The organism is Allocellulophaga tsushimaensis (assembly GCF_055383085.1).
This window is the reverse complement of the sequence record NZ_AP039451.1, coordinates 922744-980414: the sequence shown is the minus strand read 5'-3', so window position 1 is coordinate 980414 and position 57671 is coordinate 922744. Positions and strand designations below refer to the sequence as shown.

Here is a 57671-nt window from a genome sequence, read left to right as displayed (position 1 = left end):
ATGGCAGCTTTCTAATAATGAATCTATTCCTGTAATTACAAGTAAACAAGGCTCTTTAGGCCTTAGTTATAATCAAAAAGGATGGCTTGTTAATTCCGTTTTATTTTATAAAAAAGTAGATGGCATTACTACACAAAGCCAAAGTTTTCAAGATCAACTAGAATTTGTAAGAGCATCAGGAAGCTATGATGCAAGTGGTATGGAGCTACTCATTAGAAAACAGTTGCAAAATGGAAGCACATGGTTTAGTTATTCTTATCTTAATAGTAGCTATCTATTTAACAATTTACTAGATGCCAAGTTTCCAAGTAATTTTGATATTACTCATACTCTTACTGTAGGAGGCAATTATACCTTAGATAAATTGTTGTTAGCAGCGGGTTTAAATTGGCGTACAGGTAAGCCCTTAACACAGCCTTTAGCTAGCAACCAAATAAGTAATGGTGGTATTAATTATGGCAATCCAAATGAAGATAGACAAGACGATTATATGCGGGTTGATTTTTCTGGTAGATATGAGTTTAAATGGAGGAATAACACAAAGATGCAAATTGGTTTGGCCATTTGGAATGTACTAAATAGAGATAATACAATTAATACTTTTTATAGAATAAACGAGGTAAATAACAGTGTTCAAGAGGTAGAACAAAGCTCTTTAGGAATTACTCCTAATGCTACAGTTAGACTTATTTTTAACTAGGCTTTCTTTCTAGTTTTTATAATCAACAGACAGATTAGATAATAAGATATATAAATAGGATTAAAGATTGAATACAAATAAATATAAGAATCGCTTTTAAAAATTTTTCCCTACTATTCGCTATTTTACTAATCTCTTCGTTTTTTAATTTTGAAATAGATTTTAATTTTTTCATTTTTTGAATGTAATTAGTGATATCAAAACAACCAAAGCATAACATTCTTTAACTTTTTTACAATTAATAGCTATTAGATTGTGTAATAAGTAAGTAAGATTAGAAATTGAATACCACTAAATAAGAAAACACTTTTTAAAAAATTATCTCTGTGATTCATTATTTTAGTCATCTCTTCGTTTTCTAAACTCTTTGTTCCGGGGGTATAATTAAACTTTTTCATAGCAAGTTTTGTTAGTTATATAGGCAACTCCTGAAGTTTTATAATAAAAACAAGTATTAGATGGTATAGTAGGTAAATAAGATTAAAAACTGTACACAAGTAAATAAGAAAATACCTTTTAAAAAGTTGTCTCGGCTATTTATTATTCTCGTAATCTCTTCGTTTTCTAAACTCTTTGTTCCGGGGGTAGATTTAAGACTTTTCATAATTAAATGTTGTTAGTTATATATAAAACAACCAAAGTGTAAAAATTCCTGAAAAAAATTGAATTAAAATTTTAAAAATCTAAAATTACTATTACAAGTATCTTAAAACCAGTATTTTATGATTTTAAAAATTATTGTGTTATTTCTTAAAATAATTTGTAAAATATACTATTACTTAGCAATTAAACTAAATATGTGATGTAGAATGGAGCCTAAAAATAAAAAAACCATCACTTTCATGATGGTTTGTGGAGAATACCGGAGTCGAACCGGTGACCTCTTGCCTGCCAGGCAAGCGCTCTAGCCAGCTGAGCTAATCCCCCTTTTTAAGTTTAATCTCTGCTAACACTTAATACTAGAACGGGTATAGGTGCATAAAATTCTGATTTAGGGATGGTATTTTTTTCCCAGAGCTTTTTAAAGAACCCTCGCTTTCTTCTAAATACACAAAGTAAATCTGGTTGTTGGGCTTGGAAATGTTCTATAACCCCTAAATACGTAGTTGCATTTTCAGTAATAGTAAGCTGAGAACTGATATCTACTAAATCTGTATTAATTTTTAAATCAGCATCTGAATAACCAGGTGTTTTTACTAAAAGTAAGTTTATCTTAGTATTAAATTTATTTTGAATTTTTTTTAAGGGCTTTAATATTCTATTTCGTTTTAGTATTCCAGATTTAAATGCGGTTAAAGCAGAAGTATACGGTGAAAATGTCACCCCTTTTGGAATAATTAAACTAGGAATATCTGTTTGTTTTATAATTCTTCCAGAAGTTTTTCCTAAATATAAGCCTTCTTTAATGTCATTACTCCTTGGAGAAATTACAATTAAATCAATACCAATTTCGGTATTTATATGTTTAATTCCGCTAATAATATCTCCATTATAAGAAGCTATTTTTATAGCATTGTTTTTGGCATTTACTTTAGCAATAACACCTTTTAACTGCTCTTTACTTTTCTCAGCAATTTTTTCAGAAATATTAGCTAAACTGCCTGTTTTTGCAGAGACATTAAAAACATCCATTACATAAATATGAGCAGAAAATGCCTCAGCAAAATCTACAGCATATTGCAAGGTTTCATGAGAAGTTGATGAAGTACCAATAGGAACTAATATATTTTTCATATTTAAGTTTTAACTTTACAATCAATTACAAACTATTATGATTCGTATTGCAAAGATATCTGAAATAACTGATATATTAGAACTCGCTCTTGCTTGTAAAAATGATATGATTTCTAAAGGTATTTTTCAATGGAATGATTATTATCCTACTAAGTCAGTATTTGAAAAAGATTTTAAAAGAAAAGAGCTTTATGTACTAGAAAAAGAGTCAATAATTATTGGCACTATAGTATTATCAACATATATGGATGAGGAATACGAACCAATACAATGGTTAACGCCTAATAATAATTTATACATTCATAGGCTTATGATTTTGCCAGAATACCAAGGCAAAGGATATGCACAACAATTAATGGATTTTGGCGAAAACTATGCTGTTGAAAACAAGTTTAGCTCTATTCGTTTGGATACGTTTAGCCAAAATGCTAGAAATCTTACATTTTATAAAAAGAGGGGCTATCAAAAATTAGGTGCTATTTATTTCCCTAATCAAAGTGAACATCCTTTTTACTGTCATGAATTAGTATTATAATTAGATACTTTGGGAATAATACTGAATTTTAAAGCGATAAATAAATTAGCCATACCTGCAATAATTGCTGGTATTGCCGAGCCTCTTTTATCCATTACGGATACCGCTATTGTAGGTAAAATTCCGGTTGATGGAGTAGAATCTTTAGCAGCTGCAGGTATTGTAGGTTCTTTTTTGTCTATGCTCATTTGGATTTTAGGACAAACTCGGAGTGCTATTTCTGCTTTAATTTCGCAATATTTAGGAGCAGGAAAAATAGAAGAGATTAAGGCATTACCAGCACAAGCTATTTATTTAAATATTGGTTTAAGTATTATCATTTTATTAAGTACTGTTTTTGTGGTTGATGAAATATTTATGCTTTTAAATGCATCTGGTAAAATCTTAGACTATTGTATTTCTTATTACTCTATTAGAGTTTGGGGTTTTCCGTTAACCTTATTTGTATTTGCGGTAATGGGTATTTTTAGAGGCTTGCAAAATACTTTTTATCCTATGCTTATTGCTATAGTAGGCGCTGTTTTAAATTTAGTATTAGATTTTATTTTAGTGTATGGTATAGAAGGTTTTATTTCTCCAATGTATTTAGATGGCGCAGCTTGGGCAAGTTTAATCTCTCAAATTATAATGGCAATACTAGCTTTTATTTTTCTAATGGTTAAAACAGACATCAGTTTAAAACTAAAAGGAAAAATACATCCAGAATTAAGTAATTTGGTGGTGATGAGTTTAAATTTATTTGTTAGAGCTATTGCATTAAATACAGCTTTAGTATTAGCGGTGAGAGAAGCAACAGCCTTAGGGGATCATTATATTGGAGCACATACTATAGCCATAAACATATGGCTTTTTTCTGCTTTTTTTATTGATGGTTATGGTGCTGCAGGTAATATTTTAGGTGGGAGACTATTGGGCGCAAAAGATTATAAGGGTCTTTGGGAACTAGCCAAGAAAATAGTCATTTATGGTTTAGTCGTAAGCATTTTAATGATGTGTATTTGTGCTATTTTTTATAAGCCGATTGGAGCGTTGTTTTCTAATGAAGTTATTATTCTAGAAACCTTTTATAGTATCTTTTTTATTCTGATTCTGGGCTTGCCTATGAATACGATTGCTTTTGTTTTAGATGGTCTTTTTAAAGGTTTAGGAGAAATGAAATACCTTAGAAATGTATTGCTATCTGCTACTTTTTTAGGTTTTGTACCTACTTTATTTCTAGGATTATTTTTAGGAGGAGGACTCTATGCTATTTGGATAGCATTTGCTGTTTGGATGCTGATCCGAGGAGGTGCCTTAGCAGTAAAGTTTAGAAGAAAATTTAAGCCTTTAGTAGTATTTTCTAATTAAACTATTATGGATAAAATATAAAAGTCAACTTTAAAATATAAAATTGACTTTTATGGCTATAAAAGATTATGCTGCTATTGTTTAGTAGTTATCTCAATAACACCATTTTTTCCTTTATCTCCATACTTTTTTATAGCATCTTCACCTTTGAGTACAGTGATAGATTTAATTTTATCTTTATCAAGCTGATCTATGTTTTTTTTGAGAACAATCTTACCATTCATTACATATAATGGATTTTTTTCTTTTTCATCAACAATAAAATTAATGCCAGTTATCTTATCCTTTAAAGTAATTTCAACAACACCATTTTTAGCGTTATCTCCATATTTTTTTATAGCATTTTCATTTTTGAGTACATTAATAGATTCGATAAAATCAGGATTTAAATTTTCAGCTACTTTTTTAGTAGTTTCTTTACCATCAATTACATACAAAGCATTTTTTAAATTGATAATATCAATAGGGTTTTCTACGTCGATATTATTAATAGGTTTAGTTTGCGCAATAGTTTTTACATTAAATAATAAGATAAAACCAATAAGCATGGGTAATATAGCACCATACTTTACTACATTTCTTTTTTTAGATTGTTTTTTGTTTAACATGATGATTCGTTTTTTGATTAATGAATTAAAAAATGGATTTGTAAATGAAAATTTACTTGTATTACTATGTGTTTTTAATAATAAATATTGATATGCTTTTTTATCAGCTTCTATTACTGTTGTTTCTTTATCTGTAATAAACTCTAAATTTTGCTGAATTAAGTTCTTATACCACCATGCAAAAGGGTTAAACCATTGTAAGATTAAAATGAAGTGTGCTAAAATGAGATCTACAGAGTGTTTTTGTTTTACATGAATTTTCTCATGATTTAAAATGGTATTTAACTCGGTTTCACCATATTTTTCAGCATTATAAACAATATAGTTAAAGAAAGAAAAAGGAGAGATATCTTGCCTCGTTTCTATATGGAACATACCGTTTACATAAGTCCTATTTCCTTTAGAAATAAGTCTATATAAAGAGAGATGTTGTATGATTAATTTTACAAGAACTACAAGCGCTCCAAAAACATAAATAATAGCTATAACAGAAAACCAATTTATGGTTTCTTCCGAGGTTAGCGTTGGTACATCTAAATTACTTTGTGTAAAAACAGGTATTTCGATTAAGATAGTTTTAGTGATTACCATAAAAGGCATCACTATAGCCGTTAGGACACCCAAAAGTAAAAACCAACGGTTGCTCTTAAAAAAGGTCTCTTTTTGAAGAAAAGCGAGGTAACAAACCACAAACAAGAATAGAATTCCACTAGATTTTAAAAGATATATCAAAAAAGGTTCCATAGCTTATTTGTTTTTTTCGATCAAGGCTATAATTTCTTTTAACTCTTCAACAGAGATTTTTTCTTCTTTTGCAAAAAAAGAAACTAAGCTCTTATAAGAATTATCATAGTAGTCTATAATAGTAGAATTGATAAATTTTTTCCGATACTGTTCTTTGCTTACAATGGGAAAATATCTATGTGTATTTCCAAAAGCTTCATGATCTAAATAGCCTTTTTCTTCTAAATTCCGTACTGTTGTAGAGAGTGTATTATAATGTGGTTTATCACCATGTAACGCGGCCCTAATTTCTTTGACAAAAGCTTTTCCTAATTGCCAATAAATTTTCATAACCTCTTCTTCCTTATTGGTTAATTTTTGCATTTTGTATTAATTTGAATCAAACATACTACTGTTTTTTTAGTTATACAACTATTTTTACAGTTATTTAACTATTTTTGTAGGAGAAAGTATCAATTCACATGTTTTTTGCCTTTAGAAAGTGGAATTAAAATGCATCGTAAATGTTTTTATATGATATAAAGTGAGTTAATAAACTTAAAACTATTAATTTAGAGCAACACAGCGTTAAATAGAAAAACATGGGCACAGATAGAGCAAACGGAAGTCTTTATACTTCAATAGAAAATAAAATTGCCACTATAGAATTTGGGCATCCTGCAAGCAATTCTTTTGTTGCGGAACTTTTAGATCGGCTTACTAAAGAAATACAGGCACTTTCAGAAAATGATGCTATTTCCGTAATTATTTTAAAGTCCGAAGGAGACCGAGCCTTTTGTGCAGGAGCTTCTTTTGATGAATTGCTAGCAGTTTCTAATTTAGAAGAGGGCAAAATTTTCTTTAGTGGATTTGCAAATGCCATAAATGCCATGCGTACCTGTAAAAAAGTAATAGTAGGTCGTATACAAGGGAAAACTGTGGGTGGTGGAGTAGGTTTGGCTGCCGCTTGCGATTATGTTTTTGCTTCTGTACATGCAGCCATAAAATTATCGGAGCTTTCTATAGGTATAGGCCCATTTGTAATAGCTCCTGCAGTAGAACGCAAAATAGGTACCGCCGCATTATCCGAATTATCCTTAGCCGCAACCGAATGGAAAAATGCATACTGGGCAAAAGAGAAAGGGCTGTTTTCAAAAGTTTTTGAGACAGTAGAAGAATTAGATAAAGAATTAGACTTTTTCACCCAGAAATTAGCTACTTATAACCCACAAGCTCTAGAAGCATGGAAAAAAGTACTTTGGGAAGGAACAGAACATTGGGATACTTTACTAACAGAACGTGCCGCTATTACAGGAGAATTAGTACTCTCTGAGTTTACTAAAAACGCACTTTCTAAATTTAGTTAATACGATTTTTTTCGTCTAAGCGTTATGTAGGTAGTAAAATATTTTTTGATGGAAATTTTAAATTTTTTAAACGGAGACTTAGTATTCCCTTTATTAGCACTTTTTGTAATTGTAGTATATATTGTTAACAGAGTTAAAACACGGAGAAAATATAAGCGTTAACGTGCATATGATATATGTCTAAATCTAAGAATACGATGTGGGTTGTTTTTTATTTTATCTTATTTCTAATAGGTTCTGGCTTATTTTATCTCGCTTTTAATCAGTTTCAGAAAACACAACAATTGCTAGCAAAAGGAGTAAAAACTACAGCAATAGTTAAAGATTTTATTGTTTCTAGGGGGAGTAATAATCCTATGTACGAGCCTATTTTTGAATATACAGACAGGTCTAATACTGTTAGAACTTTTGAAAGTGGTGTACAATCTTATCCGCAACCCTATGAAATAGGAGAAAAAGTGCCAATTATATATAATGCGAAAGGCAAACGTACAGAAAAGAAACTTTCTTTTTGGGGTTTGTATGCAGGAGCAGTAATTCTTTCTATGGTAGCGGCACCATTTTTTATTATTGGCAGTAGTTATTTAGCCTATACATTCTTTTAAGATTTCGTTTTAAAGAATTCTTACCTTTGTCTTTTAAACCAAATACATGGGTAATATTAGAATCACCAAACAATTTAATTTCGAAACAGGTCATGCACTATACGGTTATGACGGTAAATGTAGAAATGTACATGGGCATAGCTACAAACTATCTGTAACCGTAATTGGGAAGCCTATTACGGATACTTCTCATGTTAAATTAGGAATGGTCATCGATTTTGGAGATCTAAAAAAGATTGTAAATGCTGAAATTGTAGACCAGTTTGATCATGCTACGGTGTTTAATAAAAATACACCACATAGAGAACTTGCTAAAGAATTGGTAGATAGGGGACACAATGTAATTCTTGCCGATTACCAGCCTACCAGTGAAAATATGGTGATAGATTTTGCAGCAAAAATAAAAGCAAGATTGCCAGAAAATGTACAATTACATTCCTTAAAGTTACAAGAAACAGAGACCTCTTTTGCAGAATGGTTTGCTAGTGAAAACTAGAAGCTTTTAATATATTTATTCTTATATGAAAACCATACAAGTTCCAAACGGTAAAAAAATCTACTTTGCAAGTGATAACCATTTGGGGGCACCTACTATGGCATTGAGCAAACCTCGCGAAAAGAAATTTGTAGCGTGGTTAGATGAGGTGCAAGTAGATGCTGCCGCTATTTTTTTATTAGGAGATCTGTTCGATTTCTGGCACGATTATAAAACAGTGGTGCCTAAAGGTTTTACCAGAACGCTAGGGAAACTAGCAGAAATTGCAGATGCAGGGATCCCTATTTACTATTTTGTAGGCAACCATGATCTTTGGATGAATGGTTATTTTGAAGAAGAACTTGGCATCCCCGTTTTTCATGAACCACAACAATTTACCTTTAATACCACTACTTTTTTTATAGGTCATGGCGATGGTTTAGGTCCTGGAGACAAAGGCTATAAACGAATGAAAAAAGTATTTACAAACCCTCTTTGTAAATGGTTGTTCCGTTGGTTACATCCAGACTTAGGGGTAAAATTGGGACAGTACTTATCTGTAAAAAACAAACTCATTTCTGGAGACGAAGACATTACATTTTTAGGAGAAGAAAAAGAATGGTTGGTACAATATGCCAAACGCAAACTAGAAACCCAACATTATGATTATTTTGTATTTGGGCACCGGCATTTACCTTTAGAGATACAACTGAACGGAACATCACAATACACAAACCTTGGGGATTGGATTACCTATTATACGTATGCTGTTTTTGATGGAGAGCAACTTTCTTTGAAGGAGTATGAAGGATAGCGTATTTGTATGACTTATCTAATATTTATTTAAAAATGAATCTAAAATCAGAAAATTTTTATAATAAAATAGCATTCATATATCCGTTAATAGACATTTTTCTAAAACCTCAAAAAAGAAAATTATTTCATAAAATTAATGATTTGCCTTTTGGGCGTTTATTAGAGATTGGGGTGGGAAACGGGAATCATTTAAAATATTACAATACACATGATATTATAGGTATAGACAACTCCAAAAAAATGCTTGATAAAGCTAAAAACCATCAAAATAAAAATGTTAAGCTTATACACATGGATGGAGAAACACTTTCTTTTAGCGATAATGTTTTTGACTATGTAGTTTTGTCTCATGTGATTGCAGTGGTAAAAAACCCAGATAAACTATTAGACGAAGTTTACAGAGTATTAAAACCTAATGGTCAAGTTTTTATTCTTAATCATTTTACACCAAATAATTATCTAAAATATATAGACACTTTTTTTGAAAAACTAGCTACATATTTGTACTTTAAATCGGTATTTAATGTAGAAGATTTGAATACCATAAAAAAATTCAAACTTATAAATCAAGTTAATGTAGGTCTATTTTCTTACTTTAAGATTTTAATTTATCAAAAGTAATGAGGAAAACCTATTGGCTTATATTCATACTTTTACTTGTTTGCTTATTTATTTACTTGTTTTATAGAACTGAGAAAACTGTAGTGAATGAGTTTTTAATTCTTATGATATCATTAGAAGAATATTTAGAATTAAAAGCATGTATTAAAACTACAATACCATTAAACGATTATATAATTTATTCATTACCAGGAGGTTTGTGGATGTTTTGTGCTACAATGCTTTTTAAAAATTTTTATGTAAAAATCAAAAGTGTAAAAGTAATATTAGTCTATATTCCAATACTATTTTCAATAGTTTTAGAAGTTTTCCAACTTTGTCATATAACCAACGGACAGTTTGATTTTTTTGATATCATAACATATTTAATATTTGGCATAATTGCTATTTATTTCATTCAATCAAAAAAAAATAAACAAGATATATTTAGTCCTATTTCTATGAAGAGCTGGATCGCTATTAGCTGTTTTTTAATGGTTTATTTAGCCCATGTATATAATTAATCAAACATCACAATAGAAGAACCATAAGAATTGGATTACGTACTATATTTATGCTGTTTTTGATGTAAAAGAGCGTTCTTTGTAGGATTATAAGGGTTAAGGCATTTGTGTTAGGCTAATGAGAACTATTTATGAAATGAAAAAATATATTAAAATACTCATACCCTTTTTTATATTATCTGCTTGTGGACAAAATGTAAATAAAATAAAAACAGTAAAAAACGCTGATGAAAAATTTTCAGAATTTATTGAAAAGAAAAAATTTGTTAAAGAAAATTATTATTCAGGGATTGCTGACGAAAAAATGCGATCTGTTTTCACAAATAAAATAAATCAAGTAGCAGCTGACTTTAAAAGTGTTGCGAAATCTGCTCATCAAACTGAAAAAAAATATCAAGAAAAAATTAGAGTCGGACTCTCAAGATTTGCAGATGTTTATTTAGAATTAGATACCGAAGATAGAGAACGAATTTACACCTATTTTGAAGAGTTAATGGACATTGTTGGATTAGAGAGCTCAAACGGAAAACTAAACAAGTTTATGTATGGATTTGATATTGAACCTTTTTTGGATAAAAATTAAAGATAATAGAAGCTAAAAAATTGGAACAAAGAGAATTATTTTGGTTAACAGGAATCATTATATTCTTATTTGTTTTATTTGGACTTATAGGTTTTGATACGACATCTACATTAGAAATTAATATTCACGATACTTATTATGTAATTACCCATTTCCATTTACTCAGCTTACTATCAATTTCAATCCTATTTTGGATTTATTTTATCAGGATGTTTCTATATCAATTTAAAAATGTAGTTGTAAATCTCATTTTTATAGGTGTTGGATTATTAAGTACTTATATTTTAATAACTGTTATTTTATCTATCCATTCTTATATTGGGTTTTTATCTATTCAAGAATATCTTTTTTTAACAAGGAATCGTTTTCTTGATTGGGTATTACCCTGTTTATATCTTAGCACTGCTGTGATAATTTGTTTGATTGTTTATAGTGGATTTAAAACACGAAAGACTTATCTAAATCAATAATTTATTAAAACCAATGACCAGTTGCATATAATTTAGAAGCGATCCAAGTTCCAACAATCATTTCTAGTAAACTTAAAGGAAGGGTAATAAACAAAATACGCCAATTAGAAAGCCCCATATTTGCGGTAGCAACCCAAAAAATCACAAAAACTGAAAACCAAACCAAAATCCCAGAAATAAGGAACGACCTTTTAGTATTCCCAAATGTTGTAGTGTAAAGGAAAAATATAAAAACCAATATTGCTGTTAAAAGCGTATCCCATAAACCCCAAATAGAAAAGATGGTTAGATCCATTTCTGCAACTCCTTCTCTATAATCAAAATATTTTTTTGTTCTAGACATTACAAAAACAAAATATCGGAATACCTCAGAGATATGTATCCAAATGCTTGTTATTAGGGTGATAATTACAAATTCTTTTAGTTTGAAGTCATTCATTTATGTAGTAGAATTAGAAATGCACTAATTGATCAGCATCAAAGTTTACTTTTATTTTTCCAGATTTTGGGTAATTAAGGGTGAAGCCTTCATCTTCTAGTTTAGCAGCACAAAACGCTATATTTTTTGAATTGATGATTTCCTTATTTTTCTTAACTACCCGCCAATAGGGTATTTCACTTTGAGCAATATCACCTAAAAACCGTTCTGTAATTTTTTTGATGATATTTCCGGTTCGCATAGGACAGGTAACAGCAGTTCCAAAATTAATGGCTAATTTTTTTGCAAGTGTATCAATTGTTGCAATCTTCCCTATCGGGATTAAACGCATCAAATCTTCAACCATAGCCATATTTGGATGTAACATTTTACCTTTGCCTCCAAAGAACTTTTCCATTTTTTCTGGAATATCGATAATAGTTATATTATCCATTTGTATTTAAAATTTAACTGCATTGATGACCTTTCGTATTTCAGTAATTACCTTTACCGGAGTTTTAAAACTTGGAACGGTTTGATATAAAGAAGCAGTATCTTCTAATTTTTCAATTTTAGCAATTAAATCAATACTCCTTTTACTATATTGAGCAAATCGTAAATTCTTAGGGTCAATTATTTTTTGATCAATTAAAGTATCTATTTTTTTATTGCAGCGGCATGGATTTTTAGAATTGACCAAACCACATTTATGATTTAAAAAATTACGTACTTTAGATCGCGAGCGAGATAATTTTTTTCTAAAATTATCTGAATTTATTTCAAGAATTTCAGCACCTTCTCTACTGTTAAATTCAAGAATTTCTGATAAAATATAAACAAGCCTATCTGTAGTATTTAGACACATTAATAGCCCTTGCGTGCAACTTACTTTCACTTCTTCTTCGAGCAAAGAAATTTCTCCTAAATTATAGGTATAGTTAACTTCATTGGACTGCCCAAAATCTATTAAATTGGAATAATCGTCAAAAGACATCGCAAATTCTAATGATTTTTTGCCCTTATGTGTTAGTAAATAATTTGTAGCAATGCGATACACCCATGTTTTAAATTGACTTTTATAAGTAAAGGTGCTTAAATGCGTAATTACTTTAATTAATATTTCTTGTGTTGCATCTTCAGCATCAGCAGGGAAAAGTAACATTTTAAGAGATAGATTATAAACCAAGTCTTTTATCTCTGAAACAAGTGTTTCAAGAGATTTTTTATCTCCTGCATTTGCTTTTTCTATTACTATTTTTAATGAATCATCCATAGGCTTCTACTTCATTAGACAATTTAAAAGGATAAAGTGTGACATGATTAACTGAAAAAACCAGTTATTAAAAAAAGGCGTGTGTAAATAGTGACGATGAGGAATAAAATTATCCTTTCTCTTATGTCAGGCTTAGGTTTATATAACTAGGAGTAGAAATGAAGGTATTAGCAATAGTTAATAAGGTTAAAAGAGTATAAAAGAGAAATTTACTCTTTGGCTTTAGATCTAAATATTCCCATCCCTACAAAAGCACCTCCTATAGAGAAAAAATAGTTTTCATATGCAACTAAAGTAGTTATAAATGTATGATCTAAAAATTTCCCTAATACCAAAATTAAAATACCAAGGAATAAAAGGAAAATTCCAAATTTGGTTAAAAAATTAATTTTTTTCATTGTATTCATTTTCAAGTAAATATAAGTTATATCTTTTTATGTTCCTCTACATCTTTTGTCAAATCTAGATTTCTAAGTGTTTTATTTTTTAGACCAATTACGGTTACCGTAATCAGTGTCATACTACCACCAAAAACTACTGCAGCAACGGGTCCTATTAATTTAGCGGCTAAACCACTTTCAAAAGCACCTAACTCATTAGAAGAACCAACAAACATAGAGTTTACAGAAGAGACTCTCCCTCGCATTTCATCGGGAGTTTTTAATTGTAAAATAGTTTGCCGAATCACCATAGAAATACCGTCTGCGGCTCCACTCATAAATAAAGCTAAAACGCTCACCCAAAAAATAGAAGACAAGCCAAATGCTATAATACTTAAGCCAAAAATAAATACAGAAACCAACATTTTTATACCCGTTTTTTTATTGATAGGAATGTACGTTGTTGCCAACATAGTAACAATACTACCAATTGAAATTGAGGCATTTAAAATTCCAAAACCTTCACTGCCAACTTTTAAAACATCTTGAGCAAAAACAGAAAGGATAGCTACAGTACCACCAAATAAAACAGCTACCATATCTAAAGTTAAAGCTCCTAAAATGACTTTGTTTTGAAACACAAAACGGATACCTGCTTTTAAGCTTTCTTCAATAGGTTCTTCTTCATTTTGGATATTTAATAAGGGCTTCTTTTTTAATAGGAGTATTAGAGATAATGATAAAGTAATAACAAGAAATATAAGATGGGTTATTTTATCTATTTCAATCCAAATATATAAGAACCCACCTAATAATAATCCTAAAATAGTCTTATAATTAAAAACAAAATTTGTAACTGATTGCAAGCTTTTTCCTATGTCTTCTTTTTCAAGTTTTTTATTTTTCTCTATTTGGAGCGTTAAAAGAAAAGAAAGTGAGATTATAAGGAATAATATACAAGATATTTTATCTATTTCAATCCAACCAATTAAAAGATTTCCTAGAAATAGACCTAGAAAAAAATTAGCATTTAAAAAAAAGTTTATTATAGTTTTTATGGCATCCTTCACAGGTTCTTGACCTGCTTTTTTGTTTAAAATAGGCTTTTTTCGAATTAGAAAAACCAGACATAATGAGAGAATTACTAATAAAAACACAAAGGATAATGTTTTGTCTACACCTAACCAGCTAATTAAAAATCCTCCAGAAAGTGCTCCTAAAACAGAAGCTGCTTTCCAAGTACTTGTACTCCAAGTTGCAGCATTAGGGTATATTTTTTTAGGTACAATAAGGGCTACTAAAGAAAAAATTGTAGGACCGAAAAAAGAACGTAGAAATCCACCAAAAAATACCAAAGCATAAATGGCATAAAGTACAGTACTAATACTCCAACTGGCTACTATTCTATCCCATGTTAAAAAGAACAAACCCAAGCTTATTAAAGAAAAAGCGGCTATACAAGTCGCTAATAAGTTTCGCTTTTCTTTCTGATCCACAATATGACCTGCAAATAAAGCCATTGTAAAAGCAGGAATAATTTCCATCAGACCAATAATACCAAGAGATAATGGGTCTTTGGTTAAACTATATACTTGCCATTCTATCACAATAAATTGCATAGACCAGCCAAAGATCAACAGAAATCGCATCAATAAAAAAATATTGAATTCTTTAATGCGTAGTGCTGCGTATGGATCGTTTTTTGACATTTCTTTTAAATCGTAATTTCAATTCTATTTCCTTCAGGGTCTAGCACTACACTTTCATAATACCCATCTCCAGTGGTTCTAGGTGCTCCAGCAATGGTAAAACCATCATTTTTAAGTTCTAATGTTAATTGGTTCACTTTTTCTTTTGAACCTACTGAAATGGCAAAATGAATGATTCCAAGATGTTCTTCTATTTGATTTTGTAATGCAAGAATCTCTGGTTTTTGCATTAGCTCTAATCGGGCACCTTCTGAAAAACGTAAAAAATAAGAAGTGAAATTTTTCTTAGGATTATGATATTGCTGACCTGCTTTTGCTTTGAAATAATGTTCGTAAAAAGTACGCATTGCCTCTAAATCGCTAACCCAAATAGCCAAATGCTCTATTTTCATTTTAAATCTTTAAGTTTTAATTGCAGACTAATATTGCCTTGCCACTCGTTTTCATCAATAGAAAACACTGCACTTACTTTTTTCTGATGGGTGAGTAAATCTAATTTATGGCCTAAATTAAAGCCTATCGCATCTATTTGTTTATCGTTCTGACTAAATTTTGCTTTTAAATGCGCCTCTTCTTGACCAACTCCTTTAGCATAGCCAGTATCTTTTAAGTTTTCAGCCATAAAAACAGGAGACATATTCCCAGGGCCAAAAGGCGCAAATTGTTTTAAAATTCGCAGTAATTTAGGGGTAATGGTATCAAAAGAAATTTGTGCGTCTACCGTTATTTCTGGAGTTAATAAATTAGGGTCTATGGTTTCAGTAACTACTTTTTCAAACTGCGTTTTAAAGTTTGCATATTCACTTTCTAATAAAGTAAGTCCGGCCGCATATTTATGTCCACCAAACTGCTCAATATGTTCCTTACAAGCTTCTAAAGCATTGTAGACATCAAAGCCTTTTACAGAACGTGCCGATGCCGCTAATTTATCACCACTTTTGGTAAATACAAGTGTAGGACGATAGTAGGTTTCTGTGAGTCTAGAAGCAACAATTCCGATAACGCCTTTGTGCCAATGCTCATGATAAACCACAGATGTAAAACCCTCTTCTTCCTTATTTTCTTGAATCTGAAGTAGGGCTTCTTCCGTAATTTCTTTGTCTAAACCACGTCTGTCGGTATTGTATTTTTCTATTCCTACCGCAAATTGCTCTGCCTTTTCTATACTGGTTTCTGTTAACAGATTTACGGCATGCTGTCCGTGTTCCATTCTACCTGCAGCATTAATGCGTGGGGCAATAATAAAAACCACATCTGTAATAGTGAGTACTTCTTTTTTGATCTGATTGATGATAGCTTTAAAACCTGCTCTAGGATCACTATTGATAACTTTGAGGCCATAAAAAGCTAATATTCGATTCTCTCCAGTTATCGGAACAATATCAGCGCCTATTGCAGTAGCCACTAAATCAAGGTATTGCGTTACATCTGCTATAGTTTCTCCTTTTTTAGTACCTAAAGCTTGGATGAGCTTAAAACCAACACCACAACCACAAAGTTCATCATATGGATACGAACAATCGTCTCTTTTAGGATCTAAAATAGCAATAGCATTGGGTAAGTTTTTACTAGGTCTATGGTGATCGCAAATAATAAAATCAATATTTTTTTCTTTAGCATACGCAACTTTTTCAATCGCTTTTACGCCACAATCTAAAGCAATAATTAAAGAAAAATCATTGTCTTCCGCAAAATCAATTCCTTTATACGAAACGCCATAGCCTTCCTGATACCGATCTGGAATATAAGTCGCTACATTTGAGTAATAAGACAACAAATAAGAAGAAACTAAAGCAACAGCGGTTGTTCCATCCACATCATAATCGCCAAACACCAAAATATTTTCTTCTTGGGCAATTGCTTTTTCAATTCTAGCCACAGCAAGCTCCATATCCTTCATTAAAAAAGGATCATGTAATTCATTCAAATCAGGACGAAAAAAGGCTTTTGCTTCGTTGTAATTTGTAATGCCACGTTGTAACAAAAGTTGAGCCACTAAATCATTTACCTGTAGCGTTTCTGCTAAGGCTTTAATTTGATGTTCTTCAGGTTTGGCTTTTATCGTCCAGCGCATAGTATAAATTCAAATACAAAAATCAAGTTCAAGTTCAAACTCAAGCTTGTTTCTTGTTTTTAATTATTGTTGCTATTATTCTTATAAGTTGTTCTACTTCATCTATAAGATTTGTTCTTTTAAAAGTGTCGATATAATTAACTTTTTTTAAAATCTTTAAGTTAACTCGAGATTCCTTCAGTTCTTTTAAACAAATACTGGCTTTATGAATATAATCTTTATTGGTATTAGTTCCTTGAGCTTCACCAAAATTTAGTGCAACGCTTCCTGTAGATCGTAATAATTGATTGCTATAATATTGCCCTATCATGTCATTTGATAAATCCATACAAAATAGAGCAGTTGTACCAGCAAAATTTACCAATCTATCTTCTAAATCGAACTTTTTGTCAATCATTTATATTTATTTAATACCCAATTCACTTTTCCCAAACTTGCTCCTGAACTTATTTTTAAACTTAAACTTAAACTTAAACTTGAACTTGTACTTAAACTTGAGTTTTCTACTGATGATGAAAAATAGTCTTAATCTCGATTGTAGCAAACTTGCGGAACATTTCCATAACGCCACAGTATTTTTCTACTGATAAATCTACAGCTCTTTGTAATTTTTCTTCTTTTAAGTTGGTGCCATAAAAGTGATATTCTACCGTAACGGCATCGTAAAACCTTGGATGTTCATCGGTAAGATTAGCAATCGTTTCTATATTGAATGTTTCTACGTCTAATTTCATTTTTTTAATAAGCGAAGCAATATCCAAACCAGAACACCCTGCTAAGGAAGAAAGCATTAATGCTTTAGGTCTAAAACCGCTACTATCACCGCCATCTTCTTTGGAAATATCTATAGTTAAGGTATGTTTGGATGGGTTAGTGCTTTCAAAAGCCATATTTCCTAACCATTTTGTGCTGATATGATTTGTGGTACTCATAATTTTTCGTTTCTTGTTACTAAATTTAATTACGCTATTTATTGCGTAAAATCTAATCAAAAATACGATAAAAAGAAAGCTTATGCCATTAGTAAATCCGCTTGACCCAAACCATAGTCCAGAAACTAAAAAACTGGCCGAATTTTTTAATGAAACCTTAGGCTTTTGTCCTAATTCTGTTTTAACCATGCAACATAGGCCTGCTATTTCTAAAGCCTTTATTAACCTTAATATGGCAGTAATGGCTAATGAAGGTAGGGTTACTTCTGCCTTAAAACGGATGATTGCTTGGGTAAGTAGTAACGCTACAGGATGCCGTTATTGCCAGGCACATGCCATCCGTGCGGCAGAACGTTACGGCGCAGAGCAAGAACAATTAGATAATATTTGGGAGTACAGAACGCATGCAGCTTTTAGCGATGCAGAACGTGCAGCATTAGATTTTTCATTAGCAGCCTCACAAGTACCCAATGCGGTAACGGTAGAAATAAAAGAGGAATTATACAAGTATTGGAACGAAGGAGAAATTGTAGAAATGCTTGGGGTTATTTCCTTATTTGGTTACTTAAACCGTTGGAACGATTCTATGGGAACTTCTATAGAGGAGGGTGCTGTAGAAAGTGGAGACCAATACCTAGGCAAACATGGTTGGGAGAAAGGAAAGCACGGTGGTGGAGTGTATTAGATGTAAGAGATTAGAATATAGACCTTAGAAAAATAGAACTAAATAAACCTTATCAGCAATGATAAGGTTTTATTTTTGTAATACTTCGGCAACCTTTTCTCTCAGTTCTGGTAAAACTTTAAGATCAAACCAAGGGTTTTTAGTAAACCAAAATCGGTTTCGAGGCGATGGGTGTGGTAAGGGGAGATACTTAGGGCGGTATTCATTAAAATTAGCGACTGTTTCTGTTAATGTTTTTTTTGCTTTTTTACCTAAATAATACTTTTGTGCATACATACCAATTAGAATGGTTAGTTCTATTTTAGGCATTTTTTGTAATAAGGGTTTGTGCCATTGCGGAGCACATTCTGGTCGCGGTGGTAAATCGCCTGTTTTTCCTTTGCCGGGATAGCAAAAACCCATGGGGACTATAGCAAATTTGGTTTCATCATAAAAATCTTCATCCGTAACATTTAACCATTTTCGTAATTGCTTACCACTGGCATCATCCCAAGGAATACCCGAAGTGTGTACTTTAGTGCCTGGCGCTTGTCCTACGATAACAATTTTAGCTTTTGGATGTGCAGTGACTATTGGTCTTGGACCAAGAAGTAAGTGTTCTTTACAAATACCACATTGGGCAATTTCTTCTAGTAGTGTTTTAATCTGTTTTGCTTTAGCCTAAAAATATAAGCTAAAAATACAATCTTAAATTTAAATAATGAAGTAGACCTGTTGTATATTTAGTTCCAAACCGTTCTCGATACACTTTTTCGTATCTCAAAAACACTCGAACTGACTTAGGATTATTAAAACTCCCAAATGCACAACAAGCAGAGTAGTTATTTCACCTTATCTGCAACCACTTTATAGGTAGGGTCTTCTAATACATTTACATCAATAATATCATCTGCATTCTGTAATAAGTTAATACAATCTTTACTTAAATGTTTTAGATGTACTTTTTTGCCTACTTTCTGGTAGCGTTCTGTAATTTTATTTAGAGCTTCTATCCCAGACATATCTGCAACCCTACTTTCTTGAAAATCGATAATAACCTCTTCTGGGTCATTCTGAATATCAAATTTTTCAGCAAATAAAGTAGTAGAACCAAAAAATAAAGGACCATAAATTTCATAGTGCTTCACACCATTTTCATCAATGTATTTTCTAGCTCTAATCCGTTTTGCATTCTCCCAAGAATAGGCTAAAGCAGAAATAATAACGCCTAATAAAACAGCTACCGCTAAGTTATGCGTAATAGCAGTAATTAGGGTAACCAATACCATAACAATAACATCAGAATTAGGCATTTTACGGAAGGTTTTAAAACTGGCCCATTCAAAAGTACCAATGGCAACCATAAACATTAAACCTACTAAAGCAGCCATAGGTAAACGTTCTATAAGGCTAGAGCCAAACATAATGAATACCAATAACATCACTGCAGCAGTAATCCCAGATAAACGTGCTCTTGCTCCAGATGAGGTATTAATTAAACTTTGTCCTATCATAGCACAACCACCCATTCCTGATAAAAATCCGGAAAGAATATTAGCGGTTCCTTGTGCTACACACTCTCTGTTACCGCTCCCACGTGTATCAGTAATTTCATCAACAATATTCAAGGTGAGCAAGCTTTCTATTAAGCCAACTCCTGCAACAATAGCGCCATAAGGGAATATAATTTTAAATGTCTCTATTGAAAAAGGGATATTTGGAATAGAAATTGGCGGAAAGCCACCCTTCATGGTTTGCCCTTCTTTCATAGTATCGGCTACAGTAAGTGTATCAATATCAAAACCAAGTACAATAGCAGAAACTATGATAATGGCGACTAAAGACGAAGGTATGGCTTTGGTAAGTTTTGGAAGTCCCCAAATAATGAGCATTGTAAATAGCGTTAAGCCTAACATAATCATAAAAGGGGTTGTTTCTAAAAAAGTAACTTTATCTGCCTGATAAAAGTTTGGAAACTGTGCCATGAAAATGATGATGGCTAAACCATTTACAAAACCAAAAATAACAGGATGAGGTACCAAACGAATAAATTTTCCAAGTTTAAGAAAACCCACTAAAATTTGCAGTACACCAGCAATAATAACGGTTGCAAATACATAATGTAAAATAGTATCTGGAGTAATTCCGGGGATATTTTTTTTAAGCTCTAAAATAAGGCCTATAAAAATAGCCGCTACAGCTCCTGTTGCGCCAGAGATCATACCAGGCCTACCTCCAAAAATAGAAGTAATTAAGGCTAATATAAAAGCAGCATATAAACCTGTTAAAGGAGAAAAACCTGGAATTAAAGCAAAAGCAATTGCTTCTGGCACTAAAGCTAAGGCAACAGTTAAGCCAGATAATATCTCGGTCTTATAATCAACTTTCTGTTTAAAGTCGAATAAATTTAAATACTTTTTCACGTTTTTATTTTAAGGCTGCAAAAGTACTAATTTTCATTTGGCTAGCGCCTACTCACTTGAATAATAACAGTTTTCATAATTATCGCTAGGTTATATTGATCATACGGAAAGTTATGACATGGATTCTTATCTTTAACAAAATTTGAATTTCATTTAAAAACTTCCATTCTGTCAAAAAGATAAAACCGCCTAGAGCCACTACACTCTAAACGGTTTTATAAACAACCAACCTAAAAACTATTAATTATATATCAAATGCTGTGCCAAACTTTAATTATCGCTTGCTTTTGGTCACATTCATTATTGGATTTTTTACCTTTTTACGCTTTTTAGTGCTATTCGCTTTTCCTTTTAATACTTGAGTAAAAGCTTTTCCTTTAAACTCATATATGGTTTTACTTGATGGATGATATAATTCTATCGTAGCATCATTTAATACGGTAAGTTCAAAATAATCATTACCCATAAAATCATAACTCAATGTTATAGTTTTAAAATTTGGGTCATTGGTATCAAAAACCTCAAACTCTCCTTCAAAATCCCATCTTAAATTAGACACTCGTGTCCCTACTGGATCAACTGAGGATCTGAAAAAATCAGCATTAAATTGCAAGAAATTTTCATCATCAAAATCATTTAAAGCACCTTCTTCGCTTGTATATCTTTTTTCCCATGCAGTATACTCTTGTAATAAATATCTAATATTATCATAGAATACCGTATCGTAATCAAAATTAGCTCTCTGGTATCCTTTTAGAATATATGATGTTCTAGATTTTGGATCATACAATTCAATAGTTCTGTTATTAATAACAATAACATCTAATAACCAAAGTCCGTCAATATCATGATCTATTTCTACGGCATTTCCTATTCCATCATATGAACCAATATCTATTCCAAAACCGTTTCCAGTATCCCCAATTCCTACAATGTTATTGTTTGCGTATAATATACCTCCTTCAAAAGAAAGGGTAAATGCACGTTGTAAAAAAGGAACTTCTCCATTACCTTTTGTGGCGTTAATATCTACATACCATAATTCATTGGAGGCTAATACTTGATTGGTACTTATTATAGGTTCATCAAAAACAAAGTCATCTTCAATAATTAATTCCGCATAACAAGAACTTACTAATATTCCTAAGAATACATATCCTAAAAGTAGTTTTATTGTTTTCATATGTTTTGTTTTTAATGATTCTGATAGTCATAAAACAAATGCTATGCCAAAATATGTAACACTCTAAAAATCAGTATATAATGATTTTTAATTGCTCGTAAAACACATACTAATATTGCGATTTGTTTTGCAAGTAAGATATTTTTTAAGAATATAATTCGTACACTTTTTGATTATAAAAAGCTTGTTTTTGGGTGCTATCTACTAATTTATTAATGAAACTCAATTTTGAGAAGTCTGAAGGACGTACTCAACATTCTAAGTTAAAATAATCCCACTTTTTCAACGGGACCTGGATTTAATATCTCGACTATTGGATCGATTCCTTGTATTGTGTTCAGGACTTGTCATGGGATTTAGTACCTTTTATTAAAGTAAAACAGTAGATTTATGCTTTTCTATACTACTTTTGTAATGATACAAAACCATGAAAGAGACTTTAAAATTTGCAGTTTTAGGAGGCGGTAGCTGGGCTACGGCTATTGTAAAAATGTTAACGGAAAACTTAGATACCGTTTCTTGGTATATGCGTAATACAGATGCTATTGAGCATATACAAACCCAGCGACACAACCCTAATTATTTAAGTTCTGTAGAATTTCATACAGAACGATTAGAGCTTACCAGTGATATAAATAAAGCTATTGCTACTGCTGATATTCTGATTTTTGCGATCCCTTCTGCCTTTTTACAAAAAGAACTCGAAAAATTAACTACTTCTTTAAAAGACAAAATAATTTTCTCAGCCATTAAAGGTATTGTTCCAGAAACGGGTCTTATTGTAGGTGAGCATTTTCATGAGAAATATGATATTCCATTTGAGCAGATTGGAGTAATTACGGGACCTTGCCACGCAGAGGAAGTCGCTTTAGAGCGGTTATCATATTTAACGATTGCCTGTGCTGATACCGAAAAAGCAAAGGTCGTTGCAGCACATTTAAACAGTAAGTATATTAAGACTAAAATATCGGATGATATTATTGGTACAGAATATGCTGCGATGCTTAAAAATATCTATGCCATTGCTGCGGGTATTGCCCATGGCCTAGGATATGGTGATAATTTTCAGAGTGTGTTAATGAGTAATGCGATACGAGAAATGAAGCGTTATATAAAGCGCGTTCATAAAATGAAACGCAATATTAACAATTCTGCTTATTTAGGCGATTTATTGGTAACAGGATATTCCGTTTTTAGCCGTAATCGTATGTTTGGCAATATGATTGGAAAAGGATATACCGTAAAAAGTGCTATGATGGAAATGAACATGGTAGCTGAAGGGTATTATGCTTCTAAAAGTGCGTATGAACTTAAATCGCGTTTTAAACAAAGTGTAAAAACACCCATTATTGATGCTGTTTATGCTGCATTGTATCAAGAAAAAAATGCTAAAAAAGTATTTAAAAATTTAACAAATAAGCTGGATTAAGTTTTGAAGTTAAAAAGTTAATTACATTCTTAAAGCGATTGAATACATAAAACCAAGATTTAGCTATAGCGAATTATTTGTAAGATATAACCAATTAGCATAAGTCTAAAATTAAACCAAATGAGCAAAAATAACTATGAATTATATTCAGGAGCAATGTTTGAACAATGGTCCACTTGCGATAAACTTCATTTTTCCGAAAAATATTTGCTAAAAAAATACTTAACTGACACTTCAAAAAATGTTTTAGAAGCAGGAACTGGTGGAGGAAGACTTTCTTTTTTTGTAGAGCGTATTGGGTTCAAAAACATTACTGCTTATGATTTTGTTCCAAAAATGATTCACTACGCTAAGTCAGTTGCAAAAGAAAAAAAATCGACTATTAATTTTATGGATGGAGATGCTACAAATTTAAGTGCCTATAAAGATGAGTCCTATTATTACTTAATTTACCTTCAACAAGTGCTTTGTTTTGTAGAAAAGCAAGAACTATTTCTTAAATCATTTAAAGAGGCACATAGAGTTTGTAAAACAAATGGAATCGTAATTTTTTCTTTTTTAGATTATGATGCTAGATCCTATAATTCTATTTTAAGTTTTATTTTGGGTATTTTAAGGAAATTTAGAAAAGAAAAAATTTCAAAGAATTGCTTACCCTATTTAAAAATAAAAGATAAGCTAAATTTTCAATTTTTTAATAAAAATCAACCATGCTCCCAATGGGTTAAAAAAGAAAAAATTATTGATATTATAGCTAAAAGCGGTTTTGATATCCTTGAAATAAAAAATGAAAATGAGTTTAATAAAGAGCTAACAGGAAGTAAAATTGGTTTATATGTAGTTTGTCAAAAAAATTCTTAATACATCACATTAAAAACGATAGTAGAAATCAGGATTGGTTCGTGTTTTAGTCGCATTAATGTGTGGTTTTCTAGTATAAACCTTGGTAGTTTACTGTATTAAATAGACTTGTACAACTGATAATACAGCTTTTATAAATTACTTTTTAAATGCTATACACCCTTATAGTATTGTTTCTTAACTTTAAACAAACTAATAATCTTATACATTTTAAGATGTTCAAATATTTAATTTTGTCTTCCGTTTTACTGTTCTTTAGTAATTGTACAATGAAAGAAACTACTTCAACAATAGAACTAAAAGAGAATTGGCAATTTAAAAGCACTTTAGATGCTACTTGGGAAAAAGCTACTGTTCCAGGAACTGTTCATACCGATTTGTTAAACCTTGAAACAATTGAAAATCCTTTCTACAGGCTAAATGAGCACAAAATTCAGTGGATTGATAAAAAAGACTGGATGTACCAAACTCATTTTGAAATGACTAAGGAAGAACTTCAAAAATCGCATCACGAATTAGAGTTTTTAGGATTAGATACCTATAGTACAATTTATTTAAATGATAGTCTGCTACTTAAAACAGATAATATGTTTAGAAACTATACGGTAAATGTTAAGAAATATTTGTTAGAAGGGTCTAATACTTTGAAGATTGAATTTGAATCTCCAATTAAAAAAGGCATTAAAAAATACGATTCTTTAGGTTTTAAAATTCCTGTGTCTGATAATGATTTGGCTAAAATAGGAGAAGTTGAAGGAGAAAAAAAAGTAAGTATATTTAGCCGAAAAGCAGGTTATCATTTTGGTTGGGACTGGGGACCTCGTCTGGTTACTTCGGGAATCTGGAGACCTATACATTTAAAAAGCTGGGAACAACATAAAATTGAAAGTATTTATATTCAACAGAATAAGCTTGATAGTATTGCTAAATTAACCGCAACTATTGATGTTAAAGCGCAGAACCCTCTTGAAAAAGTATCAGTAGAAATTTTTGCGAATCAATCTTTACTTCAAAAAATAGATACCTCACTTCAAAAAGGTGCAAACACACTTGCTATTCCTTTTAAAATAAACAACCCAAAACTATGGTGGCCTAATGGAATGGGGGAGCCTAATTTATACGATATCAAGGTAAAAGTTACTTCTGGCTCGTATACAGACTCCAGATCTAGCCGAATTGGCTTACGAACTATTGAATTGGTACAAAAACAAGATACTATCGGATCTTCATTTTATTTTAAAGTAAATGGCAATCCAGTGTTTATGAAAGGAGCTAATTACATTCCTCAAGATGTTTTTTTAAATAGAGTGACTAAAGAAAAATACACCCATATTTTATCTTCTGCTCAAAAGGCGAATATGAATATGATTCGAGTTTGGGGAGGCGGTATTTATGAAGATAAAGCGTTTTATGATTTATGTGATGAAATGGGACTACTGGTATGGCAAGACTTTATGTTTGCTTGTGCCATGTTCCCTGGGGATGATGCTTTTTTAAATAATGTTAAACAAGAGGCTATTGATAATGTAAAACGACTTAGAAACCATCCTTCTATAGCACTTTGGTGCGGAAATAACGAAATTCTTTCGGCTTGGGAAAACTGGGGTTGGAAAAATAACGTTATAGCAGAACAATCTAAAGAAGTAGCCGATACGATTTGGAAAGCTTATGACGATATTTTTCATAAAATACTACCTGAAGTAGTTGAAAATTATGCGCCCACTACTAAATATTGGCCCTCTTCACCAGGGAGTGAATTTGGAAAGAAAGAATCTTTTGAAAAAGGAGATGCTCATTATTGGATGGTTTGGTGGGGTAAAGAACCTTTTGATAATTATAATAAAGCCATACCTAGGTTTATGTCTGAGTATGGTTTTCAGTCTTTTCCTGAATTTACTTCTGTTAAGAAATATACAGAACCAGAAGACTATGATATCTATTCTGAAGTAATGAAATCGCACCAGCGTTCTAGTATTGGTAATGAAACCATTGAAGAATATATGTTGCGTCATTATAAAAAACCTAAAGATTTTGAGGGCTTTTTATATTTAAGTCAATTATTACAAGCCTATGGTATAAAGACAGGGATAGAGGCACATAGAAGAAATAGAGACCGTTGTATGGGAAGTTTATATTGGCAAATTAACGATTGTTGGCCAGTAGCATCTTGGTCTAGTATTGATTATTACGGAAAATGGAAAGCAGTTCATTATAGCGCTAAAAAAGCATTTAAAAATTTTCTAGTCAGTTTTGAAAAAAAAGAAGATAGCCTAAATGTATTTGTGGTCTCTGATTCTTTACAAAATATCAAAGCAGTATTAAAATTAGAAGTATTAGACTTTAAGGGTAAAAAACTTAGGGGCTGGGAAAAGCAACTCACAGTTACAAAAAATGCATCTAAAAAATATTTTTCTTTAAAAGAAGGAGAAATAGCAGAAGGAGTAGATTTAAAAAGCAGTCTGTTGAGTGCTTCTTTAATACATAACGACTCGGTAATAGCAGAAAATTATTTTTACTTTTTACCATTTAAAGATTTAGATTTTCCTACTCCTAATGTAAGGTATTCTATTCTAGAAAAAGATAAGGTGTACGAACTTAATTTTAAAACGGATTATTTGGCTAAAGGTGTTTTTATTGCTACTGATTCAAAATATAATTTTTCTGATAATTATTTTGATCTTCTACCGCAGCAAACTAAAAGCATTAGCATTACAAAAAAAGCTTTTGAAAATTTAGAAGAATTGAAAAATAATATCAAAATAATTTCTTTGGCCGATTGTTATTCTGAGCCAAGGTAACTTTTATTTTAAAATGATTGATTGAATTAATTATAACTATAAGAAAATTGAGTCAGATGTTTAATTGCTAAGAGGCTACTCCACTCTAATAGAAATCACTTCCTCATTTCCTAAAGCATCCACAACGGCAATAGTATGTTTTCCCCTTTCTGGCAGTACTCCTATTTCATGAAAATTAGTAGTCTCTTTTAGAAAAATACCGTCTAAGTACCAGAATACTTTTGTTTTAGGTTTAGCATGTGCTAATTTTAAAACCAGCTCATTTTGTTGCCCTTCAAAGTTTTTGGCTAATGTAATTCTACTTCCGTTTTTTGGATAAATAAATTCCATAGGAGTAGTATTTGTAGGCTGGCAATCTAAGCGAAAAGGAGGTAAAGCTTTATAGGTAGGATGACTTTTTTTATAATAATATTGCATTAAAGGAGGTAATACAAACCAAGATTTGGCAACTGTTTCTGCTACAGGCTCGCAAGAAGAGTTTACTCTAAACTGTTGTGCTGCATCTAAATGTATGGTTTGATGGTAGGAACAGGTTTTTACATAATTTTGTTTGTTAGGAATGCTAATTGTTTTTTTAGGGCAAATGGTACTGGCTAAATACCCACTTTCTGTACAAACTTCAATTTCAGTAAATTCATCTAAGGGTTTTGCAAACCAATCAGATTTTGGCAACACATCAAAAACATCAAATAAAATAGGAGCTGCACTAGTTACTCCAGTAGTATTAGGTCTTCCCTCACCATCTGCATTACCAACCCATACGCCTACCACATAATCTTTAGTAAGGCCAATAGCCCAAGCGTCTTTATTTCCAAAACTGGTGCCTGTTTTCCATGCAATTTGTTTACTAGAGTCAAAAAACTCCCATGATTCACTACCTTCTGGGCGATTCACTTCTTTCATTGCCTCAAACGTGAGGTAGATACTAGCAGCATCAAAAACTGTTTTTTCTGTTTTTTTTATTCCAAAATCTGCTGTAGCACCTAAATCCCAAATAGGTTCGGAAAACTCGCTTGTATAATACTCACTAGAACTTTCGTTAAAATGATTCACGGTTGAAGCTAGTGAAGCATAGGTTTTGCATAGATCCCATAGGTTACTCTCTGCCCCTCCCAAAATAAGCGTAAGCCCATAATGATCGGCGTGTTTGTTGATGCCTCTTAATTTAAAAGCATCAAGTTGGTCTCTAAATTTATACAAACCATAGGATTGTAATAAGTGTACTGCAGGAATGTTTAACGAGCGTGCTAAAGCTTTTTTTGCCTGGATAGCACCATTGTAATCTTCATTAAAATTTTCTGGGGTATAGCCTGCAATTTGTGTGGGTACATCTGCCACCAACATATCTGGTAATAACTCTCCGGCATCTAGCATAGCGGTATACAACAAGGGTTTTATAACACTACCCGTACTACGGTTGGCTTGTACCATATCTACATCTTTCTCATGCGCTGCATCTGTTGGGGTATTGCCAACATATGAGAGGATTTCTCTGGTCTTTACATCTAAAACTAAAACAGCTGTATTATAAACTTGATTCTGCTTTAAAAGATTATGCTGTCTTTTTACAATTGCATTTACACTTTTTTGTATGTTTTCTGCTATAGTACTTTTTATCCGTTGCCCTCTTTTTTGTTTGGATGCATATTGCACAAAATGTGGGGCTAGTTTGGGTAAAGGATAGGGTTTTTGTGGCAATTCTTCTAATAGTGCTAATTGGTAGGTAGTACTATCGATCTCTTTTTCTACTAGTAGTTTTTGTAGTAAACGGTTGCGTTTTTGTAATAGTTTAATTTGATTTTTTCCAGGATAGATAAGACTTGGAGCATTGGGTAACACGGCTAATGTGGCACTTTCTGCCCAAGATAATTGGTGTGGTTGTAATGCGTAATACCGCCAAGCTGCTACTTCTAAACCTACTACATTACCACCAAATGGGGCATGGCTTGCATAGAGCTGTAAAATTTCTTTTTTGCTATGCCTAAATTCTAATCGAGTTGCTAAAATAAGCTCAATAGCTTTTTCTAGATAAGATCTTTTTTTGCCATTTCTAGAAAGTCGTATCACCTGTTGTGTTATGGTACTTGCACCACGAATGTTTTTTTTAGCCGAAATATTTGCCCCTAAAGCTTTTGCTATAGCAATTGGATTAAAGCCTGGATGCTTATAAAAATACGCATCTTCGAAATGCAATAAACAGGTTTCAAACTTTTTAGGAACACTATCTACAACAGGAAAACGCCATTGCCCATCTGTAGCTATCATTGCTCCTAAAAGCGTTCCTTGTTTACTTTCTACAACAGTTGCCGTTGGGGTTTTAAAGAGTTGCTTGGGTAAGCAGAAATAATAAGCAATGCTTAAAATGGTGAAGAGAAGTAATTTTTTGAGATGTTTTTTTAAGAATTTCAAGCGCTATGTTTTTGTAAAATCATATTCTCTCTCTACCAAGCAAATTCTTACTTTATACCACGAATACCAGTCTTGAATTCCTTTTTGTTGTGCCGCTAGATGATCTGTTTGCGCTTTCCAATGGCTAATGGCTTCTAGATTTTCCCAATAACTTACTGTGATACCAATAGTATCTCTTGCAGATTCTATAGCGATAAATCCTTTTTGTTTTTTAGCCAAATCTTCCATTTGTGTGGCCATTGCAGCGTAACCATGATCTCCTTTTGTTCTTGTTGACGTAAAAATTACAGCATAATAGGGCTTTTTCATCTGTTTGTTTTTATAACTGCGTCAGGGATAGCAGAGAAAATACCACAGCCTGACTGATAAGGAAGAGCGAGGAATTGTAACGAATAGCCCGCTCGGACGCCACGAAATATATTGAGGCGTTAGGTAAAAATAATGCTTTATAGTATACAAATATCACCCTGAAAATAGGGTTTATTGAATATATTCTTTTTCTACAAAATAATTTACAATAGCTTCTTTCATTAATATAGACTGTTCCCCTGCTTTTAATGGCGGCAGGGTTTCTTTTACGGTATAATGTGGCCAGCCCTCTTCATCAAAATAATCAAAGGCATAATAACCATAGGGTTCTAAAAGCCTACATATTGCAATATGCATAAGGTCTAATTTTTCATCTTTTTTATAGGATCTATGGTACTTACCTAATTCTTGTACACCTACTAAATAAATAATAGCGTCTAATTCTAAGACATCTCCATCTGCAAACTGCGTAGCTAATTTTTCTACTAATACATTCCAACGTTCTTTTAATAGAATATCTCTAGACATGAACAATAATTTTAAGGAATTACAAAGGTACAAATCAAAGTTTTATATTTGTTGCTATATACTATTTTCATACCAAAGCATTTAAACACAACTACCATGGGTATTTTAGATATTATTATTGGCCTTTTACTTTTGTGGGGGCTTTATAAAGGTGTTAAAAACGGACTTTTTATAGAACTAGCTTCGCTAGTTGCATTAATAGGGGGAATTTATGGAGCAATTCATTTCTCCTATATTTTAGGAGATTACCTTTCTAAAAATATGCAATGGGACGAACGTTATATTAATCTAATTGCTTTTATAGCTACATTTATAATTATTGTAATTGCGGCACATTTCTTAGGAAGAGGTTTAACTAAAATTGCTAAGCTAGCTATGTTAGGACTTGTTAATAAAATTGCTGGAGCTGCTTTTGGAGTATTAAAAGTTGCTATTGTTTTAGGCGCTATACTAATCTTTTTTGATAAGATTAATAATTCTTTACAAATACTCCCTGATGAAACAAAAAAGGAGTCTCTGTTTTATGAGCCTGTAAAGGAGATTGGTGCGCTTGTCTTTAATTTGGTTTTAAAAGAAAATGACGTTGATCCCATAAAAGAAGGACTTTAACGTTAACTAGAACACCATATAGTTTTTTTACTGGCGGTAAACGAGTTTTTTAAGTATAATGGATAAACTAGCCTTTCTTTGTAATCCAAACAAACACGGATTATGTTGAATAGCTTTAAAAATTCTCCCCTATACCATATTGCTTTTCATGAATTAAATTACAATTTTGGTAATTATTATTTATGTGATGGTTTTGTTATTTCTGAGATAAATGAAGATGTTATTTTTACATGGGAAGACCATGGAAAGCAACTTGCCAGAGATATTGCAGAACTATACGATAATGATGGAAGCGATTTGGTCTATATTTCTAATAGAATTCATAACTACTCTGTAAACCCTACGGGTTGGATTAAGTTTTTTAAGCATAGCTATAGTCTAACAGGCTATGGTATTGTTAGTTACAGCCCTGCAGGCTTTTTTAATGGTCTACTAGAAAAGATATTTATGAAAAGAAGTTTATTTAAGCGTTTTATTAATTTAGAGGATGCTATTAGATGGGCACAAATGATTTGCCAGTCTAAAAATAGAATTGCTTCTTAAACCAAAAAGCTTTGATTTACAGGTCAATAGAGGAGCAATAAAATGAAGCTCTTACTATTAATATGAACCACTTGTAGACTTTTAATGGTATTTTAACGATTATTTATACTAACTGTATCAAAAGCATGTTTTTCCAGTAACAAACCAAAACTAAACATATTTTGAATAGCTTTAAAAACTCCCCTTATTACAAAGAAACGATACAGGAATTAAATTACGATTTTGGTAATTGTTATTTATGTGATGGTTATGTTATCTCTGAAGTAAATGAAGATGTTGTTTTTACCTGGGAAGAGCATGGTAAAAGACTCGCAGATGATATTAATAATTTATCGGATGGTGGCATTTCTGATTTAGTACTTATAAGTAATAGAATTCATAACTATTCTGTAAACCCAACGGGTTGGATTCATTTTTTTAAACACAGTTATAGTTTAACTGGCTATGGAATTGTTAGTTATACTCCTGCAGGATTTTTTAATGGATTATTAGAAAAAATATTCGTAAAAAGTCACTTTAAACGTTTTACTACTCTAGGAGATGCTATTGATTGGGCTAAGGAGACTTCTAAAGCCAAAAAATTACTCGCTTCATAAACCTACCGTAAAATATAAATCTTAGTGTTTTACTTGTTGTATATAAAATTTAAGAAACTAAGGTTAAGGGCTAAAACACTTTCGCCAATTGATATTTATGTGAATAAAAACAAGTGATTTTCCTTACCCTTTAGCAGTCTGTTCTGTATAGGTGCTTTCAAATATTTTATCTGCATTAGCAGACTCAAAACCATCCCTTCGGTGTTTCCTTTCTAAAAGTTCAAAGGGCATACTTTTATATTCAGGTAAAGGCAACCGTTCTGCAAACTCTACATAACTCCCAGCGATTTCAATTTTTTTATTGTGAGCAAATTCAGCTTCTATCATCTCTGCCACAGAGCTACTCTGTTTTAAAAGGCCATCGTTACTTGTTTTAATAATTCCACCAGAAGTATTTAAAACTACATTTATTTCTGCTAAAAAAGCATTGAATTGTTCTAAAGTGTGGTATCCTTTTTTAAGATTATGCACACTAATAGTATAATGGTTTAAGTAATATCGGTTGTAAATTACCCAAGCGGCATATTCAGTTTCCTCTAATAAAGTAGTATAATCTTGTACTGTTGGTAGTTTCCAGAGTGGTTGATGAAAAAAAGCCCTCACTTCTTTTGGATCGTCTAAATTAATAGCATCAACAGGGTCAGAGCTAATACCTTTTGTATACTGATGTATAATATTTTGTGCTTGTGCTGATAAATCTTGCACCCGTAATTCGCTCATAAAAATGCGAGGGTATTTTTCCTCTGGTGGGGCATACCAAAAAGCATCTAATTTTTTCCCTTCAAAAAAATAAGCATCTCTTTTCTCATAACCATAATGTAAAAATATCTTTTCTAAAGATGCTAGTCCTAAATGAGGAACGCCTAAGGTTCTAAAAGCAACATGATCATTAATAATCTCACTTTCATCTGCAATAATCCCTCTAGCAATCATGGCATTATTGATCTTAGACACATTAGGTACTCTTGTTTTATACGGCGTAAATAAGGCATCAAAAATAATATCTAAGGGCGCTTTTTCTGTTGTCATCATTTAATTTACTTTCTTTTTACACAAAAATAGTTTTATATTTAATAACTAATAATTTTTATTTATTGTTAAATGATAAGTATTACTAATCAATTAGAATTAAGACAACTTCGTTTTTTTATAGCCTTAGCAAAGACATTGCATTATAGAAAGGCTGCTGAAAATTTAGCGATTTCACAATCTGCTTTAAGTCAGCAAATAAAACATATTGAACTAGTATTAGGGGTTACTTTGTTTGATAGAACCAACCGAAAAGTAAGTTTAAATAGGGCTGGAGAACTATTTTTAACCGAAGCAAAACTAGTTGTTTCTCAGTTTGAAACTTCTATGAAAACCTGGCAATTATTAATGACAGGTTTAACGGGGCAATTAAAAATTGGTTTTGTAGGTTCTGCAATGCAAAAATATTTGCCAGCGGTTATTAAATCATTGGGAGAATCGTATCCTAAGGTACAATTACGACTCAATCAACTTAGTAATAAAGAGCAAATAAAAGCCTTAGAAAAAAGGGCATTAGATATTGGTTTTATAAGATCAAATCAAGTTCCTAAAGCCTTACAGCTTAAACCTGTTTATAAAGAAAATTTCACTTTAGTATTACCAAAAAATCATCCGATTACAAAAGCAAATTTTAAAGGAATTGAACAGCTCTCTAAAGAATCTTTTATTCTTTTTCCTAATGATACGAGTCAGCTATATTACAGGCAGATAGTACATATTTGTGAGCATGCTGGTTTTAGTCCAAAAGTAGTGCACCAAGCCATACATGGTCCTACTATTTTTAGTTTAGTAGAAAATGGAATGGGAATCTCTATCATTCCAAATTCTTTACAAGACAATTATAATTACAAGGTGAAATATATTGAGCTAAAAAAAATCCCTCAAAAAACGGAACTATTTGCAGTGTGGAATACACAAAATGAAAACCCTATTCTAAAACACTTCTTAGACGCTATTTAAGAGTTTTAGGGATATCTGTGGTATATTTTTGATTTTTTGTTAGGTCTAAAAGGGGTATTATATGATGAAAATAATATAGTTTTGAACTGATTAAATAGGAAACTGAATGAAAAAAACGCTATTCACCCTAGGTATATTATCCATACTGATAAGTTGCAAAGGAACCAACCAAATAAATAAACAAGAAAGCACTACTGATAATAATAGTTTAAAATGGCAAACAGTTTCAATAGCAGATGGTAGTAAACCTATTCAGCGCCATGAAGCGGCTTTTGTTCGTGTAGATGAAAAATTTTATTTGCTAGGAGGTAGAAGAATTCAGCCTGTAAGTATTTACGATCCAGAAACTGGAAGTTGGTATAAAGGCGCTAAACCACCTATAGAGATGCATCATTTTCAGCCCATAACCTATCAAAATAAAATATATATTATTGGGGCTATGACGGGGAAATATCCTGTGGAAACACCGACTACTCATATTTACATTTATGATCCAAAAACTGATCAATGGTCTCAAGGAGCAGAAATTCCAGAAAATAGAAGAAGGGGTTCTACAGGTAATGTTTTAGATAATGATGTGATTTATATTTCTTGTGGTATTAAAGATGGACATAGAGGGGATCATAAAAAATGGTTAGACAGTTATAATTTAAGCACAGGAAAGTGGACAGTTTTACCAGATGCTCCTAGAGCTAGAGATCATTTCCAAGCAGTGCTTTCTAATGGTGAAATCTATGTGTTAGCGGGCAGAAATACAAAAGCGGCAGAGAATCCTTTTAAAAATACAATTGGGGAAGTAGATGTATATAATATTACTTCTAAAACTTGGAAAACCTTACCTAATAATTTACCCACTTTACGAGCGGGCAATATGGCTACAGTTTTTAATAATGAAATACTCGTAGTTGGTGGAGAATCTGCAACACAACCAAATGCTTTTGATACTGTTGAAGCATTAAACCCCCAAACCCATGAGTGGAGAACCTTGCCATCACTTGTTAGAGGAAGGCATGGAAGTGGATTGTTAACTTATAAAAATGCACTTTATATTGCTTCTGGATGTGGAAATGCAGGTGGGAGTCCTGAACTTTTTACAATGGAAAAGTTTAGTAAATAAATAATTATCTGAAAAGAATTAATAAAGCCCCTATTGCTGTTAAAATCAAGATCATTTTACGGTAAAAATTATCTTTAATCATTTTTACCAATCGTACCCCAACAAACAAACCAATAAAAATACCGGGGACTAATTTTAAATTAATAATGAGTGTATTAACAGTTATGGTTTCCCATACAAATATGTGAAAAGGGAGTTTAAAAATATTAATGATAAAAAATAACCAGGCAGCTGTTCCAATAAATTCATTTTTGGGCAAACGCATGGCTAAAAAGAAAATATTAGAAAATGCACCTGCTAGGTTTCCAATCATAGTAGTAATACCAGCCATAATACCCATAGAACCAGCAAAGGCAATATGAGTAGGTACTTTTTTAGATTTCTTCTGATCCCACCAATACATCATAATAACACTAGAGAGTATAATGATAGACATACTGAGCTTAAACGTTTCTTCATCAATGCTATCACCAATATAAACCCCTATTAAAACACCTAGCATCATCCAAGGTAAAAAGCGTAAAATATACTTCCATTGGGTATGCCTGTTATAATAGATAACAGCAAAAATATCACCTACTATTAGCAGTGGTACTAAAAGACCAGTAGAAGCTTTAGGGCCAAAACCTAATGCCATTAATGTAACAATAATAATAGCAATACCTTTTATGCCAGATTTGGATACACCCAATACAAAGGCAGCAATGCTTCCTAGTATAAACGCATTTGTAGTAATTTCTGAAGAAAGCGCTAGAAACAAAATGTATAATTAATCTATGAGAACAAAAGTAGCGCAAAATACTTATCTTTAGGCATAGATCTGCAACCAAAATATGAAATTATCTACTTTAGACTATAGCCTTATTATAGGGTTTTTTAGTATAGTCCTTCTTATAGGAATCATTGTTTCCAAAAAATCAGGAAAAGACACTTCTGAGTATTTTTTATCAGGTAGAAATATGCCTTGGTGGCTTTTAGGCTTTTCTATGGTTGCCACTACTTTTTCTACAGACACCCCTAATTTAGTAACAGATTTGGTTCGTAGTGATGGTGTTTCTGGAAACTGGGTTTGGTGGGCCTTCTTACTTACAGGCTTACTAACTGTTTTTGTGTATGCCAAACTCTGGCGTAAATCTAACGTTAGTACAGATATGGAATTCTATGAGTTGCGTTATGGTGGTAAACCAGCTCGTTTTTTAAGAGGGTTTAGATCTATATATTTAGGTGTAATTTTTAACGTATTAGCCATGGCAGGTGTTAGCCTTGCTGCTATTAAAATAGGCGGAATTATGCTCGGTTTAGAGCCTTTGCAAACCGTTTTAGCAGGAGGATTAATTACGGTTATATTTAGTGCTATTGGAGGGTTTAAAGGTGTTGTTTATACTGATTTTGTACTGTTTTTTGTAGCTATTGTAGGTGCTATAGGAGCTGCATACTACCTTGTAAACTTACCCGAAGTTGGTGGTGTAGCAAATTTAATTACGCATGAAAATGTAGCAGGGAAAATATCTATTTTACCTGATTTTTCTGATACAGAAGCTTTAATTACCATCTTAATTATACCACTTGCAGTACAATGGTGGAGCTCTTGGTACCCGGGAGGAGAGCCTGGCGGTGGCGGGTATATTGCGCAACGTATGCTAGCCGCAAAAAACGAAAACCATGCTATTGGAGCAACATTCTTTTTTAATATTATGCACTATGCATTACGCCCTTGGCCATGGATTTTAGTGGCTTTAGCCTCTTTAATATTATATCCAGACCTTACTAGTATTCAAGAAGCTTTTCCTGGTATAGAGGAAAGTAAATTGGGAGAAGATTTAGCCTACTCGGCAATGCTTACCAAATTGCCAAGCGGATTATTAGGTTTGGTCTTAGCTTCGCTTGGAGCTGCCTATATGTCTACCATTTCTACACATTTAAATTGGGGGTCTTCTTATGTGGTAAATGATTTTTACAAGCAACAAGTAAATAAAAATGCAAGTGAAAAAGAACTTGTAAATGTTGGCCGTATTTCTACTATCCTTTTAATGGTATTAAGTGCTGTAATGGCTTTGTCTTTAAATAATGCAACACAGCTTTTTGATATTATTATCATGTTTGGTGCTGGTACAGGCCTTATTTTTATTTTGAGATGGTTTTGGTGGCGTATTAACGCTTGGAGTGAAATTTCTGCAATGTTCTCCTCAGGAATCATATCAATCTTATTTTCTTTTACACCTATAGGAACTATATTATTTGACCATACTGATAGTACTAAAATTGCTATTGAAGGTGTATTTCCAAGTTGGGCAAAAACCCCTATGGTGGTTTTAATAACAACTATTGTTTGGGTTGTGGTTACTTTTTTAACACAAAGAGAAACGAAAGAAACGCTCAACAAATTCTATAAACAAACTGAACCTGGAGGCCCTGGATGGAAAAAAGTGATTAAAGAGGCAAAAGAAGATGGAATTGAACTTGAAGAAAACACTAAAAAATGGTCAGTTCCTTCTGGGGTATTAGCCATGGTTTTAGGTGTTATATTGGTATATGGTTGCATGTTTGCTACAGGGAATTGGATTTATGGTAACTATACGCTAGCTATCTGGCTTAGTGTTGCAACTATAGTTTCTGGATTTTTATTAGCTAGAGTTTGGAATACCATGAAAGATGATATTTTGTAAATACCATACATGAAAAATAGAATACTAGCTGTAGATATTTTTAGAGGTATTACTATCGCTTTAATGATCGTGGTAAATACACCTGGAACATGGTCTAATGTATATGCGCCTTTATTGCATGCTAGTTGGCATGGCTATACGCCTACAGATTTAGTTTTCCCTTTCTTTTTATTTATCGTAGGGACTTCAATTGTTTTCGCCTATCATAATAAATCTACAAATGTCAAAACATATCAAAAAATAACCATAAGAAGTCTAAAACTTATTGTTCTTGGGGTATGTATAGGAGCTTTTACACTTAGTTTCCCTTTTTTTAAAGACTTTGAAAATATTCGCTTTCCAGGCGTATTACAACGTATTGGAATTGTATTTTTTATTACTTCAATACTATTCATCAATCTAAATTGGAAAGCTTTAATTGGAGTTACCGTTTTTATTCTAGTTGGTTATTGGTTGGTTATGAATTATATTCCTGTAAACGGAATGCCATCAACTTTAGATAGAGCTCCAAATAATTTAGCCAACTACATCGATCTAAAACTACTTGGAACGCATATGTGGCAAAAAGATTACGACCCAGAAGGTATTCTAAGTACTTTACCCGCAATTACAAGTGCTATTTTAGGTGTTTTTACGGGTTTACTGCTACAATCGAAAAAGCTCAACAAAACTAAAATCCTTTTTGGTTTAGGAATCGCTATGCTTATTTTAGGCTATCTCTGGAATATTATTTTTCCTATTAATAAAGCATTATGGACAAGTAGTTTTGTATTAGTAACTGCTGGTTGGGCTAATATCGTTTTAGGGGTCATTTATTATGTTACAGATATAAAGAACATTAAAACAGGAAGTGTTTTTAAGTACATTGGTGCAAATGCAATTGCCATCTATCTTCTGGCTGGAGTTATTAGTAAAGTAATGGGTCTTTTAATGGTTGACGATACATCACTTCATGATTGGGTTTTTAGTTCTTTTTATGTGCATGATTTTATCTCTATGGAAATGTCGTCTTTTCTTTATGCTTTAAGTGTTTTAGCTTTTCATCTTTTAGTAGCATATTTCTTATACAAAAAGAAGTTGTTCTTTAAAGTATAATTTTTCAAATACAAATTTCCCTTTATGTTCTTGATAATAGTCATAAATAGACGGGTAATATTTTGTGCTTTAATACGACTTAAATATAAATAGCAATCTAATTTTCTCAAAGAAAAATTATTTCCGAATTTAATGCGCAGCAAGCATAGGTGAAAATACAAAGGAATATCAGTAGATTACCTTCAAAAACAAGCTTATAAATGAAAACATACGACGTAATTGTAATTGGAGCTGGAGCTGCAGGTCTGGGGTCATCAGGTGTAGCTAATATGCTTGGACTAAAAACTTTAGTTGTTGAAAAAGACGAGAACAACTTTGGTGGCGATTGCACCAATTTTGGTTGTGTTCCCAGTAAAGCCTTAATTCATTTAGCAAACCAGTTTCATGAGGCCAAACTAGCCAGTAAATTTGGATTAGAAGTATCTGGAAAAGCCGATATGGGGAAGATTTTAGAACATGTTCATACCTTACAAGATCATATAAAAAGTACCGAAGATGCTACGGCATTAAGAGCTCATGGTATTGATGTTGTTATCGGTGCTGCCTCTTTTGCTTCTAAAAATGCGATTATAGTTAATGGAGAAGAATATAAGGCTAAAAAAATCTTTTTATGTACGGGTTCTAAGCCAAGGAAAATTGAAATAGAAGGTATGGATACCGTAAAAGTATATACCAACGAAACTATTTTTTTTGATTGCAAGGTATTACCAGAAAATTTGGTAGTCATTGGTGGTGGCCCAATTGGTTGTGAGCTGGGGCAGGTATTTTCTAGATTTGGCGCTAAAGTGACTATTGTCAATAGAGGTGATCGGATTTTAAACAAAGAACCCGAAAAAGTATCAGAAATTTTAGAAGAGGTATTTGTAAAAGAAGGAATTAAAATCCTAAAAAATGCTGAGGTAAAATCTTTTGCGAATGGAAATGCAAACATTGTATTTAAAGATGGTAGCACACAAGAAATTCCTTGTGATACTGTTTTACTTTCTATCGGTAGAATTGTAAATACAAAGGGCTTAGATTTAGAGAAAGGCGAAATTGCACTAACTGAAAAAGGAAAAATTAAAGTAAATGATTATTTGCAGACAACAAACAAAAATGTCTATGCCTTAGGAGATGCTGCGGGTTCTTATATGTTTTCTCACGGAGCAGAAAAAATGGTACGGCAAGTATGGCGCAATTTACTGATCCCTATTTTCAAGAAGAAAAATACGCTGAGCGATTTAAGCTGGGTTACTTTTACAGACCCACAAGTAGCGCATTTTGGTTTATCTGAAAAACAACTTTGGGATAATAATATTAAATATTACCGCCAAGACCAAACCTTTGCGCACGATGATAGGGCTATTTTACAAGACTATACCTACGGCCATTTATCTGTGTATTATGATAATAATAGGAATACCGCCAATAAGAAAATTATAGCAGGTAGTATGATAGCGCCGCAAGCAGGCGAACTTATACAAGAATTAGAGTTGGCAAAACATGCTGGGATTCCCATTTCTAAATTAGATAGTAGAGTATACCCATATCCTGTTGCCACACGGATTAATCAAAAAAATGTTCGAGGTATCATGACTAATTCTAGAAAACCATGGAAGTTTAAAATTGCAAGGAGGTTATTTCGGTTGTTTCATTAGTGTCGATAATTGACATTTGTTTATTCAGATAAAGAGTGAAATATTACTTGTTTTTACCTCAGTACTCTGTTGCCTACAGTTTTTATTCCCATTCAGATTGTTTTGATTTCCGTTCAGCTGGAAATTCATAAATAATAAAAATCAAATCGTTGATTGAATTATCAAAGACAAACATTTCCTTAAGTGTTGTTCTTTTCCAATCAAACTTTTTATGTAGATCTATTCCACAACTAAATTGCCAAACTCTATTTTTCGAAACACTAACTTTTAAAATATCTCTTTTTTCTGAAATTATATGATTACAGGCTTTTGCTCTTTTATTTTCGGACATTTTAAAACCAAACTCTATTGGTACTGGTATTCCATCTAATGACATTTTATATCTCTTTTCTACGAAATAATAAATAGCGTCTAATTCAGAATCTTTTAAATCTAGAAAAGAACTCATTAAAGCCCAACCTTGATTTCTTAATTCAACTGCTATGCTATCATTTTTTTTATACATTCCGATAGAGTTTCTCGTATAATCATAAAGCCATTTTTTGTCACGACGTTTTGTAATTCCGCCTAAAGCTGGTGCAGTCATTTTATTATCCATTCTCATAGAATGACAAGATGAACAATTATTCTTAAATAAGGTCTTTCCTTTCTTAAATAGACTGTCAGTTTTTGTGGCAAAATCAGATTCGATTTTGCTAGAGTAGTTTTCGTTTTTAGTTGATGCAAATACTAAACTTGCTATTAAAATAACTATACTTAATGATGTGTAGGCTCTTTTTCTCAAATGTTTGTTAATATAGATAGTTTACACAAGTTCAAAGATTAGACTTTACACTAAATTAATTTCTTATCAACTGTTGCCCTTTATATGTTAATTTAATATCTTAAATATCCGAATTTCTAACAAGCTTTCCTAATGTTATAAAGATCGTATCAGCAGTTGAGATTTATTATTTACCTCAAAAAACCATCAACAAACAACTACCTAACGACCCGCCATCAACTTAGCCACATATTTCCCAATAACATCAAACTCTAGGTTTACAACTGTGCCTACTTTATAGGTGTTAAAACGAGTGTTCTCATATGTATATGGTATAATGGCGACACTAAAGGTGTTTTTGCCAGAATCTACAACCGTTAAACTAGTCCCATCTATCGTAATAGAACCTTTTTCTATGGTAGGATTATTTAGACTCGCATCATATTCAAAGGTAAAAAACCAACTCCCATCTTTTTCTGCTATAGCAATACACTTTCCAGTCTGGTCTACATGTCCTTGAACAATATGTCCATCTAAACGAGCCCCTAAAATCATAGCGCGTTCTAGGTTTACAAAAGCACCAACTTGTAAGTGATTTAAATTTGTTTTTTGCAAGGTTTCATCAATAGCAGTAACAGTATAGGTATCATCTTTTTTTTCCACTACCGTTAAACACACACCATTATGTGCTACACTTTGGTCTATTTTTAATTCTGGTGTTAAAGAAGATTTTATAATAAGGTGCATATTAGTAGCTTCTTTACGGATCTCTTTTATTTCCCCTAAAGTTTCAATTATACCTGTAAACATGTGTCGTTTTTATTAAGTAATTTTGCATTGTAAAATTACTATAAACGCATAAATATATGATGGCGGAAGGCAGAAAAATTAAATTAGGCATATCTATAGGAGATTTAAATGGTATTGGATGTGAAGTGGTACTGAAAACTTTTGAAGATAACCGTATGATGGATTTTTGTACACCCGTAATTTTTGCTTCTAATAAAACCATTTCTTTTCAGAAAAATGCTTTAAAATTAAATATCAACTATAATGGTGTCCATGATGCTACAAAAGCATTGGATGGGAAAATAAATGTAGTAAATGTTTGGAAAGAAACGCCTACTATAAAATTTGGAGAGGCAACAGAAGAAGCAGGAAATTATGCTATAAAATCTTTAAGAGCTGCGGTAAAAGCTTTAAAAGAAGATGCTATTGATGTTTTGGTTACGGCTCCAATCAATAAAAATAATATCCAAGCCGACGATTTTAAATTTCCAGGTCATACCGATTATTTAGCGCAAGAATTAGAAGGCGATAGCCTAATGTTTATGGTAACAGACAATTTAAAAGTGGGTTTGTTAACAGATCATATTGCGGTAAAAGATGTGGCCGAAGCAATAACACCAGAACTTATAAAAAGCAAAATAGCCATTATAGAAAAGTCTTTAAAAGTAGATTTTGGCATTACAAAACCAAAAATTGCGCTTTTGGGTATTAACCCTCATAGTGGAGACAATGGTATTATTGGAAAAGAAGATGATGCCGTTTTAAAACCAATTATCAAAGAACTTTTTGACGACGGGCATTTGGTTTATGGACCTTATTCTGCGGATAGTTTTTTTGGTTCTGATGGCTATAAGAAATTTGATGCTATTTTAGCCGCGTATCATGATCAAGGGCTTATCCCATTTAAAACATTATCCTTTGGTAAAGGTGTAAATTATACTGCCGGACTTCATAAAGTCCGTACTTCTCCAGATCATGGAACTGCCTATGAAATTGCAGGAAAAGGACAGGCAGATCATAGCTCTTTTAAAGAAGCTGTTTTTACGGCCATAGAAACTTTTAGAAATAGAAATGAATATACAGCATTAACAGCAAACCCCTTAAAAAAGCAGCGATTAAAGAAAGACTATAGGTAATGGTACATTTTTTACATGAGCCAGATTTTTTGTAAGAAGTTATAAGTTTAATAATTTAGTGTATTAAGTTGGGGTTTATTAAAATAATAGTATCTTTGCACCCGCCTTTACGTGGCAGGAACACTAATTTTAAGTGTGAAACATGAAGAAGCATAAAGAATTTGCAATACCCTTTTCAGGATTGAAGCAAGGGATACACAAGTTTGATTTTAAAATTGACAATACGTTCTTTGAATCTTTTGAATATAATGAGTTTAATAGTACTGCAATAAATTTGCAAGTAAGCTTAAACAAAACAAGTACCATGATGGAGTTAGAAATGACCGGATCTGGTACTGTAAATGTAAATTGTGATGTAAGCAATGAGCCCTTCGATCAGCCTGTTGAAGCTAATTTAGATTTGGTGGTAAAGTTTGGTGAAGTGTTTAATGATGAGAATGATGAAATTTTAATTCTCCCTCATGGAGAGTTTCAAGTTAACATTGCACAATACGTTTACGAAATGCTAGTTTTAGCAGTACCTTTAAAAAAGGTGCACCCAGGTATTTTAGATGGTACATTACAATCTGATGCTATTGAAAAGTTAGAAGCATTACAACCAAAAGAAGTAAAAGAAAATAAAGGAGAAGAAACAGATCCCAGATGGGATGCATTAAAAAAGTTATTAACGGATAAATAAGTTATAAAATGGCACATCCAAAAAGGAAAATTTCCAAAACGAGAAGAGACAAGAGAAGAACGCATTATAAGGCTGTTGCCCCTACAATTGCACAAGACCCAACAACTGGTGAAATGCATTTGTATCATAGAGCACACTGGCACGAAGGTAAACTATACTACAGAGGTCAAGTATTAATAGATAATACAGAAGAGGCTGTAGCATAATAGTCTTTCTAAATAATAACAAAAAACTCCTATTTTTTAAAAAGTAGGAGTTTTTTGTTATTAAAAGCTAAATTCTTCAAAAAAGCCAATTTTAAGATAAAAAAGCTCGAAAAGTGTCAAAAATTCACTAATTTTCGCCCGTTTTGTAACTTTTTTTAAAGTTTTTAGCAAAAAAATATTTTTAGATGACTAAAATATCAGCGGCTATTACAGCTGTAGGGGCATACGTTCCAGACTTTGTTATGACCAACGAAATGTTGGAAAAGTTAGTAGATACCAATGATGAATGGATCACTACTAGAACTGGTATAAAAGAAAGAAGAATATTGCAAGAGAAAGGCAAAGGCACTTCTTATCTTGCTATAAAAGCTGCGCAAGATCTTATTAAAAAAAGAAACTTAAATCCAGAAGAAATAGATTTGGTTTTAGTAGGTACAGCTACACCAGATATGATGGTAGCTTCTACTGCCGCTTTTGTAGCTTCAGAAATAGGAGCTAAAAATGCATTTGCATATGATTTGCAGGCAGCTTGTTCTAGTTTTTTATACGGAATATCAACTGCGGCTACATATATAGAGTCGGGCAGGTATAAAAAAGTGTTATTGATAGGGGCAGATAAGATGTCTTCTATTATAGATTATACAGACAGAACTACATGTATTATTTTTGGTGATGGTGCAGGAGCTACTCTTTTTGAACCCAATACTGAAAATTTAGGCTTACAAGATGAATATTTAAGATCTGATGGTATTGGCCGTAACTTCTTAAAAATGGATGCTGGGGGATCTATTTTGCCTGCATCAGAAGAAACCGTAAAGAACAAGCAACATTTTATTTTTCAAGATGGGAAATCTGTTTTTAAATTTGCTGTTTCTAATATGGCTGATGCTGCTGCCAAAATAATGGAACGAAATAATTTATCTGATGATGATGTAGCTTGGCTAGTACCACATCAGGCAAATAAAAGAATTATAGATGCTACAGCCAATAGAATGGGCTTAGATCATAATAAAGTGATGATGAATATTCAACGATACGGGAATACAACATCAGCCACTTTACCTTTACTATTAAACGATTACGAAAGTCAATTAAAAAAAGGAGATAATTTAGTATTTGCTGCCTTTGGTGGTGGTTTTACTTGGGGATCTATCTATTTAAAATGGGCATATAACACAAAATAAGACAATCAAAATCTAAAACTCCATGGATATAAAAGAAATTCAAAGCTTGATTAAATTTGTAGCAAAATCAGGTGCTAGTGAAGTTAAATTAGAGATGGAAGACATCAAAATAACGATCAGAACTGGCAATGAAAGTTCACCTGAAACTACTTTCGTACAGCAAATACCGATGCAAGGATCAATGATGCAACAAGCTCCTGCTCCACAAGCGGCTGTGCCACCTGCGGAAGTTTCTACTCCTACTGAAACAAACAATGATGATTCTAAATATATTACCATAAAATCTCCAATTATAGGAACTTTTTACAGAAAGCCTTCGCCAGACAAACCTGTTTTTGTTGAGGTTGGGAGTACTATAAATCAAGGAGATGTGCTTTGTGTTATTGAAGCAATGAAATTATTTAATGATATAGAATCTGAAGTTTCAGGTAAAATAGTAAAAGTATTGGTAGATGATTCTTCTCCTGTAGAATTCGATCAACCTTTATTTTTAGTAGACCCATCTTAATAAATTTTAAGAATTAAATGCTGCTAATCTTTATAAAGTTAAGATTGGTTTTCTCATTTGAAACTTAAAAATAAGAACTTAAAATTTTAAAGGATGTTTAAAAAAATATTGATCGCAAATAGGGGAGAAATTGCCCTTCGTATCATAAGAACCTGCAAAGAAATGGGAATTAAAACAGTTGCTGTTTATTCCAAAGCAGATGAAGAAAGTTTGCATGTACGTTTTGCAGATGAAGCAGTTTGTATAGGTCCAGCACCTAGTAGTGAGTCTTACCTTAAAATACCCAATATTATAGCTGCTGCAGAAATTACGAATGCAGATGCAATACACCCAGGTTACGGCTTTTTATCAGAAAATTCTAAATTCTCTAAAATCTGTGCAGAACACGATATTAAATTTATCGGTGCTTCAGGTGATCAGATAGACAGAATGGGAGACAAGGCTACGGCGAAACAAACCATGAAAGCAGCAAATGTACCATGTGTTCCAGGTTCTGATGGGATATTAAAAGATGTAAAAGATGCTTTAAAAACAGCCAAAAAAATGGGTTATCCTGTTATGATTAAGGCAACTGCTGGTGGTGGTGGTAAAGGAATGCGTGCTGTTTGGAAAGAAGAAGAAATGGAAGACCTTTATGAAAGTGCTGTACAAGAAGCAAGTGCTGCATTTGGTAATGGAGGGATGTATATGGAAAAACTGATAGAAGAGCCACGCCATATAGAAATACAAGTTGTTGGTGATCAGTATGGGAAAGCATGTCACTTATCCGAAAGAGATTGTTCCGTACAAAGACGCCATCAAAAATTAACAGAAGAAACCCCTTCTCCTTTTATGACAGATAAGTTAAGAGAAGATATGGGTGCTGCCGCTGTAAAAGCAGCAGAATATATTAAATATGAAGGAGCAGGAACAGTAGAATTTTTGGTTGATAAACACCGTAATTTCTACTTTATGGAGATGAATACTAGGATACAAGTAGAACATCCAATTACGGAACAAGTTATAGATTATGACCTTATCCGTGAGCAAATTTTAGTTGCAGGTGGCGTTCCTATTTCTGGAAAAAATTATGTGCCTAAATTACATTCTATAGAATGTAGAATTAATGCAGAGGATCCTTATAATAATTTTAGACCCTCTCCAGGAAAAATAACTACACTCCATACTCCAGGAGGGCATGGTATTAGATTAGATACGCACGTATACAGTGGTTATTCTATTCCTCCTAATTACGATTCTATGATTGCTAAGTTAATTACAACAGCGCAAACAAGAGAAGAAGCAATTAATAAAATGAAACGTGCCTTAGATGAGTTTGTAATTGAAGGCATAAAAACAACCATTCCGTTTCATAGACAGTTAATGGATCATCCGGATTATCTTGCGGGTAACTATACCACAAAATTTATGGAAGATTTTGAAATGAAACCAATAGCTGAATAAACTATCTTGAGAAAGGCTCATAAGGTATTGTAAGGAAACTTAAAAATATCTAGACAAGCCTCGGAGCATTAAAATCTCAATTATCAAGTAAAATATAAAAACTCTGATCTTTATAAAAATAGATCAGAGTTTTGTTTTTTATGGTATATATTGGCATTAGTTTTGATATTCACGGTTTACAGGGAGCGAATACAAGGGTTTATTCACGTACTTTGCTATAACATTAAAACAATACAATTTTTACCTTTTTTTGAAGTTAAACTAATAACTAAAGCCAACTGTTTTTAACATGAAAAGAATTTTTACGAATCTAATACTATTTCTCAGCTTAACGGTATGTACCAGTTGTTTTGAAATTTTAGAAGAAATAAACTTAAATGCAGATGGTAGTGGAACAATGTTAGTGACCTTTAATTTAAGTAAAAGTAAATCTAAGATTGCTTCAATTATGTTATTAGATAGTGTAAATGGGTATAGGGTGCCTTCTAAAGATGATATTAATTTAGCTTTAAGAGATGCAGAAAACCATTTAAAAACCATAAATGGAATTTCTAAGATCAAAAAAACCACAGATTTTGATAATTATATCTTTACCATTTCTTGTGATTTTGATAAAGTGGTTAATTTAGATGCTGTTTTTAAAGACCTTATTAGTAAACAAAACAAAAAAAGTAAAACTAATTTTAATACCACTAACTTTTCTTTTGATACCAATACCAATAGTTTTAAGCGTTCTTTTTCTTATGATGATAGTATTAAAAGAACATTTTATAAACTAAATAGTGAAGACCGTAAAATTTTTGATGGTGCAAGTTATACCAGCATTTATAGGTTTGGAAAAACTGTTGAAAAAGTGTCTAATCCAAACGCAAAAATAGCACCTAATAAAAAAGCAGTATTTCTTAAAATTGATGCGATGTCATTGATTTTAGGTAAAAAAGATATTGCAAACAACATTAACTTATCTAAATAAAACGAAACAAAAAACAAACAAAAAATAATTTTCACCAATGAAAAAACTGATACTTTTTACATACCTATTTTGCATTACAGTAACAATTAATGCACAAGATTTAATTTCAAAAATACCGAGTGATGCAAAAGCTGTGATCACCTTAAAAGGAAAAAATATTACAGATTTATTTTCTGTAGCAGAATTTGAAAATTCCAAACTTGGAAAACTGTTTTTAAAAGAATTAAAACAAGGAACAAAAGGCAAAATAAATAATTTAAATGAGTTAGGAATGGACTTAAATCGAAACTTCTACTATTTTATGAAGTCAGATACTACTGCTTTTACGCATAGCTTCCTAGTTCCATTAAAAAATAAAGCAGGTTTTGAATCCTTATTCTCAAATAACAAAAGAGACAAAATAATAGAAACAGAAGGAAATGTATCATACTTTGTAGATGCCTATGATGATTTGATTACGATGTGGAATGATAATACACTTTTAGTAACAGTTTTACAATTTAGAGACGGTAAATATGATGATTATAGTTATTATAAAAATGATTACTATGACGAAACGGTAATAGAAGAAGCAGTAGAAGCGGCAGCAGATGCTGTAGAAGAAGTAGTAATAGAAGAGGCTATGGAAACACCTCTAGAAGAAGTTGAAATTGAAATAGAAGAAACCGTTATAGAATCTACAGAAGATGTTGATATTATAGAAGATACTACAGCATCTACAAAATCAAATGATAATGATTATTATGCCCAAAAACGTAAAAAAAGAGAAGCATTACAATTAGAAAAAAATAAACAACTTATTGCAGCAGCAAAAGCAACCATGGCAGCTAATTATGTTAATGGTACGATATTAAAAAATGCATCCTACGTAAAAGCAGTAGGAAATGGTAAAGACGAAGCGGTAGCATGGATAGGAGATTTTGGATCAATTTATACAGATGCTTTAGGACTCCAAAGAGAACTTGCCTACGGTCTTGGTAGTAGTTATTTAGGTGTATACAATAGTTTTGATAAACTGTATCGTAATACATCTGTAAGCTCTAAACTTAATTTTGACAAAACAAAAGCGGTTTGGAATACGAGCTATATCATGAATAACGAAATGGCAAAGTATACTAAAGCGATGTATGATGGTAAAATGAATACTAATTTTTTTAAATATTTTAATGAAGATAACATGTTAGGCTATTTTTCCATTAATGGAAGTACAAAAGGAATTTTAGAAGCCTATCCAGATCTCATGAATACAATGTTTGAAAATGTTGGCGATGATGAAATGGCTACATATATTCCTATTGGCACACGTTTATTTTCTTTACTTATAGACGAAGAAGGCGTTGCAAAAATTTTACGAGGCGATATGTTATTTGTACTTACAGAAATGAAAGAAAGAGAAGTAAGTTACACTACCTATGAATATGATGATAATTATGATAGAACGGAGATTACGAAAACAAAAACAGAAACTATACCAGACTTTTTAATGATGGTTACTTCTTCTGAGAAAGATTTATTCCATAGATTGATGAATGCTGCTGTAAAAGAGAGTAGAGGAAAAATTACTATTGAAGGAAATGGAATGTACCAAATAAAAGATACGGATTTACCGTATACTTTAAATGTAATGTTTAAAGATGATGCTATTATTATAGGAAGTTCTGCAGCACATATGATGGCGATAAGCAAAGGAGCTTATAATGGTAAAGTTAGTGGAAAGCATAAAAAATTAATTAGTAAAAACTCTAGCGCTATATATGTAAACGGAAAACAAATAGCAGCTAAATTCCCTAGAGATATTATGCCTAGAGATTTAAGACAAAGAATTGATTTTATTGCAGAAAATACTGAAGATGTAATTTTTAGAACAAGTAAAATAAAAGGAAATACATTAGAAGGAGAAATGATTTTAAATACTCCAGAAAAAGGAAATAAAAACAGTTTGGCTTATTTTTTTAATATGATTAATAAGCTATTAGATTAATCCTTTTAAAAAGAAAATCTTTTGAAAAAATTCTTGAAAATAATCCTATCACTAGCAGTATTTGTAGTGATAGGATATTTTAGTTATTCATATTTTAAGAAAACTTCAACATTGCTTAATGTAGTTCATGTAGATGCAGAAAGTGTTCTAAAAATAGGAGTTCATGATATTAAAGAAACATTGGTTTTAGATGCACTTTCTTCTCCAAGTTACTATTGGGAAAATAGCTCATTCTCTAAAAGTGATACTAAAAAAGATACCATAGAAGATGATGGAATGGGAATAGATATTATGCCCTATTCTCTTGTTTTTTATACAATGAAAGATATTAAAAATACTTTTTTTACTACTTTTAGAATAGAAGATTCAGAGGCTTTTGAAAAATACATTCAGAACTATTCAAAAGAAAAATCAACTTCAATCATAACAGATATAGAGGGCTATAAACACCTAACTTTAGAAAAATCTAAAGTAGTATTAGCTTGGAACGCAGAAAGGCTAGCAGTTGCAATGGCATTAGAAACATCAATAGAAAAGGTGAAAACTGTTTTTGATGATGTCTTATTACAACATAAATTAATATCAGATAAAAAACATCCACTAATAGCAAAATTAAGAAGTACTTCAGACCATATAGCTTATACAAACGGAGACGGTTTGGTTACTTTAAATTTTAATGATGGTGAAGCTATTGTTGAGGGTATTATGCATACAGAAAAATCTAACACGTACTATCCAGATACGGTGTATGAAGCAATTCCAAATGCATCATTACAACTTTTCTATGATGCTAATTTTGAGCAAAAAGAAAACAAAGAAGCCTTTATAAAAAGTTTAGAAGGAATTTCTTTTTTTAGGAAGAACAATATTGGTGTTACAGATTTTGTAGATAGAACTAGTGGTTTTTTTAATATAGGAATTAAAGGGACTACTATACAAACAGATACTATTGTGAGTTATGAATATGATGATAATTTTGAAAAAGTAGCTGTAAAAACAACACAAGAAAAAAAAGCGCCAAAAATAATGGTGCATATGGGTGCAGAAAACGAGAGCTTAAACGATTACCTTATCAACCAAGGGGCTATACAAGATAATGTATTAAAAGCAATACCATTTTATACGTTCTATGCAAAAGAAACAGCCATGCATACTTCTTTTTCTACTACAAAAGAAAACATACCTACTCAAAAAATGTTGCATCCAGGGTTCTTTAATGTACAGGTAGATTTTAAGGCGTTAAAAGAAGATCTATTTGTACCAAAACTTAATGAAATAAGTGAGGTATTAGAAAAACTAAAAATACGAGCAAAACAAATAGAAGACACCAATACAATTGAAGTTAATGGCTATCTTTCTGGAGCAAATAAAGATATAAATATAATGTCTCAACTTTTTTTTGGTTTGCAAAAAAAGGATTCTTTGCCATAAAAGAACTACCTTGAATGATATGATTTCTAAAAAAGAACTTTATAATTTCTGCGAAAATTTTATCACGGAACGGGTTACACGTATTCAGAAAAACATACAAGGAATTCAAGAATCATTAACTTCTGAAACTAAAAGCAGCGCAGGAGATAAGCACGAAACGGGAAGAGCAATGCTACAGTTAGAGCGAGAGAAACTAGGGCAGCAATTAGCAGAAGCCGAAAAAATGCAAGAACTATTAGCAAAAGTTCCTTTAGAAAAAAATACCAAAAAAATTGGCCTTGGGAGTCTTATTACAACAGAAACGGCTACCTATTACATTGCTATTTCTGCTGGGGCTTACACAGAAAAAAACGCCTCCGTTTTTTGTATTTCTGCTGCTACACCAATCGGTAAATTATTAATGGGTAAAGCTGTTGGAGAATCTATTGTTTTTAATGGAAAAGAAATTAAAATTCTTTCATTAGAATAGTCCCTTCCATATTACGCCTATCAAAATCTAGATTTCTCTGTGTCAGCACCAGTTTTTATATTGGAGGCTTTTACTTTCTTATTTCCAAAGGGATATGAATATGCAATCCTAAAAATATGCGAAAAACCAGATTCGGAACTATAATTAACCTCAAACACATCTCCAAAAGCCTCTCTAGTAAGCGTCCCTATTTGACTATTAATATTAAAACTTTCAAAAATATCTGTTACCGAAAATTGAAGACTACTCCCATTTTTAAATTCTTTTTTAATACCTCCGTTTAGCATTCCAAATCCTTTTACCAAAATACTAGCATTATAATGTTGTGATGTATACCATCCCGATAGTTCTAGTGATAAATTATTAGGTAATCTAATAGTTTGTGAACCGTTAAAATTAAAGTGTCTATAACTATTTGTAATCTTTTCATCAGTATGTAATAATTTAAATTCTCTATAGCCAACTGTTCCATTAAAATTTAGATCCCACCAGTTTGTAATTCGTATTGGAATATTAGCCTGTATATCTATATTCCTTTGATATTCTAAATTTACGGGGGCTATAACAGCAACATTACTTTGGGAGTTACGGGTTATTTGGAAACGCGCTATAGGGTTGTTCTCATTAGCAGCTAATAAAGAAATGCTGAACGATTTTTTACTATAGCTAAGACTGATATTATCTGTAATTGCTGGGAGTAATTGTGGATTTCCACTAAATACAGATGTAGGTCCATTATAAATTAAAAAAGAGGCTAAATCCGAGTAATTTGGTCGTGTAATTCTTTTGTTATAGGCAAAGTTTAAAGCTGAAATATCTGAGAAAGAGTGTGTTAAAAAAAACGATGGGAATAATTTTCCAAAACTTCGGTTTAGAATAACATCATCAAAGTTCTGATCCCAATATTCGTATCGTAGTCCTAACTGAGCCTTGTTTTTTTCGTTAAAGGTATAATCAGATAAAGTATAAATAGCTCCGATTTTTTCTTCATTTTCTAGCGTACTTACAAAACGATTATCAATAATAAAATCATCTCCTTGTAAGATTTCGATTCGCGCATCATTTATAGTTTTTGATAGTGACCCTTTTATACCACTTTCTATAGATACGTTTCCATTTATTGTATGTTGATAATCTAATTTTAGTACACCTATATTAATATTGGTTTCATTGAACCCGCGATTGCCCTGGTTGTATATTTCATTATCAGGTTGAAAAGGAGTTCCATTTTCATCAAAATAAGTACTACTTACGCTATTTGGAGTTTTATTATTATAATTGATATAATCTGCCGTTATGGTAAACATATGATCTTCTTTTTTCCTTTCAAAGTAAGCTGATGTATTAAAATTCTTTAGCTTTCCATTACCTCTCAATCTAATTTGAGCCTCTAAAAAAGGATTATTTGTAAAATCATACAAACCTGTATTTTGTGTAAAAACTATTGGTCTGGATGTATTATACAATATGCTTGCACCAAATAAAGAGGCTGCTGAAATTTTATAATCATAGTTTAAATTTACATTATGATTACGATTAATTTGCTGTGTTCTATTTGTAAAATCAATGGCCGTGCTACCTCCCAAGATGGGTATTTCTGTTGTCCCAATACCACGAAAACCGCTGTAAGTATCATCATATGAAAAAGTATATGAACCAAATAAGTTGGTGCGTTCATTACCATAGTTTAAAGAAAATCCTGTTGTTTGTTTTAAACCTACTCCATAACCGGCACTGAGGTTAATATTTCCACGAAAACCAATAGTTTCATTTTTTGTAAGTATAATATTAATGATTCCTGCATTGCCATCTACATCATAACGTGAGGAAGGATTGGTTAACAATTCTATTTTCTCAATAGTATTGGCACTCATTCCGTTGAGCATTGCAATTAAATCTGCAATGGGAATGCGTTGTACTTTACCATTAATCATAATCAATGTGCCACTTTTTCCATTCAATGAAAAACTATTATTGCGCTGGTCTATAATTACTCCTGGGGAACGCTCAAGTAACTGTAAAACTGTGCTGCCTTTAGTTAACACACTTTGTTGTACATTAATTACACTACCTTCTTGTGTTCGTTGTATTAATTTACGACGTGCAGTAACTTCTACTCCTTGTAAGAACGTAACTTCTTCTTTTAAAATAATGTTAGTGAAAGTTTTATTGTGGTTAGATAAAGAAATATCAAAAGGTTCAGATTTCCAGGTCTGATATGATAAAAGACTCACTTGTATAGTATAAGTCCCTTCTTTATCAACCTTAAATGTAAAACTCCCTTTTTCGTCAGTAAGACTTCCTTTGTATAACACATTATTTTGGTTATTATACAACATTACATTAGCATATATAATAGGATTGCCTTTTTCATCAACAACTGATCCTGATACTTGCCCAAATGCTAGTTTTATAATACTTAAAAAGAAGAAAAGTAAAACTGATTTCATGGATATAATTTTAAATGCAAGTAGCATTAATTATATATGCTTTGAAAAATAGAATGACAAAGAGGTTGTTTTTATTTACATAAGGAAGTATTTAGATATTGAAGTCGTATTTACTTTAAATAGGGTTAAAAAATGTCTTTTATCAACAAAAGGCTACCACATGTCAATTTATAAAAAGTTGTGTTAGAATAAAGTATTATATTTTGATGATTTATAGTCAATTAATTAGTGAAAGAGATTATACCCATAAATGTGTTATCACCTATCTTAACCTTTTTAGAGCGTTATAAAATACATCATATTTTATTTTGGGCAGGCTATCATTTTGCTTGGTGGACACTTTTTTCGGGCAGTGTAAGTGACGTTCTTCAATCTTTGATGGAACCACATAGTATTGTTAAATATTTAGGCTATGTCATTTATCAAGCCTTGGGTGTATATTTTTGCTTATACTTTTTAATTCCAAAGTTTCTTCAAAAAGGGAAATTTTTAATTTTCTTCCTATCCGTTGTTAGCGTTATCTTATTAATGGCTATTATAATTACAGCTAATTATTACTTGGCAGCTACTATTGCTGATGTATCAGTATATGAGTTATTTAAAATTTCTCCTAAGAACGGATTCTCTATATTTAAATTCAATACCCTACCTTCTTGTATAGGTGCCATGACATTAGGGATGAGTATTAAGCTAACTAAAATATGGAGAGCATCGCAAAAAAGGCAGCAATTACTCGAAAAAGAAAAATTAGAAACGGAGTTAAAATTCTTAAAATCACAGTTTAATCCTCACTTTTTGTTCAATACCATAAATTCTATTTTTGTGCTCATTAACAAGAATCCAAAAATGGCATCTGATTCTTTGGTAAAATTTTCCAGTTTACTTCGATATCAACTTTATGAGTGTAATAGCCCTAAAATCTCTTTAAAAAATGAACTTTCTTATATCAAAAGTTTTTTAGAATTAGAGTGTCTTCGTCAGAATCAAAATTTTAAACTAAAGGTAGATATTATAGAAGTAGAAGAAGAACTTACTATTGCACCTTTTATATTAATCCCTTTTGTAGAAAATGCTTTTAAGCATTTGTCTGAAGATCAAAAATCAGCAAAATGGATTCATTTAAATATTTCATTGATAGGTGATGAATTAAATTTTGAATTGATAAACAGTGCCAATTTTGAATTAAAACAGAGCTTGCCTGAAGGAATATCTTATGGTGGTCTGGGTTTAAAAAACGTAAAGAGACGACTAGATATTATTTATCCTAATAATCACATATTAACTGTTGCTAAAGGAAAAGATACACATACCGTAAAATTACAATTGAGATTACAAAAAGAAGATCTCAGCAATAAAAAAGTAAGCGAATGATAAACTGTATAGTCATTGATGATGAACCATTAGCTAGAGAATGTATTATTAATTATATTGGTCAGATTGATTTTATGAATTGTCTGGGGATTGGTATATCAGCTTTGGAAATCCCTCAGCTGTTAGAAAACTATAAAATTGATTTGTTATTTTTAGACGTACAGATGCCATTAATGAATGGATTAGAATATTTAAAATCTAATCCAAAACCTCCAATGACTATTTTAACTACTGCTTTTCCTAATTATGCTATTGATGGGTTTGATCTTAACGTTTTAGATTACTTACTTAAACCTATTCCTTTCAATCGTTTTTTTACTGCAGCAACTAAAGCTAAACAACAGATAGAATTACTAGAGAAACAAAATTCCTTAAAAATAAAAGAGAAAGAAGAGAACTGCTTTTTTATTAAGTGCGATGGTAAATATGAAAAGATTTATCACAATGAAATCCTATTTGTAAAGGCAATGCAGAATTATGTTGTGATACATACTGAAAAACGAAAATACATTAGTTTATTATCGCTTAAAGCTGTTGTTGAAAAGCTAGATTTTAATGAATACATACAAGTACATAAATCATATATTGTAGCATTGAAAAAAATTGAAGGTATTGCACAACATGAAATTCAGATTGGAACTCATAAGATTCCATTAAGTAGAAATTATAAGAAAAATGCATTAGATAAAATTCTAGGTAACAATTTGTGGAATAAAAAAGCGAAATGATTTTTATTTTCGTAGTTGTTTTTCACCTCTTTGAAGTTAACACAGACCAGTTTCTGGATCACAACTGGCTCCGTTTTCAATAGTAACTGGAGCTACTGATGCTAAAACCTGTAAAAAGATTTCACTAGGTTGTGCGCCACTTAATCCATGTTCATCATTAATAATAAAAAAAGGAACGCTATTAACGCCTAGTTTTTGATAATAGATCATTTCTTCTTGTACCGCTTTTGTAATTTTTTTATCTGAAATGATTGTTTTGGTTTTCTCATCATTCCATCCAAATTCTGCCATAATACCACAAAGAGTTTCAATTTTATTAACGGGAAGAACTTCTTCAAAGTAAGCTTTAAAAAGACGTTCTTTTAAACGGTCTTTAAAACCTTCTTTTTCAGCAACATATAATAATTGATGCATGGCTAGTGTGTTATAAGTATGTTGCAATTTTTCAAAATCAAAAGTAATACCCTCTTCAGCACCAACTGTGGTAAGGTTCTCTGCCATTTGGCGTATGTGCCCAATGTTCCCATATTTGTTCACCAAATACGTTTCTCTGTCTACTCCTTCAAGTGGGGTATAAGGGTCTAATTGAAAAGGATGCCAATTAATTTCTACAGTAGCTCCTTTCCATTGTTCTAGCGCTTTTTCTAATCTTTTTTTTCCAACATAACACCACGGGCAAGCCACATCTGAAACGATATCTATCTTTATTTTTTCCATATGATATTATTGGAATTAAGGTTCAAGCTAATAGTCGAGAAAAGTAGTGTTTTATTTCATTCATAAAATTAAAAACACAAAATGCTATATACCACTACGCTACAAAGGAGTATT

The 57671-nt window shown here is 31.8% G+C and carries 58 protein-coding genes and 1 tRNA gene (1 of these 59 running past the window's edge); 34 read left to right on the top strand and 25 right to left on the bottom strand.

Translation table 11 applies throughout. The features are described from left to right. Nucleotides 1-700: the 3' end of a TonB-dependent receptor gene (locus ACZ451_RS04420; RefSeq protein WP_464215891.1), read on the top strand. 1820 nt of this gene lie to the left of the window's left edge; only the last 700 of its 2520 coding nucleotides appear in the window; the start codon falls outside the window, past its left edge; its stop codon occupies nt 698-700. A gap of 853 nt (nt 701-1553) precedes the next feature. Here ACZ451_RS04420 and ACZ451_RS04415 read toward each other — a convergent pair. Continuing rightward, nucleotides 1554-1627, bottom strand: a tRNA-Ala gene (locus ACZ451_RS04415). Between the two features lie 9 nt (nt 1628-1636). Next, nucleotides 1637-2434 (bottom strand): universal stress protein, encoded by a 798-nt coding sequence (locus ACZ451_RS04410; RefSeq protein WP_464215890.1) that lies wholly within the window; start codon nt 2432-2434, stop codon nt 1637-1639. Nucleotides 2435-2471: 37 nt separating this feature from the next. Between ACZ451_RS04410 and ACZ451_RS04405 the strand changes: the two genes are divergently transcribed. After that, a complete protein-coding gene (locus tag ACZ451_RS04405; RefSeq protein ID WP_464215889.1) occupies nt 2472-2969 on the top strand; it encodes a GNAT family N-acetyltransferase in 498 nt (165 codons plus the stop codon). 9 nt (nt 2970-2978) lie between these two features. Next, nucleotides 2979-4316, top strand: a complete 1338-nt coding sequence (locus tag ACZ451_RS04400) for an MATE family efflux transporter (protein WP_464215888.1) — start codon at nt 2979-2981, stop codon at nt 4314-4316. 74 nt (nt 4317-4390) lie between these two features. On the opposite strand, the gene ACZ451_RS04395 is transcribed toward ACZ451_RS04400, so the two are convergent. Beyond that, entirely contained in the window at nt 4391-5668 is a 1278-nt protein-coding gene (locus ACZ451_RS04395; protein ID WP_464215887.1) for a M56 family metallopeptidase, read from the bottom strand. A 3-nt stretch (nt 5669-5671) separates the two neighbouring features. Continuing rightward, nucleotides 5672-6031 carry a BlaI/MecI/CopY family transcriptional regulator gene (locus tag ACZ451_RS04390; RefSeq protein WP_464215886.1) on the bottom strand — a complete coding sequence of 120 codons (360 nt, stop codon included), beginning with the start codon at nt 6029-6031 and terminating at the stop codon, nt 5672-5674. Between the two features lie 218 nt (nt 6032-6249). Between ACZ451_RS04390 and ACZ451_RS04385 the strand changes: the two genes are divergently transcribed. The 7 genes from ACZ451_RS04385 to ACZ451_RS04355 all read left to right on the top strand — a co-directional run bounded on the left by ACZ451_RS04385 (nt 6250) and on the right by ACZ451_RS04355 (nt 10617). Beyond that, nucleotides 6250-7014, top strand: a complete 765-nt coding sequence (locus tag ACZ451_RS04385) for an enoyl-CoA hydratase/isomerase family protein (RefSeq protein ID WP_464215885.1) — start codon at nt 6250-6252, stop codon at nt 7012-7014. A gap of 176 nt (nt 7015-7190) precedes the next feature. Further along, a complete protein-coding gene (locus ACZ451_RS04380) occupies nt 7191-7619 on the top strand; it encodes a DUF3592 domain-containing protein (RefSeq protein WP_464215884.1) in 429 nt (142 codons plus the stop codon). A gap of 46 nt (nt 7620-7665) precedes the next feature. Beyond that, a complete protein-coding gene (locus tag ACZ451_RS04375) occupies nt 7666-8115 on the top strand; it encodes a 6-pyruvoyl trahydropterin synthase family protein (RefSeq protein ID WP_464215883.1) in 450 nt (149 codons plus the stop codon). Nucleotides 8116-8149: 34 nt separating this feature from the next. Continuing rightward, nucleotides 8150-8908 (top strand): UDP-2,3-diacylglucosamine diphosphatase, encoded by a 759-nt coding sequence (locus ACZ451_RS04370; RefSeq protein WP_464216892.1) that lies wholly within the window; start codon nt 8150-8152, stop codon nt 8906-8908. Nucleotides 8909-8943: 35 nt separating this feature from the next. Beyond that, nucleotides 8944-9531, top strand: coding sequence for a class I SAM-dependent methyltransferase (locus tag ACZ451_RS04365; protein ID WP_464215882.1), 588 nt, complete (start codon nt 8944-8946; stop codon nt 9529-9531). A gap of 104 nt (nt 9532-9635) precedes the next feature. Then, nucleotides 9636-10034, top strand: a complete 399-nt coding sequence (locus tag ACZ451_RS04360; protein WP_464215881.1) for a hypothetical protein — start codon at nt 9636-9638, stop codon at nt 10032-10034. Between the two features lie 136 nt (nt 10035-10170). Beyond that, nucleotides 10171-10617, top strand: a complete 447-nt coding sequence (locus ACZ451_RS04355) for a DUF4844 domain-containing protein (RefSeq protein ID WP_464215880.1) — start codon at nt 10171-10173, stop codon at nt 10615-10617. Between the two features lie 474 nt (nt 10618-11091). Here ACZ451_RS04355 and ACZ451_RS04350 read toward each other — a convergent pair whose 3' ends face one another. The 9 genes from ACZ451_RS04350 to ACZ451_RS04310 form a co-directional block, all read right to left on the bottom strand. Then, a complete protein-coding gene (locus tag ACZ451_RS04350; RefSeq protein WP_464215879.1) occupies nt 11092-11526 on the bottom strand; it encodes a hypothetical protein in 435 nt (144 codons plus the stop codon). A 13-nt stretch (nt 11527-11539) separates the two neighbouring features. After that, nucleotides 11540-11959, bottom strand: a complete 420-nt coding sequence (locus tag ACZ451_RS04345; protein ID WP_464215878.1) for an MGMT family protein — start codon at nt 11957-11959, stop codon at nt 11540-11542. A gap of 6 nt (nt 11960-11965) precedes the next feature. Continuing rightward, complete coding sequence (locus ACZ451_RS04340; RefSeq protein ID WP_464215877.1) at nt 11966-12778, bottom strand: RNA polymerase sigma factor; 813 nt, start codon at nt 12776-12778, stop codon at nt 11966-11968. A 209-nt stretch (nt 12779-12987) separates the two neighbouring features. Then, nucleotides 12988-13176: a hypothetical protein gene (locus ACZ451_RS04335; protein ID WP_464215876.1), complete on the bottom strand. Its 189-nt coding sequence runs from the start codon at nt 13174-13176 to the stop codon at nt 12988-12990. A gap of 26 nt (nt 13177-13202) precedes the next feature. Continuing rightward, on the bottom strand, nt 13203-14867 hold the full coding sequence (locus tag ACZ451_RS04330) for an MFS transporter (RefSeq protein ID WP_464215875.1): 1665 nt from the start codon (nt 14865-14867) through the stop codon (nt 13203-13205). Between the two features lie 5 nt (nt 14868-14872). Then, complete coding sequence (locus ACZ451_RS04325) at nt 14873-15259, bottom strand: VOC family protein (RefSeq protein ID WP_464215874.1); 387 nt, start codon at nt 15257-15259, stop codon at nt 14873-14875. Next, nucleotides 15256-16941, bottom strand: a complete 1686-nt coding sequence (recJ, locus tag ACZ451_RS04320; protein ID WP_464215873.1) for a single-stranded-DNA-specific exonuclease RecJ — start codon at nt 16939-16941, stop codon at nt 15256-15258. The genes ACZ451_RS04325 and recJ overlap by 4 nt, the downstream gene beginning before the upstream one ends. Before the next feature lie 40 nt (nt 16942-16981). Further along, the gene (locus ACZ451_RS04315; RefSeq protein ID WP_464215872.1) at nt 16982-17338 is read right to left on the bottom strand and encodes a four helix bundle protein; all 357 of its coding nucleotides are present in this window, start codon (nt 17336-17338) and stop codon (nt 16982-16984) included. A 106-nt stretch (nt 17339-17444) separates the two neighbouring features. Continuing rightward, nucleotides 17445-17873: an OsmC family protein gene (locus ACZ451_RS04310; protein ID WP_464215871.1), complete on the bottom strand. Its 429-nt coding sequence runs from the start codon at nt 17871-17873 to the stop codon at nt 17445-17447. Nucleotides 17874-17955: 82 nt separating this feature from the next. Between ACZ451_RS04310 and ACZ451_RS04305 the strand changes: the two genes are divergently transcribed. Continuing rightward, nucleotides 17956-18558, top strand: a complete 603-nt coding sequence (locus tag ACZ451_RS04305) for a carboxymuconolactone decarboxylase family protein (protein WP_464215870.1) — start codon at nt 17956-17958, stop codon at nt 18556-18558. Nucleotides 18559-18627: 69 nt separating this feature from the next. On the opposite strand, the gene ACZ451_RS04300 is transcribed toward ACZ451_RS04305, so the two are convergent. The 3 genes from ACZ451_RS04300 to ACZ451_RS04290 all read right to left on the bottom strand — a co-directional run bounded on the left by ACZ451_RS04300 (nt 18628) and on the right by ACZ451_RS04290 (nt 22143). After that, nucleotides 18628-19203, bottom strand: a complete 576-nt coding sequence (locus tag ACZ451_RS04300; RefSeq protein ID WP_464216891.1) for a uracil-DNA glycosylase family protein — start codon at nt 19201-19203, stop codon at nt 18628-18630. A 176-nt stretch (nt 19204-19379) separates the two neighbouring features. Then, nucleotides 19380-20960, bottom strand: coding sequence for a SulP family inorganic anion transporter (locus ACZ451_RS04295; RefSeq protein ID WP_464215869.1), 1581 nt, complete (start codon nt 20958-20960; stop codon nt 19380-19382). Between the two features lie 274 nt (nt 20961-21234). Continuing rightward, a complete protein-coding gene (locus ACZ451_RS04290) occupies nt 21235-22143 on the bottom strand; it encodes a nicotinic acid mononucleotide adenyltransferase (protein ID WP_464215868.1) in 909 nt (302 codons plus the stop codon). A 427-nt stretch (nt 22144-22570) separates the two neighbouring features. Between ACZ451_RS04290 and ACZ451_RS04285 the strand changes: the two genes are divergently transcribed. The 3 genes from ACZ451_RS04285 to ACZ451_RS04275 all read left to right on the top strand — a co-directional run bounded on the left by ACZ451_RS04285 (nt 22571) and on the right by ACZ451_RS04275 (nt 27231). Further along, nucleotides 22571-23572 carry an NAD(P)H-dependent glycerol-3-phosphate dehydrogenase gene (locus ACZ451_RS04285; protein WP_464215867.1) on the top strand — a complete coding sequence of 334 codons (1002 nt, stop codon included), beginning with the start codon at nt 22571-22573 and terminating at the stop codon, nt 23570-23572. A gap of 120 nt (nt 23573-23692) precedes the next feature. Further along, nucleotides 23693-24433 (top strand): class I SAM-dependent methyltransferase, encoded by a 741-nt coding sequence (locus tag ACZ451_RS04280; RefSeq protein ID WP_464215866.1) that lies wholly within the window; start codon nt 23693-23695, stop codon nt 24431-24433. A gap of 269 nt (nt 24434-24702) precedes the next feature. After that, nucleotides 24703-27231 carry a beta-mannosidase gene (locus ACZ451_RS04275; RefSeq protein ID WP_464215865.1) on the top strand — a complete coding sequence of 843 codons (2529 nt, stop codon included), beginning with the start codon at nt 24703-24705 and terminating at the stop codon, nt 27229-27231. Between the two features lie 75 nt (nt 27232-27306). Here ACZ451_RS04275 and pbpC read toward each other — a convergent pair whose 3' ends face one another. From pbpC to ACZ451_RS04260, 3 genes are all read right to left on the bottom strand, one after another. Further along, a complete protein-coding gene (gene pbpC, locus ACZ451_RS04270) occupies nt 27307-29640 on the bottom strand; it encodes a penicillin-binding protein 1C (RefSeq protein ID WP_464215864.1) in 2334 nt (777 codons plus the stop codon). A 3-nt stretch (nt 29641-29643) separates the two neighbouring features. Then, nucleotides 29644-29949: an antibiotic biosynthesis monooxygenase family protein gene (locus ACZ451_RS04265; protein ID WP_464215863.1), complete on the bottom strand. Its 306-nt coding sequence runs from the start codon at nt 29947-29949 to the stop codon at nt 29644-29646. 171 nt (nt 29950-30120) lie between these two features. Then, entirely contained in the window at nt 30121-30477 is a 357-nt protein-coding gene (locus tag ACZ451_RS04260) for a hypothetical protein (protein ID WP_464215862.1), read from the bottom strand. 96 nt (nt 30478-30573) lie between these two features. Between ACZ451_RS04260 and ACZ451_RS04255 the strand changes: the two genes are divergently transcribed. The 3 genes from ACZ451_RS04255 (at nt 30574) to ACZ451_RS04245 (ending at nt 32225) form a co-directional block, all read left to right on the top strand. Continuing rightward, nucleotides 30574-31086, top strand: coding sequence for a CvpA family protein (locus tag ACZ451_RS04255; RefSeq protein ID WP_464215861.1), 513 nt, complete (start codon nt 30574-30576; stop codon nt 31084-31086). A 102-nt stretch (nt 31087-31188) separates the two neighbouring features. Beyond that, nucleotides 31189-31629 carry a hypothetical protein gene (locus ACZ451_RS04250; RefSeq protein ID WP_464215860.1) on the top strand — a complete coding sequence of 147 codons (441 nt, stop codon included), beginning with the start codon at nt 31189-31191 and terminating at the stop codon, nt 31627-31629. A 161-nt stretch (nt 31630-31790) separates the two neighbouring features. Then, entirely contained in the window at nt 31791-32225 is a 435-nt protein-coding gene (locus ACZ451_RS04245) for a hypothetical protein (RefSeq protein WP_464215859.1), read from the top strand. Nucleotides 32226-32348: 123 nt separating this feature from the next. On the opposite strand, the gene ACZ451_RS04240 is transcribed toward ACZ451_RS04245, so the two are convergent. Continuing rightward, the gene (locus ACZ451_RS04240; protein ID WP_464215858.1) at nt 32349-33257 is read right to left on the bottom strand and encodes a 2-oxoadipate dioxygenase/decarboxylase family protein; all 909 of its coding nucleotides are present in this window, start codon (nt 33255-33257) and stop codon (nt 32349-32351) included. 69 nt (nt 33258-33326) lie between these two features. On the opposite strand from ACZ451_RS04240, the gene ACZ451_RS04235 reads away from it, so the two are divergent. Together ACZ451_RS04235 and ACZ451_RS04230 are read left to right on the top strand one after the other, a co-directional pair. Beyond that, nucleotides 33327-34214 (top strand): LysR family transcriptional regulator, encoded by an 888-nt coding sequence (locus ACZ451_RS04235; protein WP_464215857.1) that lies wholly within the window; start codon nt 33327-33329, stop codon nt 34212-34214. A gap of 106 nt (nt 34215-34320) precedes the next feature. Next, nucleotides 34321-35331: a Kelch repeat-containing protein gene (locus tag ACZ451_RS04230; protein WP_464215856.1), complete on the top strand. Its 1011-nt coding sequence runs from the start codon at nt 34321-34323 to the stop codon at nt 35329-35331. Between the two features lie 4 nt (nt 35332-35335). Here the strand turns inward: ACZ451_RS04230 and ACZ451_RS04225 are convergent, their stop codons facing one another. Then, nucleotides 35336-36091, bottom strand: coding sequence for a sulfite exporter TauE/SafE family protein (locus ACZ451_RS04225; protein ID WP_464215855.1), 756 nt, complete (start codon nt 36089-36091; stop codon nt 35336-35338). Nucleotides 36092-36164: 73 nt separating this feature from the next. Here ACZ451_RS04225 and ACZ451_RS04220 point away from each other — a divergent pair, with 73 nt between their 5' ends. The 3 genes from ACZ451_RS04220 to ACZ451_RS04210 all read left to right on the top strand — a co-directional run bounded on the left by ACZ451_RS04220 (nt 36165) and on the right by ACZ451_RS04210 (nt 40729). Next, complete coding sequence (locus ACZ451_RS04220; protein ID WP_464215854.1) at nt 36165-37997, top strand: sodium:solute symporter family protein; 1833 nt, start codon at nt 36165-36167, stop codon at nt 37995-37997. Nucleotides 37998-38006: 9 nt separating this feature from the next. Beyond that, complete coding sequence (locus ACZ451_RS04215; RefSeq protein WP_464215853.1) at nt 38007-39092, top strand: acyltransferase family protein; 1086 nt, start codon at nt 38007-38009, stop codon at nt 39090-39092. A 200-nt stretch (nt 39093-39292) separates the two neighbouring features. Beyond that, entirely contained in the window at nt 39293-40729 is a 1437-nt protein-coding gene (locus tag ACZ451_RS04210; RefSeq protein ID WP_464215852.1) for a dihydrolipoyl dehydrogenase family protein, read from the top strand. Between the two features lie 82 nt (nt 40730-40811). Here the strand turns inward: ACZ451_RS04210 and ACZ451_RS04205 are convergent, their stop codons facing one another. Together ACZ451_RS04205 and ACZ451_RS04200 are read right to left on the bottom strand one after the other, a co-directional pair. Beyond that, a complete protein-coding gene (locus tag ACZ451_RS04205) occupies nt 40812-41513 on the bottom strand; it encodes a cytochrome c (protein WP_464215851.1) in 702 nt (233 codons plus the stop codon). 201 nt (nt 41514-41714) lie between these two features. After that, nucleotides 41715-42302: a riboflavin synthase gene (locus tag ACZ451_RS04200; RefSeq protein ID WP_464215850.1), complete on the bottom strand. Its 588-nt coding sequence runs from the start codon at nt 42300-42302 to the stop codon at nt 41715-41717. A gap of 59 nt (nt 42303-42361) precedes the next feature. Here ACZ451_RS04200 and pdxA point away from each other — a divergent pair, with 59 nt between their 5' ends. The 10 genes from pdxA to ACZ451_RS04150 all read left to right on the top strand — a co-directional run bounded on the left by pdxA (nt 42362) and on the right by ACZ451_RS04150 (nt 52291). Continuing rightward, the gene (pdxA, locus tag ACZ451_RS04195; protein WP_464216890.1) at nt 42362-43417 is read left to right on the top strand and encodes a 4-hydroxythreonine-4-phosphate dehydrogenase PdxA; all 1056 of its coding nucleotides are present in this window, start codon (nt 42362-42364) and stop codon (nt 43415-43417) included. 142 nt (nt 43418-43559) lie between these two features. Continuing rightward, entirely contained in the window at nt 43560-44096 is a 537-nt protein-coding gene (locus ACZ451_RS04190; protein WP_464215849.1) for a YceD family protein, read from the top strand. Nucleotides 44097-44104: 8 nt separating this feature from the next. Continuing rightward, nucleotides 44105-44302, top strand: a complete 198-nt coding sequence (gene rpmF / locus ACZ451_RS04185) for a 50S ribosomal protein L32 (RefSeq protein WP_464215848.1) — start codon at nt 44105-44107, stop codon at nt 44300-44302. Nucleotides 44303-44487: 185 nt separating this feature from the next. After that, the gene (locus tag ACZ451_RS04180) at nt 44488-45486 is read left to right on the top strand and encodes a beta-ketoacyl-ACP synthase III (protein WP_464215847.1); all 999 of its coding nucleotides are present in this window, start codon (nt 44488-44490) and stop codon (nt 45484-45486) included. A gap of 22 nt (nt 45487-45508) precedes the next feature. Continuing rightward, the gene (gene accB / locus ACZ451_RS04175) at nt 45509-45994 is read left to right on the top strand and encodes an acetyl-CoA carboxylase biotin carboxyl carrier protein (RefSeq protein ID WP_464215846.1); all 486 of its coding nucleotides are present in this window, start codon (nt 45509-45511) and stop codon (nt 45992-45994) included. Nucleotides 45995-46087: 93 nt separating this feature from the next. Next, on the top strand, nt 46088-47437 hold the full coding sequence (gene accC / locus ACZ451_RS04170) for an acetyl-CoA carboxylase biotin carboxylase subunit (RefSeq protein WP_464215845.1): 1350 nt from the start codon (nt 46088-46090) through the stop codon (nt 47435-47437). 289 nt (nt 47438-47726) lie between these two features. Then, complete coding sequence (locus ACZ451_RS04165) at nt 47727-48410, top strand: hypothetical protein (protein ID WP_464215844.1); 684 nt, start codon at nt 47727-47729, stop codon at nt 48408-48410. A 37-nt stretch (nt 48411-48447) separates the two neighbouring features. Continuing rightward, nucleotides 48448-50391: a hypothetical protein gene (locus tag ACZ451_RS04160; RefSeq protein WP_464215843.1), complete on the top strand. Its 1944-nt coding sequence runs from the start codon at nt 48448-48450 to the stop codon at nt 50389-50391. Between the two features lie 21 nt (nt 50392-50412). Then, a complete protein-coding gene (locus tag ACZ451_RS04155) occupies nt 50413-51822 on the top strand; it encodes a hypothetical protein (RefSeq protein ID WP_464215842.1) in 1410 nt (469 codons plus the stop codon). A gap of 19 nt (nt 51823-51841) precedes the next feature. After that, entirely contained in the window at nt 51842-52291 is a 450-nt protein-coding gene (locus ACZ451_RS04150; RefSeq protein WP_464215841.1) for a 3-oxoacyl-ACP synthase, read from the top strand. Nucleotides 52292-52311: 20 nt separating this feature from the next. Here ACZ451_RS04150 and ACZ451_RS04145 read toward each other — a convergent pair whose 3' ends face one another. After that, nucleotides 52312-54741: a TonB-dependent receptor domain-containing protein gene (locus tag ACZ451_RS04145; protein WP_464215840.1), complete on the bottom strand. Its 2430-nt coding sequence runs from the start codon at nt 54739-54741 to the stop codon at nt 52312-52314. A gap of 228 nt (nt 54742-54969) precedes the next feature. Here ACZ451_RS04145 and ACZ451_RS04140 point away from each other — a divergent pair, with 228 nt between their 5' ends. Next, the gene (locus ACZ451_RS04140; protein WP_464215839.1) at nt 54970-56112 is read left to right on the top strand and encodes a sensor histidine kinase; all 1143 of its coding nucleotides are present in this window, start codon (nt 54970-54972) and stop codon (nt 56110-56112) included. Continuing rightward, the gene (locus ACZ451_RS04135; RefSeq protein ID WP_464215838.1) at nt 56109-56840 is read left to right on the top strand and encodes a LytR/AlgR family response regulator transcription factor; all 732 of its coding nucleotides are present in this window, start codon (nt 56109-56111) and stop codon (nt 56838-56840) included. The genes ACZ451_RS04140 and ACZ451_RS04135 overlap by 4 nt, the downstream gene beginning before the upstream one ends. 36 nt (nt 56841-56876) lie before the next feature. On the opposite strand, the gene ACZ451_RS04130 is transcribed toward ACZ451_RS04135, so the two are convergent. Beyond that, the gene (locus ACZ451_RS04130; RefSeq protein WP_464215837.1) at nt 56877-57557 is read right to left on the bottom strand and encodes a DsbA family oxidoreductase; all 681 of its coding nucleotides are present in this window, start codon (nt 57555-57557) and stop codon (nt 56877-56879) included. Between the last annotated feature and the right edge of the window lie 114 nt (nt 57558-57671).

Coding starts and splice junctions, on each gene's coding strand:
- ACZ451_RS04130 (WP_464215837.1), bottom strand. CDS start 57,557: ATGGAAAAAATAAAGATAGATATCGTTTCAGATGTGGCTTGCCCGTGG.
- ACZ451_RS04360 (WP_464215881.1), top strand. CDS start 9,636: ATGATATCATTAGAAGAATATTTAGAATTAAAAGCATGTATTAAAACT.
- ACZ451_RS04380 (WP_464215884.1), top strand. CDS start 7,191: ATGTCTAAATCTAAGAATACGATGTGGGTTGTTTTTTATTTTATCTTA.
- ACZ451_RS04135 (WP_464215838.1), top strand. CDS start 56,109: ATGATAAACTGTATAGTCATTGATGATGAACCATTAGCTAGAGAATGT.
- ACZ451_RS04230 (WP_464215856.1), top strand. CDS start 34,321: ATGAAAAAAACGCTATTCACCCTAGGTATATTATCCATACTGATAAGT.
- ACZ451_RS04355 (WP_464215880.1), top strand. CDS start 10,171: ATGAAAAAATATATTAAAATACTCATACCCTTTTTTATATTATCTGCT.
- ACZ451_RS04325 (WP_464215874.1), bottom strand. CDS start 15,259: ATGAAAATAGAGCATTTGGCTATTTGGGTTAGCGATTTAGAGGCAATG.
- ACZ451_RS04180 (WP_464215847.1), top strand. CDS start 44,488: ATGACTAAAATATCAGCGGCTATTACAGCTGTAGGGGCATACGTTCCA.
- ACZ451_RS04260 (WP_464215862.1), bottom strand. CDS start 30,477: ATGTCTAGAGATATTCTATTAAAAGAACGTTGGAATGTATTAGTAGAA.
- ACZ451_RS04210 (WP_464215852.1), top strand. CDS start 39,293: ATGAAAACATACGACGTAATTGTAATTGGAGCTGGAGCTGCAGGTCTG.
- ACZ451_RS04280 (WP_464215866.1), top strand. CDS start 23,693: ATGAGCAAAAATAACTATGAATTATATTCAGGAGCAATGTTTGAACAA.
- ACZ451_RS04310 (WP_464215871.1), bottom strand. CDS start 17,873: ATGAGTACCACAAATCATATCAGCACAAAATGGTTAGGAAATATGGCT.
- recJ (WP_464215873.1), bottom strand. CDS start 16,941: ATGCGCTGGACGATAAAAGCCAAACCTGAAGAACATCAAATTAAAGCC.
- ACZ451_RS04255 (WP_464215861.1), top strand. CDS start 30,574: ATGGGTATTTTAGATATTATTATTGGCCTTTTACTTTTGTGGGGGCTT.
- ACZ451_RS04395 (WP_464215887.1), bottom strand. CDS start 5,668: ATGGAACCTTTTTTGATATATCTTTTAAAATCTAGTGGAATTCTATTC.
- ACZ451_RS04240 (WP_464215858.1), bottom strand. CDS start 33,257: ATGATGACAACAGAAAAAGCGCCCTTAGATATTATTTTTGATGCCTTA.
- ACZ451_RS04335 (WP_464215876.1), bottom strand. CDS start 13,176: ATGAAAAAAATTAATTTTTTAACCAAATTTGGAATTTTCCTTTTATTC.
- ACZ451_RS04405 (WP_464215889.1), top strand. CDS start 2,472: ATGATTCGTATTGCAAAGATATCTGAAATAACTGATATATTAGAACTC.
- ACZ451_RS04350 (WP_464215879.1), bottom strand. CDS start 11,526: ATGAATGACTTCAAACTAAAAGAATTTGTAATTATCACCCTAATAACA.
- ACZ451_RS04330 (WP_464215875.1), bottom strand. CDS start 14,867: ATGTCAAAAAACGATCCATACGCAGCACTACGCATTAAAGAATTCAAT.
- ACZ451_RS04220 (WP_464215854.1), top strand. CDS start 36,165: ATGAAATTATCTACTTTAGACTATAGCCTTATTATAGGGTTTTTTAGT.
- pdxA (WP_464216890.1), top strand. CDS start 42,362: ATGGCGGAAGGCAGAAAAATTAAATTAGGCATATCTATAGGAGATTTA.
- ACZ451_RS04235 (WP_464215857.1), top strand. CDS start 33,327: ATGATAAGTATTACTAATCAATTAGAATTAAGACAACTTCGTTTTTTT.
- ACZ451_RS04145 (WP_464215840.1), bottom strand. CDS start 54,741: ATGAAATCAGTTTTACTTTTCTTCTTTTTAAGTATTATAAAACTAGCA.
- ACZ451_RS04410 (WP_464215890.1), bottom strand. CDS start 2,434: ATGAAAAATATATTAGTTCCTATTGGTACTTCATCAACTTCTCATGAA.
- ACZ451_RS04250 (WP_464215860.1), top strand. CDS start 31,189: ATGTTGAATAGCTTTAAAAATTCTCCCCTATACCATATTGCTTTTCAT.
- ACZ451_RS04375 (WP_464215883.1), top strand. CDS start 7,666: ATGGGTAATATTAGAATCACCAAACAATTTAATTTCGAAACAGGTCAT.
- accC (WP_464215845.1), top strand. CDS start 46,088: ATGTTTAAAAAAATATTGATCGCAAATAGGGGAGAAATTGCCCTTCGT.
- ACZ451_RS04340 (WP_464215877.1), bottom strand. CDS start 12,778: ATGGATGATTCATTAAAAATAGTAATAGAAAAAGCAAATGCAGGAGAT.
- ACZ451_RS04345 (WP_464215878.1), bottom strand. CDS start 11,959: ATGGATAATATAACTATTATCGATATTCCAGAAAAAATGGAAAAGTTC.
- ACZ451_RS04290 (WP_464215868.1), bottom strand. CDS start 22,143: ATGAAAACAATAAAACTACTTTTAGGATATGTATTCTTAGGAATATTA.
- ACZ451_RS04385 (WP_464215885.1), top strand. CDS start 6,250: ATGGGCACAGATAGAGCAAACGGAAGTCTTTATACTTCAATAGAAAAT.
- ACZ451_RS04200 (WP_464215850.1), bottom strand. CDS start 42,302: ATGTTTACAGGTATAATTGAAACTTTAGGGGAAATAAAAGAGATCCGT.
- rpmF (WP_464215848.1), top strand. CDS start 44,105: ATGGCACATCCAAAAAGGAAAATTTCCAAAACGAGAAGAGACAAGAGA.
- ACZ451_RS04215 (WP_464215853.1), top strand. CDS start 38,007: ATGAAAAATAGAATACTAGCTGTAGATATTTTTAGAGGTATTACTATC.
- ACZ451_RS04160 (WP_464215843.1), top strand. CDS start 48,448: ATGAAAAAACTGATACTTTTTACATACCTATTTTGCATTACAGTAACA.
- ACZ451_RS04150 (WP_464215841.1), top strand. CDS start 51,842: ATGATTTCTAAAAAAGAACTTTATAATTTCTGCGAAAATTTTATCACG.
- ACZ451_RS04275 (WP_464215865.1), top strand. CDS start 24,703: ATGAAAGAAACTACTTCAACAATAGAACTAAAAGAGAATTGGCAATTT.
- ACZ451_RS04190 (WP_464215849.1), top strand. CDS start 43,560: ATGAAGAAGCATAAAGAATTTGCAATACCCTTTTCAGGATTGAAGCAA.
- ACZ451_RS04265 (WP_464215863.1), bottom strand. CDS start 29,949: ATGAAAAAGCCCTATTATGCTGTAATTTTTACGTCAACAAGAACAAAA.
- ACZ451_RS04285 (WP_464215867.1), top strand. CDS start 22,571: ATGAAAGAGACTTTAAAATTTGCAGTTTTAGGAGGCGGTAGCTGGGCT.
- ACZ451_RS04165 (WP_464215844.1), top strand. CDS start 47,727: ATGAAAAGAATTTTTACGAATCTAATACTATTTCTCAGCTTAACGGTA.
- ACZ451_RS04390 (WP_464215886.1), bottom strand. CDS start 6,031: ATGCAAAAATTAACCAATAAGGAAGAAGAGGTTATGAAAATTTATTGG.
- ACZ451_RS04365 (WP_464215882.1), top strand. CDS start 8,944: ATGAATCTAAAATCAGAAAATTTTTATAATAAAATAGCATTCATATAT.
- ACZ451_RS04305 (WP_464215870.1), top strand. CDS start 17,956: ATGCCATTAGTAAATCCGCTTGACCCAAACCATAGTCCAGAAACTAAA.
- ACZ451_RS04315 (WP_464215872.1), bottom strand. CDS start 17,338: ATGATTGACAAAAAGTTCGATTTAGAAGATAGATTGGTAAATTTTGCT.
- accB (WP_464215846.1), top strand. CDS start 45,509: ATGGATATAAAAGAAATTCAAAGCTTGATTAAATTTGTAGCAAAATCA.